We start from the raw sequence: 57671 nt of genomic DNA, 5'->3' as shown, positions 1-57671 counted from the left end.
GTTGTCGTGGTGATTGCCGTGGGCCAGTTCCAGGAGGCGGATCGACACGCTGGTGCCTTCCCGGTGGAAGATCCATCGGAATGCGGTGGGCTCGGCCTCGAACTGCACTCGGCACTGGGTTTCGCCGACGATCAGCCTGAACACGGCCGTCAGGAGATCCTCGGGGGCGGCGGTGATGTACGAAGCCGTGACTTCGGCTTCCGTCCCGTCGTCACTGACGACGCATTTGGCCCAACCACGTCCCGACAGGACCCAGACGAATCGCAACCGGGCCATCGTCGTACCTCTTCCAGTCCCGGGTTCCCTGCGCCGAGAACCGTGGGTCCTTCGCTCCTGTCCAAGTCTGGAGGATGGTGAGACTGCTGGCCAGGGGATGATCTGGCACCGGCCGGGATCCCCACCGGGTTCTCCGAAGCGTCCTCGTAGGCCGTCAGCGTCACACCGTCGCGCTCGAACCGGATCCGCGACGGTCGCGGGCGGGTGTCTCCCCGGACCGGGATGGGCCAGCACCAGCGTGGGCAGGCCGCGTTTCCCGGTCCGCGCGGACCGCCGTTCTTAGTACAGGCGCGGGTCTGTCCAGAAGGCCATTGCCGGCACGCAGGTCGCGCCGGGGCTGGTGCGATGGTGGAGGGCAAGAGGTACGTCGGCACGGGCATGCGGTGCATGGGCGGACACCCACCCGTCGGACGCGTCACGAACCTGTCAGAACAGCACACCTAGCCGTATGGGTTGAGTGCCCAGAAGCGGACCGTGTCGCTGCCACGGTCGAACCACAGGCTGGTGGAGTGGCCGTTGCCGTCGCGGTCGAGGTCGTGGGACCGGATCCACTGGGGGTTCTCCGGCCCCGCGTCCTTGAGCGGTTTCTCGAACCAGGAGGAGAAGTCATTGGTCGGCGCCTCGGTGACGAAGGAGTGGGCCGCCGTCAGCTCGGCAAGCTTCTCCGAGGTCAGACGGGCGAACCCCGAGATCACCAGCTCCGGCGACGGAATGCCTCGTTCGTCGTCCCGGTTGCTCACCCACTGGGCGTCAGTGAGCGGGCCCAGCAGCCGGAACGCCCGCTCCAGAGGTGCGGTGTCGGTGCGCCAGTCCCCCTTGGCCCCGTCCGCCGCCTCACTCAGGGCCCACCAGGCGGGCAGGACCGCCATCCCTGCCCCGATCCCGATCAGTTTCCGTCGCTTCAACGCCATCCCCCTCCGGCTCGACTTCGGGGGACGTTACCCCGCTCAGGCCCTTTCCCCGGCCTGTTCGACGTGCCGGGCGCCGGCGTTCACGGAGGGGGCCCGTGGGGCGCTCCCATGCTGTCCCGTCCGAATCAGCCGTGCGCTCCGCGCGGCAGGACCTGGACGGTGTCACCGACGGCCCGCTCACCAGTCGCATCCGACGGCACGTTGACCAGGGCTCCGTCGACGGCCATCGCGGTGGAGCCGCCGCCGTCGAGGTTGAGGGCTTGGACGGCGCCCAGGGACCGCATGAACCGTGCGGCCTCGGCGAGCGTGAAGCCCTCGCTGACGCCGGGCTGCCGACCGTCGACGGTCACCAGCAGCAGCCTGCCGTCGCGGTCGATGCCCGCCAGCGTGCGGGGCTGGCGGACGTTGGACCACGCGAACCCGAAGGAGAGGTCGAGCGGGTCGAGCGTGCCCTCGGTGGCGGCGTCGATGTGGACCCGGCCGTTCTCGACCAGGGTGGGCGCCGCGCTGACGACGCTGTCCTGGGGGCCGAGTGCGAGCTGCCGCCCCTCGGCGTCCCGCACGACTTCTCGGAGCTGCAGCCGCCGCCCCACCTCGGCGTGCTCGGTGAGCCAGTCGGCCGCCGTCCCGGTGCCCTGCAGGACGCTCCCGTCGGACGGCATGGAGCCGCCCCGGTCGCCACGGGAGACGACGACGCCGTGCTTGTCCAGTACGACCTGGGTACCGGCGCCGGTCGGCAGCGGGGCCCCGAACGAGGCGGTGAACTTGACCAGGTCGCTGGCGAGGGAGCAGGTCAGATCCTGCCGGGGCAGTTCGCTGGGGACGGCGCCCGGACGGCCGCAGTTGCGCACCTTGCCAGGCGTGCGGTTGATGCCCTCGACCGCGTGCGAGGCGGACCCGGCGCGCACGGTGACGCGGCTGGTCAGGTCAGCTATGCGGACGCGCCGTCCGCCGTCCTCGAGGATCAGCGCCGCGCGCGAGCCGACCGCCATGGACTGCAACTCGCCGTCCACCACGGACAGTCCGGCCGTCGTGCCCTGAACTCCGTCCGCGTCGGAGGTGATGAAGAACCCGCCGTTGACCCCCACCAGGGACTCCAGCCGGGTGGCCACTGCGGAGGTCTTCTCGCGGTCGGCTGTGTTGCCGCCGTCGCTGGCCTCGACGGTGCCCTGCAGCAGGCTCGGATCGATCACGGCCACGTGGATGCGCTCCGCGTCGGCGCGCTGCCGTCCGTCATAGCCCGTCCACTCCACGGATGTACGGAAACCCGCCTCCGACACCGAGGAGTTGAGCGTGCGTGCCTCGGCCTGGGTGGCGTACTGGCCGACCCTGACCTGCCAGCCCATCGTGCCGCGCGGTGTGTCCGCGTAGGAGTCCCAGGTCACCCGCTCCAGCCGGGGTGCGAACCCGGCCGCCCGCAACTTCTCGGCGGTGGCGTCGGCCCAGGACCGGTCACCGAGAGGGGCCCACGTGGCAGCGCCGGTGAGGCGGTTGACCGCGGGGGCCTGGACCGTGACCGTCCAGGAGCCTGCCGCCTCCGGGACGCTCAGCACGCCGGTGCGGACCTTGACTCCGGGAGCCAGGTACCGCGTGGTCCACGAGATCGTGTCCCCGCTCCCAGGTGCGATGTCCCGCTCGCTCGCGGCCGCCGGGGGAGCGAACGCGATCAGGGCGAGCACGGTCCCCAACGCGAACGTGCGTGCAGGCTTGCGCCGTCCACCGTGTCCGGTGCGTGCGGGTGTCTCGGCAATCACAGACATACCTCTCCTGATCTCTGACCCGTGAGCGGTCCGACGGCACATGAGCGCCGCGCCCAGTCATCTCACGGTGCGTACGGGGACGGTTGCGTGAAGAAGCGGGCAGGAGCGGGGAAAGCGTTGCTGATATTCGGAGGAGCAGGGTGACCGCCCAGGGCGGCGGGGGAGGGCGCCTGGACGGATGTGACATGGATCATGGCGCGCTTGGCGAGATCTTGGAATGTCTCACTCCGGACGACTGCTGCACTAGTTACGGGCTTCCCATGCCCAGGAGCGCCGCGCGATGAGGCACGGCACGGCCGTCCCCCGACCAGCCGCACCGTCGCGGCCGCACCCCGCTCCCTCCTGCACCACCCGCTCTGAAAGGTTCCCCTGCGCCATGCCACTGGCTCTCCTGGCCCTGGCTGCTGTCGCCTTCGGCATCGGCACCACCGAGTTCGCCACGATGGGGCTGCTGCCCCAGATCGCTGACGGGATCGGGGTGTCCGTCCCGCAGGCGGGCAACGTTGTCTCCGCCTACGCGCTGGGTGTCGTCGTCGGTGCCCCGGTGCTCACCGGCATCTGCGCGCGGATCCCTCACAAGCGGCTGCTGCTCCTGCTGTCCGGGCTGTTCGTCATCGGCAACGTCGCGTCCGCGCTCGCCCCCAACTTCGGGCTGCTCTTCGCCGCCCGCTTCCTGGCCGGCCTGCCTCACGGAGCGCTCTTCGGCGTCGGCGCGGTCGTCGCCTCCCGCTTGGTCGCCCCCGACCGGGCCGCACGCGCGGTGTCGAGGATGTTCCTCGGGCTGACCGTCGCCAACATCGTCGGCGTCCCGGCCGGCACGGCCCTCGGGCAGCAGCTGGGCTGGCGGTCCGCCTACGTGGCGGTCGCCGTCATCGGCCTCGTCGCTCTCGCCGCACTGGCCGCCTTCGTCCCCCACCAGCCCCGCGGGGAGCAGTCCGGCATCCGGCACGAACTGCGTGCCATGGGGAACCGGCAGGTGTTCATCGGCCTGGCCACCGCCGTCGTGGGCTTCGGCGGATTCTTCGCCGTCTACAGCTACCTCGTCCCCATGCTGACGAACCTGACGGGCCTGTCCGACTCCTCGACCACGCTCGTCCTCGCGCTCTACGGCGTCGGCATGACGCTCGGCACCCTGGCCGCCGGCCCGCTCACGGACCGCGCCCTGCGCCCGACGCTGTACGCGGGGCTGGCCCTGCTGTCCGCGGCGCTGGTGGTGTTCTACTTCGCCGTGCACAGCACGGTGCCCGCCCTGATCACGATCACGTTCATCGGTGCGATGGGCGCCCTGATCACAACCCCTGTTCAGATGCTGCTGATGGCCAAGGCGAAGGACGCCCCGACCATGGCGGCGGCCTCCAACCACTCCGCCTTCAACCTGGCCAACGCGGGTGGCGCCTGGCTCGGCGGCCTGGCCATCTCCGCGGGCTGGGGCTGGGCCTCACCGGTCCTGGTCGGCGCGGCCCTGGGCGTGGCGGGGCTGGGGCTGGCGTTCATGGGCGGCCGTATGGACCGCGGGGAGCGACACTCCGAGGTGATCACATCGTCGGGCGCGCAGACGGACCAGGTCGCCGCTGCTCAGTCCCACAGCGGATAGGAGACCGTCGGTGCGAAGCGTTCCGGCCTGCTGTCGGTGTAGATGAGTGTGATGCGGGAGTAGTGCGTGAGGTGCGGGCGCTTCTCCCAGGGCTCCGGGCGGTCGAGTCGTACGGTCACCGGGTAGGAGTCGAAGCGGCCCGCCGCGCAGTACGGCTTGCAGTCGTTGACCCAGTTCACGCCCTTGGCCTGCGCCGAGTCCGTGTCCCACTCGGACCAGCGCAGTGAGGTCAGGCGGCTGTTGCCGTCACCGCAGGCGAGCATGAAGTCGGTCGGGCGCACTTCCGGATGCCAGAAGCAGTCGACGAGCACGGGCAGCTCCGCCGGCTGCTGAGCGATCCGCGCGGCGGGCTCCGGGGCCGACCGGGCCGCGGTCGGCGTGCCTGTCGCGGTGGCGAGGGCGGCGAGCGCGAAGAGCGTGACCGTCGTGGTGAGTGCGCGCATGTGCATTGCCGTTCCCCGCTGCCGCTCGCCGCCGGATGTGCTGCTCCGACGCTACGGCCGGAGAACTGAGGGCACCACTCGAACGGCGTAGCGGGACGCAGTCACCCCAAAGGGCACCCAGTCACCCTGAGAGGTCACGCACCGTCGTCAGCGGCCCTTGCGCACCCGGGCCGCCGCGCGCGCCTCCGCGATCCTGCGGGCCTCGGAGGCCTTGCGGGACTCCTTCGCAGGGCGGCCCGCACGGGAGCCGAGGCCGCGGAACGGGATGTTGCCGCCGGTGCCCTTCGTCGCGGTCGGCGGGCGCTTCGCACCGGTGATGGCGGTCAGCTGCGCCTCGCCGGAGCGCACCTGGGTGACCGTCGGCCGGATCCCGGCCTCGGACATCATCCGGTTCACATCGCGCCGCTGGTTGGGGGTGACCAGGGTGACCACGGTGCCGGACTCCCCGGCGCGTGCCGTGCGCCCGCCCCGGTGCAGGTAGTCCTTGGCGTCGGCCGGCGGGTCGACGTTGACGACGAGGTCGAGCGTGTCGATGTGAATGCCGCGTGCGGCGACATTCGTGGCCACCAGCACGGTGATCTCGCCGTCCTTGAACTGGCCGAGCGTGTGCGTGCGCTGCGGCTGCGACTTCCCGCTGTGCAGCGCACCGGCCCGGACGCCGCTGGCCCGCAGATGACGGGTGAACTGGTCCACGCCCGCCTTGGTGTCCAGGAACATCAGCACCCGGCCGTCGCGCGCGGCGATCTCGGTCGCGGTCGCGTACTTGTCGGCGGCGTGGATGTTCAACACGTGGTGTTCCATCGTGCTGACCGAGCCGGCCGCCGGGTCGACCGAGACGGGGACCGGGTCGCGGAGGTAGTCGCGAACGAGCTGGTCGACGTTGCGGTCGAGCGTGGCGGAGAACAGCAGCCGCTGCCCGTCGGGCCGCACCTGGTCCAGGATCTCCGTGACCTGCGGCAAGAAGCCCAGGTCGCACATCTGGTCCGCCTCGTCCAGCACCGTGATCCGCACCTGGTCCAGGTGGCAGTCCCGGCGCGACACCAGGTCGGTCAGCCGGCCCGGCGTCGCGATCAGTACGTCGACCCCGGCCCGCAGCAGCGCCTGCTGCCGGTTGATCGACAGTCCGCCGACCACCGTTGCCAGTCGTACGTTCAGCGTCCGCGCGTACGGGTCGAGCGCGTCGCTCACCTGCTGTGCCAGCTCGCGGGTCGGCACCAGGACCAGGGCGAGCGGTCGCTTCGCGTCCGCCTTGAGGCCTGCCGTCCGTACGAGCAGCGCCAACCCGAACGCCAGCGTCTTGCCGGAGCCGGTCCGGGCACGACCCAGGACATCCCGGCCGTCCAGCGCGTTGGGCAGGGTGGCCGCCTGGATCGGGAAGGGCTCCGTCACGCCCTGGCCGGCCATGGCCTCGGTCAGCTTCGGCGGCAGGCCGAGTGCGTCGAAGGACGCGACCGGAGGCAGAGGGGACATGGGCCGAGGCGTCGACGGGTTCTCGCTCAAGGGGCACCTTTCTGATCGGGCGCCCCGGAACGGCGATGTCGAAGCGTGCCCCCATTTTATCAGCGGGCGCCCTCTCGACTTTTCGTGCAGCTCAGCGCACCGGTGCGTCCGTATGGGCCGTGATGTCCTCCACGGTGACGCCGGGAGCGGTCTCCACCAGGGCGAGGCCGTCGTCGGTGACGTCGAGGACGCCCATGTCGGTGATGATCCGGTGCACACAGCGCTCGCCAGTCAGGGGCAGGGTGCAGTCCTTGAGGATCTTCGACGACCCGTCCTTGGCGGTGTGCTCCATGAGCACGATGACGCGTCGGGCGCCGTGCACCAGGTCCATCGCGCCGCCCATGCCCTTGACCGTCTTCCCGGGAATCATCCAGTTCGCCAGGTCACCCCGCTCGGACACCTGCATGGCGCCCAGGACGGTGGTGTCGATGTGCCCGCCGCGGATCATGCCGAAGGACAGGGCTGAGTCGAAGAAGGCCGCCCCGGGCAGGACGGTGACCGTTTCCTTGCCCGCGTTGATCAGGTCGGGGTCGACCTCGTCCTCGGTGGGATACGGGCCGGTGCCGAGGATGCCGTTCTCGGAGTGCAGCACCACCTGGACACCCGGCGGCAGATGGCTCGGGATCAGGGTGGGCAGGCCGATGCCGAGATTGACGTAGGAGCCGCTGGTGAGTTCGGCGGCGGCGCGGGCGGCCATCTGGTCGCGTGTCCAGGCCATCAGGAACGTACCGTCCTCTTCTCGATCTGCTTGTCGGCGGCCTCGTCGGGGCTGAGGGCCACGATCCGCTGGACGTAGATGCCGGGCAGGTGGATGGCGTCAGGGCCCAGTTCGCCCGGCTCGACCAGTTCCTCGACCTCGGCGATGGTCACCTTGCCCGCCATGGCGGCCAGGGGATTGAAGTTGGCGGCGGCCCTGCGGAAGCAGAGGTTGCCGTGCCGGTCGCCGCGCCAGGCCCGTACGAGGGCGAAGTCGGTGGTGATGCCGTGCTCCAGGACGTGGGTGCGGCCGTGGAAATCGCGGATCTCCTTGGGCGGCGAGGCGAGTGCGACCGAGCCGTCCGTCGCGTACCGCCAGGGCAGGCCGCCGTTTGCCACCTGCGTGCCGACCCCGGCGGGCGTGTAGAAGGCGGGGATGCCTGCGCCGCCCGCACGCAGCCGTTCGGCGAGGGTGCCCTGCGGGACGAGTTCCACCTCGAGTTCCCCGGCCAGGTACTGGCGGGCGAACTCCTTGTTCTCGCCCACGTAGGAGCCGGTGACGCGGGCGATCCGGCCGGCGGCGAGCAGGACGCCCAGGCCGCGACCGTCCACGCCACAGTTGTTGGAGACGACCTCGAGCCTCTGCGCGCCCTGCTCGTACAGGGCACGGACGAGGACTTCCGGTACGCCGCTGAGACCGAAGCCACCCACGGCGAGTGACGCACCGTCAGGGACGTCGGCGACAGCCTCGGCGGCGCTGCTGCGGACCTTGTTCACGTGGGGATGCGTCCTTCCAGGTGGGGGTGGTGGAGGGGCCGTGGCGTCGACCAGCCGCTGTCAGCGACGACATGGGCGCCGGTGACGTCCGACGCCTCGTCGGAGGCGAGGAAGACGGCCGTGCTCATCAGGCCGTCGGATGTACCGGCTGGGGAGACGCTGTTGGCGCGGACGCCGTACGGCGCGCCCTCGGACGCCAGTTGTCGGGTCAGCGCGATCAGTTGACTGGTTGGTGGGCCGACAGTGAGCCAGCAACCCCGGCCGGCGACCAGATGCGGCCAGGCCGCCCGGACGGTCAGCCACACTGCGTCCAGTCCGTCGGGAATGGGGGAACCGGAGTCCTCGTGCGGCCGGCCATCGGTGTCTGCCCAGCAGACGATGTCGATGCCCCCGAAGGCGTCGACGGCCTCCGTCACCCAAGAGCGCACCGACGCCTCGTCGGTGACGTCCAGCGGACCGGGCGTGAGCGCCGTGCCGCCCTCTCGGGCGATCAGTCGCTGCGTCTCGACGGCCCCCTCGTGCGGCAGGTCCCCGCCGACCACGAGCGCGCCCTCCGCCGCGAACCGCCGTGCCATGGCCAGGCCGTGGCCGCGTGCCGTGCCGGCGATGAGCGCGACCTTGCCCTCCAGCCACTTCACGAGGAACCCTCGCGCAGCGCGTCGGAGACGGACTTCACGCCGCCGTGCGCGGTCATGCCGCCGTCGACCGGGATGTCGGCGCCGGTGATGAACGACGACTCGTCCGACAGCAGGAACACCACCAGCGGGGCGACCTCGGCGACGCTTCCGGTGCGTCCCAGGGGTGTTTCGCGGATGTTGGCCTCGCGGAACGCGGGGGCGGCGGAGGCCGTCATCTCGGTCTCGATGTAGCCGGGGTGGATCGTGTTGACGCGGATGCCGCGTGGTCCGAGTTCCAGAGCGGCCGTCCGGGAGAGTCCGCGCAGGCCCCATTTGCTGGCGGTGTACGCCACCGGGTAGTGAGCGGTCAGGGCCGCGGAGGAGCCGACGTTGACGATCGAGGAGCCGGGCGGCATGAGCGGGGCGAGGTGCTGGATGCCCAGGAGCGGTCCGGTGACGTTGACCGAGTGCACGCGGTCGAAGTCCCCCGCCCGCACCTCGCCGAGACGGGCGCGCCAGGTGATGCCCGCGTTGTTGACCAGGCCGTGTATCCGTCCGTACGACTCCTCCAGCTCGGCGGCGAGTTCGGTCCAGTCCTGTTCGCTGGTCACGTCGAGGCGGCGGCAGTCGCCGTGGGGCCGTGCGTCGGTGGCGATCACGCGTGCGCCCTCCCGGGTCAGCGCCTCCGCCTCGGCGGCGCCCTGGCCTCGGGCCGCGCCGGTGACCACGACGACCTTGCCCAGCAGCCTTTTGGGGTGGAGGGCGCTCACGGTCGCTCCCGGGACCGGCGCCGGCCGGCGGGCAGCGGCACCGGATCGGCGCCGGGCACAACGGTGTTGGACACGCTGCCGATGCCTTCCACGGTGAGGGTGACGGTGTCGCCGGGCTGCAGCGGCGGCGGTGTCCGCTCGCCGCGCAGACCCCACAGTTCGGCGAGGCAGCCGCCGTGGCCGCAGGTGCCGGAGCCCAGGACGTCGCCGGCCACCACCCGGGTACCGCGCGAGGCGTAGGCGACCATCTCCTCGAAGGTCCAGCTCATGTTGGACAGCAGGTCCCGGCCGACGACCTCGCCGTTGATTTCCGCGGTGAGCGCCAGGCGCAGGAGGCCGTCGGCGTCCCGGTAGGTCTCCAGTTCGTCGGCGGTGACCAGGTACGGGCCGAGGGTGGTGGCCGTGTCCTTGCCCTTGCAGGGGCCGAGGCCGACTCTCATCTCGGCGCTCTGGAGGTCCCTGGCCGACCAGTCGTTGAAGACGGTGTAGCCGACGATGTGGTCCCGGGCCTGCTCGGGGGTGAGATCACGTCCTTCCCGGCCGATGACGGCGCCGACTTCCAGTTCGAAGTCCAGGACCGCGGAGCCCGGTGGGACGGGGATGTCGTCGTGCGGGCCGTATACGGCGTGCGGGTTGGTGAAGTAGAAGGTCGGCGCCGCATACCACTGCTCGGGCACGCCGGTGGCGCCGTCCACCGAGCGTCGTACGCCCTCGACGTGCTCCTCGAAGGTGACGAAGTCCCGGACGGAGGTGGGCTGGAGCGGGGGCAGCAGCCGGACCTGTGACACATGCGGGCCGGGCGGCACGTCGAGTGCCGCCGCTCCCGCGGCGAGCAGGCCGGGCAGCCCCTCGGACTCCGACAAGAGCGTGGTGAGCGAGGTGACGCCGGGCAGGGGCAGGAGGGTGCCGTCGTCCTCCACGACGGCCACGCGGTGGCGGTGGCGGTGTTCGTAGGCGGCGAATCGCATGGTGCGGCTCCGGCAGGGTGGGGGCCGAGGACGCGGCGGGATTCAGTCAGGGCAGGTGACAGGGCCGGCCGCGCCCCCGGGGAGTGGAGGGCGGGTGATCAGACCGGAGGGGCGATGAAGACGCCGCGGTCGGGGTCGTTGAAGGACTCCTTGGCAACGAGTTCGTTCATGGGGTTGGCGGTGCCCCACTGGTCGGTGACCTCGGGCTGGGAGAAGTCGTAGACGTGCGGGTGCCAGGTGTCCTCGTCCAGGCACTCCAACTCCGTTGTGTACTCGACCGTGTTGCCGTGCGGGTCGAGGAAGTAGGTGAAGGTGTTGTCGCCCGCCATGTGGCGGCCCGGTCCCCAGATCTTCTGGTACCCGGCGCGGATGACCCGGCCGGAGCCGCGCATGTACTCGTCGATGCCGCGCATCTCGAAGGAGATGTGGTGCAGGGAGGTGTGCGGGCCCTTGGCCAGTGCCATGGAGTGGTGCTGGTTGGAGATGCGCATGAAGTGCATGACCTCGCCCATGTGCGGTGAGCTGAGGGTGTCGGAGAGGCGGAAGCCGAGGTGGCGCTCGTACCACTCGCGGGTGCGGTTGAGGTCGGGGGAGTTGAGGACCACGTGGCTGAGCTTGACCGGGATGGACTCCTTCTCCTCGATCTTGCGGTGCCGGCGTACCTCGACCTCGGCCAAGACCTCGATGGTGCGTCCGTCGACGTCGAAGAAGCGGAAGCCGTAGCCGCCGCCGGGGGTGTCGACCCGGCCCGGCTGGGTGATCAACTGCACCCCCGATGAGCTGAGTTGCTCGGCGAGCGTGTCCACGTCGGCGGCCGAGGCGGCGCCGTAGGAAACGAGGTCGAGGCGCTTCTCCTCGGCCTTGCGCAGGCGTACGACGTACTGCTCGGGCGAGCCCTCGGCGGCGAGGAAGGAGATGCCCGAGTCCTCGGAGACCTTGGTCAGGCCCCAGACCCCAGCGTAGAAGTCGAGCTGCTTGTCGTAGTCGGGCACGGCGAGGTCGACGTGGCGCAGGTGGGTGAGCAGGCGCATGGGATCACTCCTGGAGGAGGAGGGCGGAGGCGTTGCCGCCGCGTACGGCGTGGAGGACGGAGTCGGGCAGGGCGGCCGCGCGCAGGGCGGCGACGGGGTTCTCGGTGCCCATGTCGAAGGGGAAGTCGGAGCCGAGCAGCACCCGGTCCGGGCCCGCGACCCGGATCAGCTCGCGCAACACGTGCGGGTCGTGCACGAGGGAGTCGAAGTAGATCCGCTTGAGGTAACTGCTGGGCAGGTGGGCGCAGTCGGCTCCCGCGTCGGAGCGGGCGGTCCAGGCGTGGTCCGAGCGGCCGATGTGGGTGGGCAGATAGCCGCCGCCGTGCGCGGCGATCAGCTTCAGGCCCGGATGCCGGTCCAGCACGCCGGAGAAGATCAGATGCGAGAGGGCGACGGCGTTCTCCACCGGCTGGCCGACGGTATTGGACAGGTACCACTGGTCCAGTCGCTCGTCGAGGGTGCAGCCGAAGGGGTGCAGGAAGACGATCGCGCCGGTGTCCTCGGCCCTGGTCCAGAAGGGTTCGTAGTCCGGTTCGGACAGTTCCCGCCCGGGTGCGTGGCTGGAGATCTCGACGCCCAGCAGGCCCTGGTCCAGGGCGTGTTCCAGCGCCCGCACCGCCTGGCGGGGGTGCTGCAACGGCACCAGGCCGAGCCCGCGCAGCCGGTCGGGTGCGGCGGAACAGTGGGCCGCCGTGGCCTCGTTGGCGAGCCGGTACAGCTTCTCGGCCGTCTGTTCGTCGGCCCAGTAGTGGTAGTGCGACGGGGAGGGACTGACCAGTTGGACGTCGACGCCCTGGGCGTCCATCGCGGCCAGGCGGACGGCGGGGTCGGTCATCTTCGGGACGCGCTCGCGCACCATGGGCCCGCTCACGGCGAGGGCCGCGGGACCGTTGCGCCGGGCGTCCAGCTCCTTCGCCGCTGCCAGCCCTGGATGGCCGACCGCCAGGGCGTCGACCTCGGGCAGCAGCACGTGGGCGTGGACGTCGACGGTGGGGGAGGCGCTCACGGCAGCTCCCGCAGCATCGTCATCGTGCGGCCCATGAGGCCGGGGACGTCCGCGTCCCGCACGCCGTCGAGCTGCCACTGCCCGATCTGCACGGACGCCTCCACGACCGGACGGACGCGGGCCACGCGCCGCTCGTAGTAGGCCTGGAAGAGCGCGTCGTCCCAGCCCTGTCCGGAGGTGAGCAGCTCGGTGAGCACCCACGCGTCCTCCAGCGACAGTGCCGCGCCCTGGGCGAGCGTGGGCGGACAGCAGTGCGCGGCGTCGCCGATCAGCACGACCCGGCCGCGGTGCCAGGAGCCTTCCACCAGCATGCGGTCGAACCAGGTGTAGTTGACCTGTGCCGGGTCGGTGATGTGCTCGGTGATCTCCGGCCAGAAGCCCCCGTAGGCGGAGGCCAGACGGCGCATCTCGTCGGCGTACGAGGCGGGCGGGATCGAGGCCCGGTCGCGGTTGGCCTCGACGACGTAGGCGTACAAGGTGGCGTCGCCGGTGGGGCAGTAGCCGGCGATGTAGGCGGGGCCGCCGTAGGCGAGATCGGTGCGCACCACGCCGGCGGGGCGCGGGGCGGCGATGCGCCAGATGGCCATGCCCGTCGGTTCCGGCTTGTCGGTGATACCGATCGCGGCCCGGGTGGCGGATCCGAGGCCGTCGGCGGCGATGACCAGGTCGTAACGGGCCTCGCTGCCGTCGGAGAACCGTATCGACACACCGTCCGCGTCCTGGTCGACGACCTCGGCGGTGGTGCCGAGCCGCACGGAGGCGCCGCTGGCCCGTACGGCGTCTATGAGGATCTGCTGGAGGCGTGGACGCTGCATGCCGACGGTGGCGGGCAGATCGTCACCGCCGGTGCGCAGATCCCGGGCGACGTGCAGGACGGTGCCGTCGGGCGCGGTGATACCGACCGAGCCGAAACCGAAGCCGGACGCCTTCACCTGGTCCCAGACGCCGAGTTCGCGCAGGACACGCAGGGCGTTGCCCTGCAGGGTGATGCCGGAGCCGGCGGTGGCGTTCCAGTCCTCCTTGGCCTCGATCAGGTCCACCGCGAAACCGGCGCGGCGCAGAAACACCGTCGCGGCGTTGCCGGCGGCACCACCACCGATCACCAGGACCGTGCGGGCAGTGTTCATGAGGGAACTCCCTTGTTCCGTGTGCTACTTGACGGCGATCGGGTTGACGGGGGAGCCGACCGCGCCGGTGATCGGCAAAGGCGCGGCGGCGAGCCAGAACTCGTACACGCCGTCCGCCACGCAGTCCTCGGCCAGCGCCTCCAGGTCCCACATCTCGCCGATCAGCAGCCCGATGTTCGGGATGGCGACCTGGTGCAGCGGCTGGAAGGCGTGGTCGAACTCGTTGGGGCGGACTTCGAAGCCCCAGGTGTCCGTGGCGATCGCGGCGATCTCGGTCGAGTGCAGCCAGCCGGCCGTGGTGAACGACAGCCCCGGCGCGGGGCCCCCGGCGTAGTCGCCCCAGCCCTCGCGGCGTGCGCGGGCCAGCTGCCCGGTGCGGACCAGCACGATGTCGCCCCGGCCCACGGCGACCCCGTGCGCGCGGGCCGTCTCCGTCAGGTGCTCCTCGGTGATCGCGAAACCGTCCGGCAGCTCCCCGTCTGCGCGGAGCACCCGGCCGACGTCCAGCAGGACGCCCCGGCCCGCGACGTGGGGTGCCATGTGCTCGATGCCGGTGACGGCGTCGCCGTCGGAGGTGACGACCTTCTCGGCGGCCCGCCCGTTCCACGCCTTGCCGTGGTCGAAGATGTGGCCGAGCCCGTCCCACTGGGTGGAGCACTGCAGCGGCATGGCGATCACGTCGTCGGCGCCGCCGATCCCGTGCGGGAAACCCTGGATGCCCAGGGCGGCGTCGGTGCCGGTGTCCAGCATGGTGTGCACCGGGTTGGTGCGCCGCCGCCAACCCTTCTGCGGGCCGTTCATGTCGAACGCCTGCGACAGCGAGAAGCTGACGCCCCGTCGCACCAGGGCGGCGCCCGCACGGCGCTTGCCCTCGTCGAGGAAGTTGAGGGTGCCGAGCCGGTCGTCCTCGCCCCAGCGTCCCCAGTTGCGGTACGCCGTGGCGGCCTCGGCGATCGCGCCCTCGGGGTCGTGGCGGTTCACGCGGCGCCCTCCGCGACACACCGGGTGCGCTGGACTCCGAGTCCCGTGACCGTGCCCTCCATGATGTCGCCGTCCCGCAGCAGCCGTCCCCAGTGCATGCCGTTGCCGGCCGGGCTGCCGGTCAGCACCAGGTCACCGGGGAGCAGGCGCGCGGTCTGCGAGGCGTACGACACCATCCGCGCGACCTTGAAGATCATGTCCTGGGTGGACTCGTCCTGCATGGTCTCGCCGTTGAGCTGCAGCGTCACGCGCAGGTCGTCCGGGTCGGCGATCGACTCGGCCGGCACGATCCACGGGCCGAGCGGGGTGAAGCCGGGGGCGTTCTTGCTGCGCAGCCAGTCGGTGCCGATCTGCGGCATGTCCCGGCGGAACACGGTGGTCCGGTCGGTCAGGTCGTTGGCGATGGTGTATCCGGCGATGTACCGCGGCGCGTCCTGCACCGGCACCTGGTAGGCCGGCTTGCCGATCACGACCGCCAACTCCAGTTCCCAGTCCGGCTGCTGCGCCCAGGAGGGCAGGACGACGTCGTCGTACGGGCCGGTGATGGCGGTGGGCAGGCCGATGAAGACATACGGCAGGTCCTCGGCGGCCCGCCGGTCCATGATCGCGGCGGCCTCCGCGCGCCGTTCGCTCTCCGGCCGGTCGTCCTCGGGGGCGCGGTGGGCGACGTGCAGGTCGATGACGTGCTGGCGGTAGTTGGCGCCCGACTGGAACACCTGGCGCGGTGCCACCGGCGCGTGTACGCGCAGCTCCGCTACGGCGGTGCGGGCCGGGTCGGGGTCGGTCGCCAGGGCGCGCAGCCGTGGCAGGGCGCTCTCCCAGGCGTCCAGCACGTCCCGCATGGTCAGCCGGTCGTCGCCGAAGGCGTCCCGCAGGTCCAGAGCCTGGCCGTCCGGGGTGACGAGAGCGGGGAACTGCGGCCCGTCCGGGGTCGAGAGGGTGGCGAGGGCGAACGGTCCGGCGAAGAGCGCGGACGCGGGTTCGGGTTTCACGGACATGTCCTCCTGATTGCGGTGGGACTAATCTGGACCCGCCGCCCGCAATCAGGGAAATCGATTCTGTGGATGATCGGCATCCACCGTGTTGATAGTCGACCGAGTCGATACCCGCCCTCACTCCAAGGGACCGATCCGTGAACCTGGCCCGCCTCGATCTCAATCTCGTCGTCGCCCTGCGCGCCCTGCTGGAGGAACGGAACGTCACCCGGGCCGGACAGCGGGTCGGGCTGAGCCAGCCCGCGATGAGCGCGGCCCTCGCCCGGCTGCGCCGCCACTTCGACGACGACCTGCTCGCCCGCGTCGGCGGCCACTACGAGCTGACCGCACTCGGCCAGGTGCTCCTGGACCGCACCTCCACCGCCTACGACGTCCTGGAACGCCTCTTCTCCAGCCAGGCCGACTTCGACCCGGCCAAAGAGACCCGCGAGTTCAGGCTGGTGGCCTCCGACTACGCCGTCGCCGTGTTCGGCACCGAACTCGCCCGCGTGGTGCACGAGGAGGCCCCCGGCATCCGGCTCCGCTTCACCCAGACCCCGCCCACCGTCGTCGACGACACCGCGACCCTGCTGAGCGCCACCGACGGCCTGCTCATGCCGCACGGCGTGATCAGCGGCTTCCCCTCCACCGACCTCTACGACGACCGCTGGGTGTTCATCGTGTCGCGCGACCACCCCGGCATCGAGGACCAGCTCACCCGGCGCGACCTGGCCCAGCTGCCATGGGTGACCTACCAGCGCACCTACGACGCCCCCGCGGTGCGGCAACTGGGCATGCTCGGCATCGAACCGCGCGTGGAGGTCTCCGTCGACGGCTTCCAGCTCCTGCCCCTAATGATCGCCGGTACCCGGCGTATCGCCCTGATCCAGGCGCGGCTGGCACGGATGCTGACGCCCATCGCCGAGGTGCGGGTGCTGGAGCCGCCGTACGAGGCGGTGCCGCTGCGGGAAGCGCTGTGGTGGCACCCGGTGCACACGCATGACGCGGCCCACATCTGGCTGCGCGAGACCGCGGCGCGGGTCGGGGCCCGACTGCCCCGCGCGGGCGAGGAGTGACCCGATGAAGGCACCTCACCAGGAGTCGGTCCTCTCCCGTGCCGCCCGCATCCTGGAGGCGTTCAGCCAGGAGGAGCCGGCGCTGACCGTCTCCGAGATCGCGCGCCGCACGGGACTGCACGTGGCCACGGCCTCGCGGCTCGTGGCCGAGCTGGTCGCCCACGGCTTCCTGGCCCGGGACGTCGATCGCCGGGTGCGCATCGGCGTCCGGTTGTGGGAGCTCGCCGTACGGGCCTCGCCCGCGCTGTCCCTGCGCGACGCCGCGATGCCGTTCATGGAGGGCGTGCACGACGTGGTGGGCCACCATGTGCAGCTGGGCGTCCTCGACGGCGACGAGGTGCTGTTCCTCGAGCGCCTGTCAGCGCCGAACGCGGTGATCAATTACACCCGGATCGCCGGGCGGCTGCCCCTGTATGCCTCCTCCAGCGGTCTGGTGCTCCTCGCCCACTCCCCGGCGGACCTCAAAGAACGGCTGCTCACCGCCCCGCTCACGCCCTACACGCCGGCGACCCCGGCCACGCCCGCCCGGCTGCGCGCCTGCTTGGCCGACGTCCGGCAGCAGGGGTACGCCCTCTGCCCCGGCTACGTGCACGAGGAAGCGCTCGGCGTGGCCGCCCCGGTGCGGGGCGCGGGCGGCCAGGTGGTGGCTGCGCTGTCGGTCATCGTCCCCAACGACGCGGGCGCGCAGGCGGTCGTCCCCGTCGTACGCACGGCCGCGCGAGGCGTGTCCCGTGCGCTCGGCGCGCCCACCGGGCCGGGAGGGGCCGGTATGTGACGGGGGTATGGCAGCGGCGCGAAGTTCCTCTCTCACTGAGTGAGAATGCCGTCGCTCCGTGGCGGCGGCCGCGCGCATTCTGCCTGCATTCCACAGACGGGAGGCGACAACGTGGTCGCACACAACCTGCTGCCTGCGACTGTCCGTTCCACCCCGGCCCTCTCCTTGCGGGTCCGTGCCAAGGAGATCGTCGCGGACGGCGTCGTGTCCCTCACCCTCGACCACCCCGACGGCGCACGGCTGCCGGCCTGGACGCCGGGGGCACACCTCGATCTCGTCCTACCGAACGGGACCACCCGCCAGTACTCCTTGTGCGGCGACCGGTGGGACCCGTACACGTACCGCGTCGCCGTCCTGCGCGAGCCCGCCGGGCGCGGGGGATCGGTGTACGTGCACGACCGGCTGATGCCCGGTGATCGGGTGGGCGTCGGCGGGACGCACAACCACTTTCCGCTCGCACCGGCCGACCGCTACCTGTTCATCGCGGGCGGCATCGGAATCACCCCGTTGCTGCCGATGATCCAGCAGGCCGAACTGGTGGGCTCCGACTGGCAGTTGCTCTACGGAGGCCGTACCCGCGCCTCCATGGCATTCCGCTCGGACCTCACGCACACGTACGGCGACCGTGTGCACATCCATCCCCAGGACGAGTACGGCCTGCTGGACCTGGCAGCGTGGCTCGGCGAGCCGCTCCCCGGAACCAAGGTCTACTGCTGCGGACCCGCCCCGCTCCTGGCCGCCGTGCAGCAGGCCTGCGCGCCGTGGCCCGACCACAGCCTGCGTACCGAACGGTTCAGCGCCGCCGACCGGTCCCAGCCCGTCCGTCAGATCCCGTTCGAGGTGGAACTGCGGCGCACCGGCGCAATGGTGACCGTCCCCCCGGACGTCTCCGTGCTGCACGCCGTGCGCCGGGCCGGCGCCGAGGTGCTGTCCTCCTGCGAGCAGGGAACCTGCGGCACCTGCCTCGTCCCGGTGCTGGAGGGAACGCCCGACCACCGGGACACGGTTCTGGCCGAACATGAGCGCGCGGCAGGCGACTGCATGCTGCCGTGCGTGTCCCGCTCCCACTCCGACCGCCTGATTCTGGATCTCTGAACGTCCGCGACCGGCACACGTGTGCCGCGAGACCGCGGCAGCGTCGTGACTCGTCGGGGTTTCCTTCCGCTGAACCCCACGGTGCCCCAGCCTGTGTGCCCTGTGCCCTGTGCCCTGTGCCCTGTGCCCTGTGCCTCAAGCCTTCCTGTCCCGAGCCGCCTTTCATGGAGCCGCCATGACCGAGAAAGCAGCCGTACCCGCGTCAACACCGATCAGCGACGCGGACCCCTTCGCCCCCGAGCACCTGGCACACCCCGAGCCACTGCATCGTCAGTTGCGCGCGGCCGGCCCCGTCGTCCGCCTGTCCTGCTACGGCGACGTGCACGCCCTGGCCCGCTACCCCGAGGTGCACGCCGCCCTCGTCGACTGGCAGACCTTCCAGTCCGGCGCCGGCGTCGGACTGGCCAACTTCCGCCACGACAAGCCGTGGCGCCCACCCAGCCTGCTGCTGGAGGCCGACCCGCCCCACCACGACGCGCCGCGCCGGGTGCTGCGCGAGATCCTCGCCCCTCTCGCGCTGCGCCGACTGCGCGAACAGTGGCAGACCGTCGCGGAGGAACTCGTGGAGTCGGTACTGGCCGAGCAGGGAAGGGAGTTCGACGCCTTCGAGTCCCTGGCGAAGGCATTCCCCTTGCGGGTCTTTCCCGACGCCGTCGGTCTCGGCCCGCACGGGCGGGAGAACCTGCTGCCCTACGGCAACATGGCCTTCAACGCCTTCGGACCGCGCAACGCCCTGGTCCAGGCCGACGCGCACCGCGTCGGTGAGCTGTCGGCATGGGTGAACGCCCAATGCGCCCGCGAGGCACTGGGCAAGGACGGCTTTGGTGCCCGGATCTGGGCCGCCGCCGACCGCGGCGACCTCACCCACGCCCAGGCGCCCCTGGTGGTGCGCTCGCTGCTCACCGCGGGCGTCGACACCACCGTGCACGGACTGGCCGCCGCGCTGTACGCCTTCGCCACACACCCGCAGGAGTGGCAGCGGCTGCGCGCCCGCCCGGAGTTGGCGCGGGTGGCGTTCGACGAGGCGGTGCGCTGGCAGTCACCGGTGCAGACGTTCTTCCGCACCGCCACGACCGACGTCGACATCGCCGGTACCCGCATCCCCGAGGGCGGCAAGATCCTCATGTTCCTCGGTGCCGCCAACCGGGACCCGGGGCGCTGGCCGGACCCCGACCGCTTCGACCTCGCCCGCGACCCCTCGGGACATGTCGGTTTCGGCATGGGCATCCACCAGTGCGTCGGCCAGCACGTCGCCCGCCTGGAGGCCGAGGCCCTGCTCACCGCCCTCGCCCGCCGCGTCGGACACCTCGAACTCGTCGGCGAGCCGAGGCGACACCTCAACAACACCCTGCGCTCCTGGGCCTCGCTTCCGGTGCGCATCCGGACGGCGAGCTGACCACCGGAACCCGAACCTTCCCTGCACCGAAAGGACCTGACTCCATGCCCCAGTACGTACGCGGCGTTGTCGCCCGCGCCAAGGGCGAACCGGTACGCGTCGAGACGATCGTCGTGCCCGCCCCCGGCCCGGGTGAGGCGGTGGTGACCGTGCAGGCGTGCGGCGTCTGCCACACCGACCTGCACTACCGCGAGGGCGGCATCAACGACGACTTCCCCTTCCTCCTCGGACACGAGGCGGCGGGTGTGGTCGAGCAGGTCGGCGACGGCGTGACCGAGGTGGCGCCGGGTGACTTCGTCGTCCTGAACTGGCGTGCCGTGTGCGGCCGCTGCCGGGCCTGCCGCCGTGGGCGCCCGCAGTACTGCTTCGACACCCACAACGCGCGGCAGAAGATGACGCTCACCGACGGCACCGAGCTCTCCCCGGCCCTTGGGATCGGCGCCTTCGCCGAGAAGACGCTCGTCGCCGCCGGCCAGTGCACCAAGGTCGACCCGGCCGCGTCTCCCGCCGCCGCGGGGCTGCTGGGCTGCGGGGTGATGGCGGGTATCGGTGCGGCGATCAACACTGGGGGAGTCGGCCGAGGCGACACCGTGGCCGTCATCGGCTGCGGCGGGGTGGGCGGCGCGGCCGTGATCGGCGCGAGGCTGGCGGGCGCGGCGAAGGTCATCGCCGTCGACATCGACGACCGCAAACTGACCACCGCCAAGACCCTGGGCGCGACGCATACGGTCAACTCCCGCACCACGGATCCGGTCGAAGCCGTCCGTGAGCTCACCGGTGGTTTCGGCGCCGACATCGTGATCGAGGCCGTCGGCCGCCCCGAGACCTACCGGCAGGCGTTCTACGCCCGCGATCTGGCGGGCACCGTCGTCCTGGTCGGCGTTCCCACCCCGCAGATGCGGCTGGAGCTGCCGCTGCTGGACGTCTTCGGCCGCGGTGGGGCGCTGAAGTCCTCCTGGTACGGCGACTGCCTGCCTTCCAGGGACTTCCCCCTGCTCATCGACCTGTACCTCCAGGGTCGCCTGGACCTGGACGCCTTCGTCAGCGAGACCATCGCCCTGGACGAGGTGGAGGGCGCATTCGCCCGCGTGCACAAGGGCGATGTTCTGCGTTCGGTGGTGATCCTCTGATGGCCGGCCCGCGCGTCGAACGGCTCGTCACCTCGGGCGTGTTCACGCTGGACGGCGGTAGCTGGGAGGTGGACAACAACGTCTGGATCGTCGGCGACGACCACGAAGCGGTCGTCATCGACGCCGCACACGACGCCGACGCCATCGCCGGGGCGGTCGGGGACCGGCGGCTGGCCGCAATCGTGTGCACCCACGCCCACAACGACCACGTCAACGCCGCCCCGGCGCTCGCCGCGGCCACCGGCGCGCCCATCCTGCTCCACCTGGACGACCGGCTGCTGTGGAAGCACACCCATCCAGACCGCGCCCCCGACGGGTACCTCTCCGACCATCAGCGCATCGACGTCGCCGGCACGCATCTGCGCGTCCTCCACACGCCCGGTCACACCCCAGGAGCCATCTGCCTTCACCTCTCCGATTCCGACACCGATTCCGACACCGAATCCGACAGCGATTCGGATGCCAATGTCGGGACCCTCTTCACCGGCGACACCCTGTTCGCGGGCGGCCCAGGAGCGACCGGACGGTCCTACTCGCACTTCCCCACCATCATCCGCTCGATCCGCGACCGCCTGCTGGTGCTGCCGCCCACCACCGTGGTCCGCACCGGGCACGGCCCGGACACCACCATCGGCGCCGAGGCGCCGCACCTCGAGGCATGGATCGCACGGGGGCACTGAGCCGGGAAGCCCAGCACCTCGGCTCCCTGCCGGTGTCCGTCCCACCGGCAGGGACCTCAGGGGCGGGGCGCGGGCGCCGCCATGGTGGACCGGCGTACGACCAGTTCGGGCCGGAGCAGTACGTGTACGTGCTCGTGGGCGCTGCTGCGCGGTGCCGTGTCCTCGATGAGCAGGCGGCCGGCGTGCCGGCCCATCGCGACGGCCGGCCGCCGCACCGAGGTCAAGGGCACGACGGCGGACGCCGCGAAGTCGATGTCGTCGTAGCCGATGACCGCGATGTCGTCCGGCACGCGCAGGCCGGCCTCGTACAGCGCCTGCAATACGCCCAGGGCCAGCAGGTCGTTGGCGCAGAACACGGCGGTCGGGCGGTCGGGCAGGCCGAGGATGCGGTGCCCGGCGTCCCGGCCGGCGTGCACGGTGAGGGCGGGGCAGGGCAACTCCCGCAGCGCTGTCGCCGCGATGCCCGCCTCGGTCAGGGCGGCGAGGGCTCCCGCGCGGCGGTCCCGGATCTGTTGGAGACGGTCGGGGCCGCTGACGTAGACGAGGGAGCGGTGTCCGCGCTCGACGAGGTGGCGGACGGCCGCGTGGCCTCCCGCCATGTCGTCGATCCCGACGGAGCAGGTGCCGGGCTGCGGGGCGTTCTGGTCGGCCATGACGTAGGGGACGGCGTTGCGGCGGAAGGCTGCCGCGGTGCGTCCCGCGCCCTGGTCGGAGGTGAGGACGGCGCCGCGGACCTGGTGGGAGGTGATCAGGGACAAGTGCCGAGCCGCCTGGGCGGGTTCACGGGTGCCGGTGCAGACCATGACGCCCAAGTCGGCCTCCCCGGCGGCCTGCTCGACGCCGCAGGCCAGCGCGGCGAAGAAGGGGTTGGCGAGGTCGTGGACCAGGACGGCGAGGACGCGGGAGGTCCAGCCGCGCAAGGGGCGGGCGCCCTCGGCGCGCACATAACCCAAGGATTCGATCACCGCGAGCACTCGCGACCGGGTGGTCTCGGCCACGATCTCCGGGCGGTTGAGCACGTTGGAGACGGTGCCGAGAGACACCCCGGCCTCGCGCGCCACGTCCTTGACGCCGATCCGAGGGAGCCGGGGTCGGCCGTGGTCGGGACCGGACGGGGCGTCGAGGCCGTCGCGTGTGCGACGGGCGGCGGAAGCACCGGGCATCGGTCGCTCCATGGCCTAGCGGCCCCGCGGCGTGGCGGTGCTGCCCCGCACGACGAGACGCGGCGTCATCGTGGTCCGCATGGCCCTGTTCCGTCGGCCCTCCACCCGCTCGACGAGCATCCGGGCGGCGGAGGAGCCCATGGTGTGCCCGGCCTGGTCGACGCTGGTCAGCTGAACGGGGGCGAGCGCGGCGAGGGCGGTGTTGTTGTAGCCGACGAGGGACAGGTCGTCCGGGATGCGCAGGCCCAGTTCATGGGCGGCGCGATAGATGCCCAGGGCGGCGACGTCGGCGCCGGTCATGACGGCCGTCGGCCGGTGTTCGGCGGTCAGCAAGGTCATACCGGCTTTGAAGCCACCCTCGTCGGAGTAGGCGGCCTGGTGGACAAGGGCGTGGTCGGCGAGGCCGTGGCGCTGCATCGCGGCGAGGTAGCCCTCGGTCAGCACGGTCTCGGGCGGGCGTTTCCAGCGGTTGGCCTTGGTCCCTTGGGCGGAGACCAGAGCGATGTGGCGGTGGCCGAGTTCCACCAGGTGGTCCACGACCAGTCCGGCGCCGACGTCGTCGGCGTCCACGACCGAGTCGTGGGTGTCGTCGGCGTCGTGGTGGCCGATGACGACGGTGGGCGTCGACGCCGCAGTGGCCAGCACCTCGTCGCGCGCGGTGCCCGGTGCGATGAGGATGAGCCCGTCCATCTGACGGTCCACCAGGGCGCGTACGGTCTTGGCCTGTTCCTCCGGATCGAAGCCGGCCGCACCGATGAGCACGGTGTACTCGCTGTGACGGAGTTCGTCGCGGATGCCGTCAAGGATGTCCGCGAAGAACGCGTTGCGGACGTTGTCCAGCAGCACACCGATCGTGTACGTCCGGCCGCGCATGCCCCGTGCCGCGGCGTGCGGGCGGTAGCCCAGCTCGGCGATCGCTGCCTGGACCTTCTCCCGCATGGCCGGGCTGACGCCGTAGGCGTTGCGCAGCACCTTGGAGACGGCGGCGACGGACACCCCGGCGTGCCGGGCGACATCCGTGATGGTCAGGCGTTTGCTGCGTCGAGGCTCCTCGGCCCGCTCCATCATCCACGCTCCGGTTCTCATGGGTCTGGGTGTAACGGTCTACACGCTTACCCCGGGGTGTCGTCAAGTCGTCCACTCCATCACTGCTCCGTTACGCCGCTGTGTCTTGACGGCGACCGCAGGGGGATGCAGGGTGTTGCCCATTCGACGTAGAGAACGTTCTACAAACTCTCTCTCGGGCGCCGACCCTGCCGCTCGCCAGGGCGCCGTTTCCCCGCCGCATGTCATCCCGCCAGAATCCTGGGAGTCTTCCGTGTCCTTCCCCATGCCACCCGCCCGCCGTACGCGACTGGGCCTGCTCACCGCCGCCACCGCCTCCCTCGCCCTCCTTGCCACCGCCTGTGGGGGCAGCGGTGGCGCCGCTTCGGCCGCACCGGAGGAGTTCAGCTACCTCAGCGTCACCGAGAACACCACCGTCAAGACCGCGCTGACGACGCTGTCGAAGGGGGCGTGCAAGACGGCGAACAGCGCCCTGCCGCTGAAGGTGGAGACCGTCCCGCAGGCGAGCCTGGACCAGAAGCTGCAGCTGCTGGCCGGACAGAACGCGCTGCCGGTGCAGTTCGCGGCGGGCAACGCCCCCGCGCTCACCCAGCAGCTGGCCAAGTCGGGCAAGGTCGCCGACCTGGAGGCCAAGCTGAAGGACCTGGGCGTCCTGGACCAGCTGGAGCCGGCCGCCGTCTCCACCGTCAAGGCGCTGTACGGCGGCGAACTGCGTGTGCTGCCGTACGAGTACAACATCGAAGGGATCTTCTACAACAAGCAGCTCTTCGAAAAGCACGGCCTGAAGGTCCCGGGCACCTGGCAGGAACTGGAGTCCGCGGCCGCGAAGCTGGAGGCCAAGGGCGTCCAGCCGTTCTCCGCATCCGGCCAGCAGGGGTGGCCCATAACCCGCCTGATCAGCGGCTTCCTCTACCGCAGCCTCGGCCCGGACGCGCTGCAGAAGGTGGCCGACGGCACCGCCAAGCTGACCGACCCCGAGTACGTCAAGGCCGCCGCGGAAGTCGCCGAGCTCGGCAAGAAGGGCTACTTCGGCAAGGGCGTCGGCTCCATCGACTACGACACCGCGATGAACCAGTTCCTGACCGGCAAGGCCGCCATGTTCTACATGGGCAGCTGGGCGCTGGCGAACATCGCCGACGCGAAGCAGAACAAGGTGGGTGCCGAGAACGTCGGCTTCATGCCGTTGCCGGCCGTGACCGGCGGCAAGGGCTCGATCGACCAGTACCCCTCCAACGTCGGCCTGGGTATCACCCTGGGCGCCAAGACCTTCGACGCCAAGACGGGGGACTGGGTCTCCTGCATCGCGCGGAACTACGGCGCCACCGCACTGAAGGACCACGGTTCGATCTCCGGCTTCAAGGCCAACGCCGAGGTGAAGGACGCCAACGCGGTCACCACCCAGGTCCGCGACACCATCAGCGCCTCCGAGCGCAACGTGCTGTGGTTCGAGGCCCTGTTCAGCACCAAGGCCACCACCGTCAGCCAGACCAACGCCGCGAGCCTGGCCGGCGGCAGCATGAGCCCGCAGGAGTTCATGCAGACGGTCCAGGACGCGCTGGCCGCCCAGTGACCGTCCGGGGGCGGCCACCGGCCCGCCCCGCGCTCCGCGTGCGCCGCCCCCGGTCCCCCGGGCAGAGACAGCCGGAGGCATCTGACCCGGCAGGTCTGTTCAACGCAAACGAAGTGGACCCCATCCATGCACCGCGTACTCGGTGACCGCAGGGCCGTCGTGCTCCTGCTCGGTCCCGCCCTCCTCGTCTACTCACTGATCATGCTGGTCCCGATGGTGTGGTCGCTCGGGTACTCCTTCACCCAGGGCAACACCATCGACGGCTTCACCGGCAACGGCGTCGCCAACTTCTCCCGGCTGCTGGACGACCCGGCCGTCCGGGACGCCCTGTGGTTCACCCTGAAATACGCCGTGATCGTCACCGCCGGGCAGGTCGTCGCCGGCTACCTGCTGGCCCTGCTGTACGTGTTCTTCCTCAAGCGGGCCTCGGCGCTGATCCGCACGCTGGTGTTCTTCCCCGTGGTCCTGCCCACGGTCGCGGTCGGGCTGCTCTTTCAGAAGCTCTTCCAGGTCGCCCCGCAGACCGGACCCGTCAACTCGCTGCTGAACGCCGTGGGGCTGGACTCGGTCGACTTCTTCGGCAGCGCCGGCAGCGCCTTCTGGGTACTGATCGTCATGGACATCTGGCGCTCCATGGGCTTCTACGCGGTCCTGCTCTTCGCCGGTCTCGTCGACATCCCCGACGAGGTCCTGGAGTCCGCCCGCCTGGACGGTGCCACCGGCCTGAGGCTGATCCGCCACATCGTGCTGCCGCTGTCCCTGCCGGTGCTCATGTCATCGCTGATCTTCAGCATCAACGGCACCCTGAAGGTCTTCGACTCGATCGTGGCCCTCACCAACGGCGGACCCGGCAACGGCACCACCCCGCTGACCCTGTACATGTTCCAGACATCGTTCACCTACAGCGACTACGGCTACGGCAGCACCATCGCGCTGCTGCTGACCGTGGTGTGCCTGCTGGTGAGCCTGGTCGTCTACCGCGTGTCGCGGCGCGACCTCACGGAGGGCTGACAGCCATGGCCATCAACACCCTTGCCAAGACCTCCGCGAACCGCCCCGGCCGCGAGCCGGCCGCGCGCGACAGCCGCATTCGGCGTCCCCGCCGAGGCAGCCGGCTGTGGGTGAAAACCGTCGTCGGCCTGCTCCTGGTCGTCGAGATCTACCCACTGCTGTGGATGCTGCTGACCTCGCTGAAGTCCAACGACGACTACCTCAACAACTCCACCTGGAGCCTGCCCACCACCTGGGAATGGGGCAACTACACCGAGGCGTGGACCACCGGTCACATCGGCCTGTACGTGCAGAACAGCCTGCTGGCCGTGATCCCCGCCCTGGCCCTGATGCTGCTGCTGGGCACCGCTGCGGGCTTCGCCCTGCAGATCATGGTGTGGAAGGGCCGCAGCCTCACCCTGCTGGTCTTCCTCGCGGGCATGATGGTGCCGCCCCAGATGATCCTGCTGCCGCTGTTCACGGTGTACTTCCAGACCGGACTGTCCGGCACCCTGTGGCCACTGATCCTCACCTACACCGGCACCGGCCTGCCCCTGACCGTCTTCATGATGGCCACCTACTACCGCACCGTCCCCCGGGAACTGTTCGAGGCGGCCACCATCGACGGCGCCGGCATCCTGCGCGCCTTCTGGACCATCAGCGTCCCCCTCGTCCGCAACGCCCTGCTCACCGTCGGGCTGGTGCAGTTCTTCTTCATCTGGAACGACCTGCTGATCGCGCTGACCTTCACCAACGACCAGGACCTGCGCACCATCCAAGTCGGCCTGCTCAACTTCACCGGCGACTTCGGCGCCACCCAGTACGGCCCGCTGTTCGCCGCCATCTGCATCAACGTCTTCGGCACCCTGCTGATCTACCTGTTCCTCAACCAGAAGGTCATGAAGGGCCTCACCTCGGGAGCGGTCAAGGGCTGACTCAGGCCCGCCGCCTCATTCGACCCCTCCCGCGCTTGCAGCGAAAGGTTCCACTTGCACTCCCCCCAGCCCTCCCCGGTGTCCTTCGAACACCTCCCGGACGGCCTAGGCACCGGCGTCCCCGCACCTCGCCTGACGTGGCGGTTGCCGCCAGGCTGCGGCATGCAGGAGGCGTACGAGCTCGAACTCGACCGCGATGGCGGTCCCACCGTGCGCACGGGCCGCGTGCCAGGTCAGGACCAGGTACTCGTCGCGTGGCCGGGCGCCCCGCTGGCCTCACGTGAACGGGTCGCCGTCCGCGTCCGCGTCTGGTCACCGGGCGCCGCCGAGCCCTCGCCCTGGAGCGAGCCCAGCGTCGTCGAGGCCGGGCTCCTCGACCCGGCCGACTGGCGGGCGATGCCCGTCCGAGCGGGCTGGGACGAAGACCTCGAGGCCACCCGCCGCCCGGCCCGCATCCGCAGGGACTTCCGCTTGGAACGGCCGGTCGCACGCGCCCGCCTGTACGTGTCGGCCCACGGCCTGTACGAGGCGGAGATCAACGGCCGGAGGGTCGGCGACGAGGCGCTCGCCCCGGGCTGGACGGTCTACCCGCACCGTCTGCGCTACCGCACGCACGACGTCACGGGGCACCTCACCGTGGGCGCCAACACCATCGGCGCGTGGCTCGGAGACGGCTGGTACCGCGGCAAGTACGGCTTCGACGGCGGCACTCGCAACATCTACGGCACCGACCAGTCCTTGCTCGCGCAACTGGAGATCACCTACGACGACGGCGGCACCGTGGTCCTCGCCACCGACGGAACCTGGACCGCCGCGCAGAGCCCCATCCTGGCCAGCGGCCTGTACGAAGGGGAGACCTACGACGCACGGCTCGACGAACCCGGCTGGTCCGCTCCGGGCCATGCCGCGTCCGGCGACTGGCAGCCGGTACGGGTCACCGAACGGAACCCCGCCACCCTCGTCGCGCCCTCGGGCCCATCGGTGCGCTGCACCCAGGAGGTCCTTCCGGTCGCCGTCACCAGGCTCGACGACGGCCGCCACCTGCTGGACTTCGGGCAGAACCTGGTCGGCCGGCTCCGCCTGACCGTCGACGGCCCCAAGGGCACGCGGACCACGATCCGGCACGCCGAGGTCCTTCAGGACGGCGAGCTGGCCACCAGGCCGCTCCGAGAGGCGTACGCCACTGACCACGTGATCCTCTCCGGAGACGGCCCGCTCACCTGGGAGCCCCGCTTCACCCTCCACGGCTTCCGCTACGCCGAGATCACCGGCTGGCCCGGACAGCTCGCGCCGCACGATGTGACAGCCCGCGTCTACCACACCGACATGCGCCGCACCGGCTGGTTCGAATGCAGCGATCCGCTGATCAACCGCCTGCACGAAAACGTCGTATGGAGCATGCGCGGCAACTTCGTCGATATCCCGACCGACTGCCCCCAGCGCGACGAACGCCTCGGCTGGACCGGCGACATCCAGGTCTTCGCCCCCACCGCGGCCTTCCTCTACGACTGCGTGGGCATGCTGGACTCCTGGCTCACCGACGTCGGACTGGAGCAACTGCCCGACGGCACGATCCCCTGGTACGTCCCGGTGATCCCGGGAGAGCCGACGTGGACACCGATCCAGCCCGGCGCCGCCTGGGGTGACGTGGCCACTCTCACCCCTTGGACGCTCTACCAACGCTTCGGCGACATCGAGCTGCTGCGCCGCCACTACCCCATGGCCACGGCGTGGGTGGACCTGGTGGAGCGCCTCGCCGGCCCCAGCCGCCTCTGGGACACCGGCTTCCAGCTGGGGGACTGGTTGGACCCAGAGGCACCGCCGGACGACCCGGGGGCCGGCCGGACCGACCGCTACCTCGTCGCCACCGCCTACTTCGCCCACTCGGCCCGCCATCTCGCCCTGACGGCAGCCGAGTTGGGGGAGGATCGGGACGCCGAGCGGTACGCAGCGCTGGCCGACGAGGTCGCTGGTGCCTTCCGCCGCCGGTACGTCACCGACTCCGGCCGGATGACCAGCGACAGCCCTACCGCCTACGCCCTGGCCCTGGTCTTCGGACTGCTCAACCCGCAGCAACGGCAGCAGGCCGGAGACCGCCTGGCCCAGCTGGTCCTCGCCGACGACGCCCGAATCGCCACCGGCTTCGTCGGCACGCCACTGATCTGCGACGCGCTGACCGACACTGGCCATCTGGAGGTCGCCTACCGCCTGCTGACCCAGACCCAGTGCCCCTCCTGGCTGTATCCCGTGACAATGGGCGCCACGACCATCTGGGAACGCTGGGACAGCATGCGTCCCGACGGCACGCTCAACCCCGGCGGCATGACCTCCTTCAACCACTACGCCCTCGGCGCGGTCGCCGACTGGCTGCATCGCATCGTCGGCGGCATCACCGCCGCAGCCCCCGGATACCGCGAGATCGTGTTCCGGCCACGGCCGGGCGGAGGCATCACCTGGGCTCGCACCCGGCACGAAACGCCGTACGGGACTGCCTCGTTGGCCTGGGAGGCGACCGGCACGGGATTGGTCGCGCAGGTCGAAGTCCCCGACGGCTGCCGCGCGACGGCCGAGCTGCCCGGCTGCCCGCCCGTTGCGCTGGGATCGGGCAGGCATGTCCTCGACTCGGCGCAAGCGACTGCCGGAGCCGCCTGACAGGCACGGGTGCAGGCAGCGCGAAAGTCCGGCGCATTCCCGCCTGAGGGAATGCGCCGGACTTTCATTTTCCCTGGTTCTGGTTCAGGTTATCCATCGCGTGGATGCTCGTCATTAACGGTCCTTATGGCGGGCCGCTCGCCGCGGCCTTCAATTGAATTTTCAGTGCACGATTTCAAAATTAGGAAACCTGGTATTGGCTGCTCAAAGCCGGTGTGCGAAGAAGATGTTGCTGATGGGTTGACCCGGCCGAAAATAGTCCCTAGCCTCACTGAGCATTGAATTGCATGCTTCCGTTCCGGGCGTTTTGGTGCCCCCATTCGCTCGCCGTGGGACGCGGCGGCGGCTGTTCTCGGACGAAGCGGCAATTCCCCCTTGCTGGGGCCGGCCGTGAACCTGACCCCTCGGCCGGCCCCCTCCCCAACCCGCGACCGCCCCTCGGGCTGCCGCCCTGTCCGTCCGGAGAGCCGCTGTGAACAGACGCACCTTCCTCTCGGCCGCCACCTTCACCGCCCTGGCCATGAGCATGGCCCCGGCGGTCAGTGACGAGGCGAACGCCGCCTCGGACACCACCCCGCAGCAGCGAGCAGACGCCCTGCTCGCCCGGATGACCGCCGCCGAGAAGGAGGCCCTGATCCGCTGCGACTTCGCAGCCGTCGCCCATCTGGGCATTCCGGCGCTCGCCATGGTCGACGCCTCGGCCGGGCTGCGGGGAGAACAGGGTGTCACCGCCTTCCCCGTGCCGGTCGCTCAGGCAGCGTCCTTCGACGAGGACCTGGCAGCTCGCATCGGCCGCGCCATCGGCGCCGAAGGCCGCGGCAAGGGCTACAACAACCTCCTCGGCCCCACCGTCGACCTCACCCGCACCTGGCACTTCGGCCGCCAGGCCGAAGCCATGGGGGAGGACCCGCTGCTGGCCGGCCGCCTCGGAGCGGCCCTCACGGTCGGCATGCAGAGCCAGCACGTGGCGGCCACGGTCAAGCACTTCGCCGCCTACACCCAGGAGACCAACCGCTTCTTCACCGACACCAAGGTCTCCGACCGGGCCCTTCACGAGATCTACCAGGCGCCCTTCCGACGCGTCGTCGCCGCCGCACCGGCCACCTCCGTGATGATGGCCTACCCGAAGATCAACGGCACCTTCGCCACCGAACACCCCGCCCTGTTCGACGACTTGAAGAGCCGGATCGGCCTGAAGGGCTACACCGTGCCGGACTTCTGGGCGGGCGCCGACCAAGTCGCCGCCGCCCGCGCCGGCATGGACCTCGCCGGCCTCGGCCCCGGCGCCGTCAAAATCCCCGCGGGCGCCCTCACCGGCGGCGCGATACCCGGCACACGTCTCGACGACGCAGCCCGCCGCATCCTCCTCACGATGTTCGCCGCCGGTCTCTTCGACCACCCCGTGCCCAGCCCGGCCGACGACGTCAGCAGCAGTGACCATCAAAGCCTCGCCCACGAAGCCGCCGTCGCCTCCACCGTGCTGCTCCACAACCGCTCCGCGGCCCTGCCCCTGCCCGCGTCGCTGAGGTCGCTGGCCGTCATCGGCCCCGCCAGCACCGATATGCTTCCCGGCGTCTCCGGATCCACATACGTCGACCCCGGCACCTGGACCACCCCGCTGGAAGCGATCCGCGCCCGCGCAGGCGCTTCCGTCAAGGTCACGCACGCGCAAGGCACCAGGGGCGACGTCCCCCTCACCACCATCCCGTCGGCCGTCCTGCGCACCAGCACCGGCCCGGCCGGTCTGACCGGCACCTACTACGCGGGTGCCGACCCCACCGGCACCCCCCTCGCCACCCGCACCGACGCGACCGTCGACTTCACCGCCGCGCCGGTCGACGGCCTGCCCGACGTCTGGTCCGCGCGGTGGACCGGCACCCTCACCCCGAACGCCACGGGCCTGCACCGCTTCTCCCTGCTGCCCGCCGGAACCACCACACTCAAGATCGACGGCAGCACCGTCGTCTCCGGCACCCGCCAGATGCGCCGCTTCTTCCTCGGTCCCTACGACTATCCCCTCCACGGCACCGCCGAGCTGACCGCCGGCAGGCCCGTCACCGTGGAGTTGACCTACACCAACGCCACCGCGGAACCCGGCACCTGCGGCCTCACCCTCGGCTGGCAGCCCGACTCGCTCATCCCCGCCGCCGTGGCGGCGGCCCGCGCGGCCGACGCCGCGGTCGTCGTCGTCAACCGGGTCGCCGGGGAAGCGATGGACCACGAGCGCCTCGAACTCCCCGGCGACCAGAACCAGCTCATCTCCGCCGTGGCCGCCGCCAACCCCCGCACGATCGTCGTCCTCAACACCGACGGCCCCGTCGCCACCCCATGGCTGAACGACGTGGAAGCGGTGATCCAGGCCTGGTACGGAGGCCGCGGCATGGGCACCGCCCTCGCCGCCGTCCTCTTTGGAGACGCCGACCCCTGCGGCCGCCTGCCCGTCACCTTCCCCGCCGACGCCGGACAAGGACCGGGCACCACGACTGCCACCTACCCCGGCACGAACGGCACCGTCTCCTACGACGAGGGCATCGCCGTCGGATACCGCTACTACGACGCCAATGGACAGCAACCCCGCTTCCCCTTCGGCCACGGACTGTCCTACACCACCTTCGCCCACGGCTCCGTCGAAGCCGCCTACGACCCGACAGCCCAGCGCATCACCCTCGGCGTCACGGTCACGAACACCGGCCGACGCCAGGGCACCGACGTCGTCCAGGTGTACGCCACCCTTCCGGCAGCGGCCCAGGCCGAACCGCGCCGCCTTGTCGCCTTCCAGAAGGTCACCCTGCCCGCAGCAGGTTCCAAGCGGCTCACCCTCACCATCCCCGCGCAGGACCTCACCGTCTGGAAGTCGGGCACCTGGACGCTCGTACCCGGCCTCTACGTCCTCGCGACCGCGAGCTCGTCGCGCAGCCTGACCGCGCAGCGGACCCTGACCATCAGCTGACCCCGCTCCAGCCCGTCCGCTCACGCCTCACCTGCCCCGGGGCGTGAGCGCACCAACCCCTCACCCGCCGGCCCGCCCCCGCCGGTGAGCCGTACCCACTTCTCCGGAGTCCGCCCGTGCCTGTCACCCTGCGCCATGCGCGCTCAGCAGTTGCCCTAAGTTGCGCATCCGCACTGCTGGCCGGTTGTTCCCTCCTCGACGCATCCGAGGGGCGGATCACGGAGATCACCGTCCTGGCCAACGTCACCGACAAGTCCTCCGTCAACAGCGTCGTCACGGCCTTCCAGCGGCAGAACCCCGAGATCCGGGTCAGCGTGACCTTCGCCGACACCAACACCCTGCAAGGGGAACTGCCCGACATGCTCAAAGAAGGCGAAGGGCCGGATGTCTTCACCGTCTGGCCGGGCAGCGGCAACCCGGCATCCGTGACGGCACTCGAACGCGACAACCTGCTGGAGGAAGTCAGCCTGCGCTCCTTCAACCGGGCCATGCCGGAAGGCGTCAGGCCGGTGACCGAGGTGCTGGGCATCACCTACGCGGTGCCCATGAGCTTCAGCGCGATCGGCGCGATCTACTCCGAGCGCACGCTGGACGAGATCGGCGGCTCCGTCCCCACCACCTGGAGCGAGCTGATCGACCTGTGCGGCACCGCACGCGAGCACGGCAAGGCGCTGTTCGCCCTGGGCAACGCCACCCCCTGGGTCACCCAGCTCCTCTCCTACGCCCTGGTCGCGACCACCGTCTACGTGGACGAGCCCGACTTCGACGAGCGGATGGCCGTACGCGAGCGGACCTTCGCCGAGTCCGGGTGGCGGACCGCGCTGGAGAAGTACCTGACGATGAATGACCATGGCTGCTTCGAACCCGAACCGCTCAAAACCTCCTACGAGGACGCACTGGACGAGGTCGTGGACGGCCGGGCGGTGGGCGTGGTGCAGGTCGCCAGCACACTCTCCGCGCTCCGGGCCGCCGACCCCGATCTCGGTCTGCGGATGGCCGCGCTACCGGCTACCGACGACCCCGGGGAAACCCGGATGCCCGGCGCTGTGTCAGCCGCCTACGGCCTCAACGCCGACAGTGCGCACCGCGAGGCCGCCCTCTCCTTCGTCGACTTCCTGGGATCGGAAGAAGGCCAGAACCGCTACAACCGCTCCGGAGCCACCCTGCCCGCCATTCCCAACGCGTCCTTCACCGTCGATCCCGCCGTCGAGGAAGTCGCCGAACGCCAGAAGGCCGGCACCACCGTCCCGTTCATGGACCAGCGCTGGCCCAACTCCGACGTGCAACAGACCCACTTCAGGCAGATCAAGGCTCTCTTCGCGGGCACGACGAGTATCGATGAGGCACTGGCGGCGCTGGACCGCGCCTATCGGGAGCGCACCTGACAGTCCTGCGCCGGTGAGGGCCACTGACACCGCGCTCACGAAGCACCCTGGGTGGAGCGCCCCACGCCTGCGATCATGAAGTCGGGCCGCGCCGTTCCCGGTGCGGCCCGCTTCTTGGTTCAAGGGGGATGCCATGATCGCACGTGACGCGGTGCCGGGGCTGGCGGCCAACCCGTCCGCACCCGCCGACGTTCTTCTCCGGCTCGTGCCGTCCGAGTACGACTGGGACATCGTCTCCCGGCTCGTCTGGCGCCAGTCACTGCCGGCCGAGGTCGGGGAGGCCCTGGTCACACACCCCGACCGCCGGGTGCGTTCCGCACTGGCCGACAGCTGGGTCGCCGACCCCGCGCTGCGGGCCAGGCTCCTGGACGGCCCGGACTCGGACGCCATCCTCGTCGCCTGCGGCCCGTTCCCCTACCGTGCGACCGTCGAACCCCTTCCGGACCAGGCCTACGAGCGGCTGCTGAGCCACGAGCGGGACGTCGTCCGGCACGAGACCGTCATGTCCGCCCACGTCCCCACCCACGTCCTGGTGCCCCTGGCCACGCACGAGGACCCGTTGTTCCGGCTGGCCGCGTGCCGCCGGGTGTGGGCCGAACTCACCGACGGCGTACGCGCCGGGCTTCTCGACGACCCGGACCGCCGGGTGCGCCAGGCCGCCGCGCTGCACGTCATGCACGAGGACGCCGAGCGCACCGCCTGGCTCGTAGCGGCGCTCACGAACCAGTGGGAGCTCGGGGACGTACTCGAATCCGGCCTGCTCACCCGGGAGTTGTCCGAACGCCTGATGGCCGACGGCAACCATCTGGCCCGACTCGCCCTCAATCCGACGTTCCCCGCCGACCTCGCGGCCCGGCTGGCAGTTCACGAGGATCCACGCGTACGGCTCGCGGTCTCCGCGCGAGCCGAGCTGACGGAGGATCAGCGCCGCGCGATCGACTGGAGGGTGTCGCCCGAGGACCGACTGGACGTGTTGCAGTGGGTATGGCGCTCGCGCGAGGACGAAGACCTGCTGCGCCGCTGCGCCCACTCGGCGCACACCTGGCTGCGGCGCACCGCCGCGCTCTGCGAGCACCTGCCCGAGGACTGCGTGCAACTCCTCGCCGACGACGAGGACTTCGCCGTACGACTGCTGCTCGCCGAGTGGCATCCGAAGGCGCCGCCGGAGCTGCTGTACGACCTGTATCTGCACGGCACACACCGAGCGGTCTCCATGCTCGTCAGCCGGCCGCGATTCCCGTCGGCCGGGCTCGCGGCACGCTGCGCCGACGCGGAGGATCCCCGCGAACGAGCCCTCGCCCTGCGCGACCCGGACGCCCCGCCGTCCTTGGTCGAGCGGCTGAGCCGGGACGCGAACCCGAACGTGCGCCAGGCGGCGGCCTACGACCCCAGGCTGCCGGTGCCGAGGCTGCTCGAACTGCTCGACGACCCGGACCTGGGCGTGGTGGCGGCCGCCAACCCCGCGCTGCCCGTGCCGGAGATGCGGGCCCTGCTCGCCCGGGCGGGTGTGCCGGAAGCCGGTGTCCCGGCCGCGACGAAGGAGCGGCCCCATTGATCTCGTCCGATATGCAAGAACGTTGGGACGTCGTGCCGTGTTCGCGGGGCTGGATGCCGATGCGGCGCGGCTGTCGTCATCACCGATCACCCGGGGTTACGCGGTGGCGGGCTGGTGCGGAGAGCGGAGCACGAGCAGGGTGATCTCGCTGGGGGCGAAGACGCGGAACGGCGGACCCCAGAAGCCGGTGCCGCGGCTGGTGTAGAGGAGGGTGCGGGGGCCGTGGTGGCTGAGGCCGGCGACGGCGGGCTGGTCCAGGCGGACCAAGTAGTGGAACGGCCAGATCTGGCCGCCGTGGGTGTGGCCGGAGAGCTGGAGGTCGACGCCTGCGGCGGCCGCGCGGCCGACGAACGCGGGCTGATGGGCCAGGAGCATGACGGGCAGGTCCGGGTCGACGCCGTCCAGGGCGCCCGCGAGGTGGGCGCGGTGGCCGGCCAGGCCGGAGGCTTCGGCGGTGACGTCGTCCACGCCGGCGACCACGAGGGTGTCGCCGCCGCGCTCAAGCAGCAAGTGGCGGTTGCGCAAGGGCTCCCAGCCCAGCTCGTCCATCAGGTCGACCCAGCCCTGGGCCTCGCTGTAGTACTCGTGGTTCCCGGTGACGTAGACACGGCCGCTCGTCGCCTGCACGGTGCCCAGGGGTGCAGCCTGGGCGCGGCGGCGTTCGGCCGTGCCGTCCGCGATGTCGCCGGTGTGGCAGACCAGATCGGCTTCCAGGGTGTTCACCCTCTCGCAGACCCGTGCCGACCAGCGGGCGCGGTCGAGGGGCCCGTAGTGGGTGTCGGTGATGAGGACGACGCGCGTGCCGTCCAACCCGGCTCCCAGCCGGGGAAGTTGCACATCCAGCCGACGCACACGAGGTATGCGTCGGGCCTCGGCGTACCCCCAGGCGAGCAGTACGGCGGCTACGCCGAGGACGGCCCAGGTGACGACACGGGCCCGCTCCTGGCCGTCGCCGACGCCTGCCACGGCCAGGGCGAGCCGCAGCAGGACGCCGAGCAGCACCGACCAGGTGAACAGGACCCAGACGCTGCCCAGCAGGACGTCACCTGAGATCGCCGCCCAGTCCTGCTGACGCCGACCGTGACCGCGCACCATGGCGAGCGGCATACCGATCATTCCAGCGGCGAACAGGGCGGTCCCGGCCAGCGCGACCGGCAACGGCCAGTGCTGGCCGGTGTGCAGCAGGACCCAGCAGGGCACGGCCCACAGCAGCACGGGGGCGACCAGGGGCAGGAAGCGCATCAGGCGGTGCAGCCCGCTCTGCCCCGCCGCTTGCGCTTCGCTGTCGACGGGCCGGGCGTTGTCGGTGTCGGTCACGCTTCTCCTCCAGAAGTGCTGTCCAAGAATCATGCCTCCAGCGGTGGCGGAGGGTGGACGGCACCGTCGTATCCGCGCGATCCATTGATGTCCGGTGCGCCGGACATGTTGGGGCGTCCTCCGTGCGTGTCGGGTACGACGCTGCCCGGACCGAGCCCGCACCGCCGAGCAATACCGCGGGATCTGCCTGCTGACCACGGACATCCGCTGCCGACCGCGATGACAAGGTCCGCCGGGACTCCCCATAGGGTGTGCCGCATGCCTGCCACGATGAGTCCCACCAAATCCCGCGCCGCGCTGAGTACATCGGCACGTGTCTCCGCCGAGATGCTGCTGGTCCTTGTGATGGTCGGGGTCGCCCTATGGCTGCTCGACCGGATGTGGTCGGTGGTCTGGCCGCTCATCGTCGCTCTGCTCCTCACCACGCTGACCTGGCCTCCGACACGTTTCCTCCGCTCGCGGGGGTGGCGACCGGCCCTGGCCGCGACGCTGGTGACCCTTGCGTTCCTGCTCGTGGCCGCCGGGGTCGTGGCGCTGATCGCGGTTCCGGTCGCGTCCCAGTCCGGCGACCTGACCGACGGCGTCGTCGAGGGGGTGCAGAGGCTGCGGGAGTGGGCCGCCGGCCCGCCGCTGAACATCGGGGACGCTCAGATCGACAAGGCCTTCGACAGTGCGGTCGAGCGGGCCCAGGACGGTCTGGGCAGCGCCGTGAGCGCCCTGGTCACCGGGGTGAGCAGTGTCGTCAACGGCGTGATCACCGCTGTGCTGGCCCTGTTCCTGATGTTCTTCTTCCTCAAGGACGGGCCGCGGTTCCTGCCGTGGCTCGCCCGCCAACTGCCCGGCCGGCTCTCCGTCGACGTCCCCACCGTCGCCGCGCGCAGCTGGGACACCCTGGGTTCGTTCGTCCGGTCCCAGGCCGCCGTCGGACTCCTCGACGCCGTGTGCATCGGGGTCGGCCTGTGGATACTCGACGTGCCGCTGGTGCTGCCGCTGGCGGTGCTGACGTTCGTCACCGCGTTCGTGCCGATCGTGGGCGCACTGTTCGCCGGCTTCGTGGCGGTCCTCATCGCGCTGGTCTCCAACGGCCTGTCCGACGCGCTGATCGTGCTGGCCATCATCGTGGTCGTGCAGCAGCTTGAGGGGAACGTGTTCCAGCCCATGATCCAGAGCCGCGGGCTCGGCCTGCACGCGGCGGTGATCCTGCTGGCGGTGACGCTGGGCGGAAACCTGGCGGGCATCGTCGGTAGCCTCCTCGCCGTCCCGATCACCGCCCTGATCGCGGTGGTGTGGAACTACGTGCGCGAGCAGCTCAGCGAGCCACCCGCGGAGCCGGAGGGCGATGAACCGATCCCTGGCGCCGCGGTCCCGTCGTGACGTCCGCTGCGAGCTGCTGAGCAGGCGCCTTGGTCGTTGGGCCGGTACCAGAAGGCAAATGCCGTCCTTGCTGCGGCAGGCGGCGCTTGCTCGTCGTTCATCCGTCGGCCCTCAACCGACCTCCACCCGAAGGCCGATGATGGTGCCGGCCTCGGTGATCGTGCCGGAACCCGTCCCGAACGTCCGGGTCACCAGTCCAACGCGCCTTCGGTGCCTCAAGGCTGTCGCGTCGGTTGGCTACGAGGCGGTCTTCGTCCCGATGCCGTGGGCGAGGAGGCTCTCGGCGGTGTCCTCGATGGTGTCGGCGATGGGGCGCGCTCGCCATCCGAGGAGTTTCTGCGCCTTGGTGCTTGTGGCGTCGAGGTCCCGGCCGAGCTGGTGTCTAAGCAGGCGCAGTTCCGGGTTCACGAGGCCCAGTGCGCGGGCGACCCAGACGGGCAGTTCACGGGTGGGGACCTTCGCGGCGCGCTCACCGAGGCGGTCGTGCAGGATGCGTGCGATGTCGATGACGCGCAGGCTGTGCCCGGCGATGGCCAGGAAACGCTCGCCGGCGGCTGCCGGATCGGTCATCGCGCGCAGGTGCAGATCGGCGACGTCGCGGACGTCGACGAAGCCCATCCCGAAGGGAGGGCACGCGGGCACCCGTCCTTCGAGCATTCTGCGGACCAGACGCAGGGATGGCGGGTCGTCCAGGCCGAGTAGGGGCCCAAGGACTCCTACGGGGTGGACCGCTGCCAGTTCGAGGCCGCCGCCTTCGTCCTGGACGAACTGCCAGGCGGCGCGTTCGGCGAGTGTTTTGGACCGCTGGTAGGGCGGGATGTCGCTGTCGACGTCTGTCCAGTCGTCCTCGGTGAACGGGGTCGAGCGCGGGGGGTGTCCGATCCCGATGGCGCCGAAGGCACTGGTCAGGACGACCCGGCGGACACCGGTGTCGCGGGCGGCGCGCAGCACTCGCAGGACGCCCTCGCGTGCCGGGACCACCAGGTCGTCGTCGTGGGCCGGCGTGTGGCGCAGGGTCGGCGAGGCGACGTGCAGGACGAACTCGCAGCCGGCGACGGTGGCGTCCCAGCGCTCGGGGTGCTCGAGATCGGCGCGTACGACGGTGAGCCGGTCGTCGTCGAACCGTGTGGCCGCGTGCAGCCAGGACCGCAGTGTCGGCTCGCGTCGCGGGTCGCGGACCGTGGTGCGGACGGTGTGCCCGGCGTCCAGCAGGGCCTGGACGCACCAGCTTCCGATGAAGCCGGTTCCTCCGGTGACCAGTACTCGTGTCATCTCTCTCCTTCAGCTGTTGGCTCGTGCGGTAAGGGGGGTCATCGGGTGCGTCGCACGGTGGAGCTGGGTGGCGGCCACGCTGCTTCCCAGGAGGGCGTGGCCGATCATGATCGGGTAGATGACGGCGCGCTCGAACAGGCCGATGTTCCACATCCAGCCGGTGAGCACGTCGGTCATGAAGAGGGGGAACGCGATGAGGCCGGCGGTGCCGAGCGCGGTGCTCGCGATCGAGCGGCCCCTGGTGAGGCCGATGCGGCTTCCGCCGGTTCCGACGGCGATCGCCATGATGTTGCCGGCGAGCATGACACCCTGCGCGCCGAACGTGTGGACCGCGATCAGGCCGTTGTCGACGTTGGCGTTGGAGCCCTGGAAGATGCCGACGAGCGACACCCCGACGCCGGCGAGAACGGCGAGGGCCAGGATGATGATCGGGGGGGCGCCCTTGCGTGGGTCGAACACGAGAAACGTGCCGACGATCAAGAGAACGCCGTAGATCACCCAGCCGGTGTCCATGACGGCGCCGAGCGGGGAGTTGGCGACCTGTCCGAACGCGGTCTGCGGCGGGCCGGTCAGACCGAGGTGGCTCACCCAGTTGTACAGGGGCGAGTACGGCGGGTCCTGCCAAGCGGCGGCGGTGATGAACTCGGCGCCCCAGGACACGAGCGGACCGGGAAGGATGAGGAGGGCACCGGCGCGGGCGGCGGCGCCGGAGCGGACGATGGGGTTCATGCGAGCGCCATTCCGGGCACGCGTCGGCGGATGGCCTCCATCTCGACTTCGTCCGAGACGCCCTGCCAGTCGTGGCGGGGGGTGTACGGGGCCTCCAGAGCGCGCACGTCCTCGTCGGTCAGTGCGACGTCGAGAGAGGCCACAGCCTCGTCGATCTGCCGGATCGAGCCGGCGCCGACCAGGGGAGCGGTGACGACCGGCTGGCGGCGCAGCCAGGCGAGGGCGACCTGTGCGCGGCTGACGCCGTGCGCGTCCGCAACCTGTCCGACCGCGTCGACGATGGCGTGGTTGGACGCCTCCTGCGCGGGCGAGTAGAGCAGGTCCGCGTACGCGCCGTCCGTCTCGGAACGCGCCGTCGAGCGGGCGTCGTCCCACGCGCGGGCCAGACGGCCGCGGGCCAGCGGCGACCAGATGATCGTGCCGACCCCCTCGTCCAGGCACAGCGGGATCATCTCCCGCTCCTCCTCGCGGGCGAGCAGGTTGTAGTGGTCCTGCATCGACACGAACCGTGCCCAGCCGTGCTGCCTCTGCAGGTGCAGCGCCTTCGCGAACTCCCAGGCGTGCATGGACGAGGCTCCGAGGTAGCGGACCTTGCCGGCCTTCACGAGGTCGCTGAGCGCCTCCAGCGTCTCCTCCCACGGAGTGGCGTGGTCGTTGCGGTGGATCTGGTAGAGGTCGATGTAGTCCGTGCCGAGGCGGCGCAGCGAGTGGTCGACCTCGGTCATGATCGCTTTGCGTGACAGGCCGCGGCCGTTCGGTCCCAGCCGCATCGGGTGGCGCAGCTTCGTGGCGATCACCACGGCGTCGCGGTCGGCGAAGTCCTTGAGCGCGCGGCCGAGGATCTCCTCGCTGGAGCCGTTGGAGTACATGTTCGCGGTGTCGAAGAAGTTGATCCCCGCCTCCAGCGCGTGCCTGATGAGCGGGCGCGCGTCCTTCTCGCCCTTCGACCAGACGGGATGCCCGCGGTCAGGTTCGCCGTAGGTCATGGCACCGATCGCGATCGGGGACACGTCGAGGCCGGTCGTGCCGAGCTTGATGTAATGCATGACGCTCCTTAAAGTATGTGGAGAGCTCTCCACTTAGTGCCAACGTAGTGGAGAACTCTCCACTTAGCAATGTGAGGTCCCGTGGTCCGTTCAGACGCCCGTGAGAACAGGGCGCGCATCCTCGCCGCCGCACGCGAAGCGCTCACCGCGGACGGCAACACGTCGATGAACCAGATCGCCCAGCGCGCCGGAGTCGGCGCGGGCACCCTTTACCGCAACTTCCCGACACGCGAGGCGCTGGTCCTGGCCGTCAACCAGGACGAGGTGGCACGCATCACTGGCACCGTGCCCGACCTGCTGGCCCGGATGCCGCCACTGGAAGCCCTCCGACACTGGACGCTGGACCTCGTCGAGGCCATGCGGCGAAAGCACGGCCTCGGCGACGCGCTCACCCCGGGCATGCACCAGGCGATCAGCGAGCAGAGCTACGGACCGGTCATCGCCGCGATCACAGAGCTCCTCGACGCCGGCAAGAAGGACGGAAGCATCCGTGCGGACGCCGCACCTGGGGATTTCCTCCAGCTCACCGGCGCGTTGTGGCGCGCCGCGTCCAGCCCGGTGGACCGGGCCCCCCACATGCTCGCGCTCATCCTTGACGGACTCCGCACGCACCGGTAGTGGAGGGCCTCACGGCTCCAGGGGACCGCTGCCGTGCCGGTCGGCGATGTGGGGGAAGGAAGGGATGCCGAGGTCCACGGCGGTGCCGCGGCGGGCTCGTTCGGCATCCAACTGGGTGAGCTCGTCCTGGGCTCCCGCAAGGCTGACTCCAAGTCCAGGTACCGAACGCGCGGGCGCAGATGCCGATGGAGAGCTTGCGGCGCTCAAAGCGGCCGAGGAAGGCATCCCACTCCACGGCGGTGGGGGAGGGGTATCCCTCACTGGGGCGCAGGAAGCGATGGCCTGCGCGGTGTGAGGCGGCCGGCCGCTGGCATCGGTCCAGGCCGGGCCGCCGCCCGCACCTCACGTGAAACCACGGCCGCGCGGTCTGAAACGCATGGGACCCGACCCACCCCTGCGGTTCGACCTCTCCGCACACCTTCGACCTCTCCGCACACCACCGCTACACCCTGACGGTGAGCCACCGCGGGCGCTCCCGCCAACTGGACCGCAGTCGCGATGCGGTTGGCCGTCGGGGAGACCAGAGCCCTGGTGCATGGACGCATGCGGCCGCTGCGCGGCGGCACCCTCGGGGGGATGCCACCGGCAGCCGACTTCCCCTGCGTGAGCCGGAGCGCCTCCCGGCTCAACCGCCGCTCAGTCGCAGCAGTCGCAGCAGCACTTGCACGGGTTGCAGCAGCCCCCGCCCCCGCAGCAACCGTCCCCCGAATCACCACCGGAGCCACCGGAGCCCCGACCGCCCCCGCCCGAACCGCCGGACGAGCCACCTGAGTTGCCCCCGCCCGACCCGCCGAACCAGCCGTCGCCCCCGCCGTCCCGGCCGGAACCGTCCTGACGCGAGCCGCGATTGCCCTCGCCGGACTGCCAGGGCTCCATGTCATCCGGGCCCTCGTCCTGGTCGCAGGTGCAGCAGCTGGTGCACAACCTGCAGTCGCGGCACAACTGCCGCCACTGGCCGCACCGTCGGCACTCACCCTCCGAGGGCCGGCCCGACGCCATGGATGCGCCCTCCGGCCCCGTACTCGTCAGCGCTCCGACGCCGCAGGTCGTTCCCGTCCCCGCGGGCGGTTCCGTCGCGGTACGGCGTCCCAGCCAGGGGAGCACGCGCGGCCCCCGTGCCTGCTGGCGGTGCTGGTGATGACGGTGCCGGGGGTCGAAGACACGCTCCACGGCGCGCTCCAGCTCACCGCCCAGCAGCGCCCGTACCAGCCGCCCGTCGACGAACTCGGCGTCGGACAGGGCGAGTCGGATCCCATGGACCGCGTCGTCGCAGAGCCGACGCACCTCGGTGCGGTCGGCGCCGGTCACGGTGATCGGGTTCCACGCGCCCTTCGCCTCGTCCGCGTCCAAGTCCTCCACCGCGTCGAGCAGATGCGCCAGTCGGCCGAACAGCCGGCCTGCCTCAGCCAGCGGCTCCGCGTTCGCCGGGCGGCCGGCGAGGACGGCGGTGTGCGCGAAGGCGGCGGCCGTCGCCGTCTCCGTCGGTTCCGTAACCGCCAGCAGCGAGTCGCCGCGACCGGTCAACCGCTCGATCTCCGACTGCCGTTCGACCGCGCCGAGCAGCACCGCGGTGTCGAAGCCGAGCCGTTCGCCACCCTTGGCACCCGCACGGTCCCAGCCCCGGGCGATCCGTCGCGCCGCCATCGTCACCGGACGGCGGCCCAACAGACCGTCACCGTCGGCCACATGGTCACGGACCTTCGCAGCCGCCAGCACCAGCGACACCGTCGCCGCCAGCCGGGCGCCCTCACCCTGCGCCACGTCCGCCGACCGCATCCCGCGCAGCGGACACGGGCCGGCGCCCCGTCGCCAGTCGCCGGTGCGCTCCGACTGTGCCTCGGTCAGCACCGAGACGATCAGGCCGTCGTAGTTGGTGGCCACCCGCGCGAACTGCCCGTACTCGCCGCGCAGCGCCAGACACAGCCCGCACAGATGCGCCATCCACTCGGTGCGCATGCCCTCGCCCAGGCGATGACGGCATGGCCTGATGATTCCGAACAACGAAGCTCTCCCCCGTTTACCAACTGCCAGGACACAGCCGGACGGCGGCGCCGCGCCTGAGGCACGACCACGCGGAAGAGGACCCGCCCGTCACCCGACGGGCGACATGCTAGAGCCTGTCCGCACAACTGTTTGTCCTGCGGTCCGCAAGGAGTGGGAGACCCGGCGCACTGCGCTCAGGCGAGCTTCTTCCTGAAGAACTCGTCGAGCGTGTCGAAGGGACGAGTTCTTACGGTCGTACAGATCGACGCTGTCGGGGGCCATCACCAGGACTTCCTCGGAGTATCAGCGGCAGTCAGCGTCGGCGCCGTGCCTCTGGGAGAGCACTGTGGGGCGCCGACATGTCGATGTTCGTCACCCCAGGCACCGCCCCGGCCACGGGCGTCCGGATCCCCCCTGCTCGGATTCGGGCTCCACCGGCCCGGCCGCGGGGAACATCGCCGCTCTACCCTGATCCCCACCACCGTCCTCGCTCCGCACAGCCACCGCGGCTCCCGGCTCGGCGGACCGTACGGGGGCGCCCGGCGGGCACGGCACGCACGTGGCCCTGGAAGCCGTCGGCCACATGCCCGCCTACGAGCAGGCCCTCGGAGTGGTCCGCCCCGGCGGCGTGGTCAGCCGCGTCGGCGTGCCCCAGTACGAGGAGGCCCCCCGTCGGCTTCGGCAGCCTGTTCCGCCACACCATCCGCCTGGCAGGCAGCCCCGCACCCGTCCGCGCCTACATCGAGGAAATGATGCCCGGCATCCTCGACGGCGCCATCGAGCCGGGGAGGGTCTTCGACGCCACCACCGACCTCGAAGGGGTCCCGGGCGGCAACCTGGACATGGCCGACCGCAGGAGCCCGAAGGTCCTCGGGCCGGGTCGGCGGGCAGAGCCGACTACGGGCGGACTTCGATGCTCAAGGGCGACTCGGGGGGAGGCCGATGGGCTCGTCGAACGTTCACGACGACCGTGAGCAGTTGCTTGCCGGCATCGACCTCGCCATCGCTGGCGTCACGCTTCACCCGTCTGCGGCGTAGCCAGGGTTCTCCCGGCGTGATCGGGCTTGGCTTCGGAGCCGATTCGGGTGGCCGAGCGGCGGTCACCCGGGGCGCCACCAGCGGCCCCCGCTCTGGGCGCCTGGCTCCTGCATCCGTCCGCCGCGCCCCCGCCCGACGACGGACGCCTGGAGCCGCGCTTCGGAGTTCTGCCCCGCAGCTCCGGCAGTCGTATCGTTCTGGGTGATTTATGGTGACTCAAGGAGTATGCCCCTACCGGAGGTGCAAGGATGCGCGCCGCGGCAGCGATCGTCTCCCAGGCTGTCAGCGTGACGCTCATCGTCGCGACAGCGGCTTGTGACCAGGGCGGGGCGGAGCCGTCGGAACCCCGCTACGGAGACTGTTCGGTCACGGGTGAGTACGGGGAGTTCAACGTGTCGCCCGAGACGGCGGGCGCCCTGACGGTCAAGACGACCCTGCCCGCGCCTGGCTGGTGGAACGGGACCACGCCGGAGACCGTGAAGAGCGGCTACGAGTACTGCATGGCCGCGAACATCGCCTACCGGTCCGGGCTGGACCGGGTGCAGGTGGAGAACGCGCCCTTCCCCGAGGTCGTGTCGGGCCGGACCAAAGACTTCGACCTGGCCCTGGCGCAGATCACGATCACCCCGGAACGGAGCAAGGTCGCCCAGTTCTCCCCGCCCTACCTCTCCTCGACCCTGGGCGTGCTGATCAGGGAGGGCGAGAACATCAACGAGGACAACATCCGGGACGTCCGTATCGGGGTGGCCGAGGGCACCACGGGTGAGGAGTTCGTCGAGAACCGCCTCAAGCCGACCAAGCCCGTCACCGCCTTCCCCAACGACCCGGAGATGGTCACGGCGCTGGAGGAGGGCCGGATCGACGCGGTCGTCCACGACACGACCATCCTGCTGGCGTATCCCCAGAAGCAGGAGATCAAGGTGAGCCTGGTGGGTCAGTACCGCACCGATCAGGGGTACGGCGCCCTGTACCCGATGGGGTCACCCAACAAGAACGAACTGGACCGGATCATCAGGCAGCTGATCGACGACGGTACTCTCACCAAACTGTCGGCCGTCTATCTCGGTGCCGCTTTCGGCCAGGACCCGGCGAAGATCCCTTACCTCAAGGTCGAGGACGGCTCCTGACACTCCGGGCGTGCGCACGCCCAGGGGCGGCCCCGCTCTCACAGGTCGGCCATCAGGAGATCGCCGAGATCTCCGGCGGCTTCGGCGTCGAGTGCCAGCTCAGCCCAGATGATCTTGCCTCGGTCGGTGTACCTGGTGCCCCAGCGGCGGGACAGCTGCGCGACCAGGAACAGACCGCGGCCCCCCTCGTCGGTGAGGGTCGCGCGGCGCAGGTGCGGAGAGGTGCTGGTGCCGTCGGCGACCTCGCAGATGAGGCTGTCCCGGTCGTGCAGTAGTCGCAGACTGATGGGGGTCTTTCCGTACCGGATGGCGTTCGTCACCAGTTCGCTGAGGATCAGCTCGGTGGTGAAGTCGGCCCCGACGAGCCCCCAGGACTGCAGCCTCCGGGCGGCCTCGGCGCGGATCCGGGGGACGGCCGCGGGGTCGGCGGGCACGTCCCACTCGGCGACCTGTTCCGGGTCGAGCAGCCGGGTGCGTGCCACGAGCAGGGCGACGTCGTCATGCGACCTGGTGCGCAGCATCGCGTCGAGTACGGCCGTACAGGTGGCGTCCGGGCCGGCGCCGTCCGTGGCGGCGAGCGCCTGCCTCAGCAGGCCGAGCCCGGTGTCGAGGTCGCGGCCCCGGGCCTCGATCAGGCCGTCGGTGTAGAGGACGAGGCGGCTGTCGGCGGCCAGCTGCAGTTCGGCCGTCTCGACCGGCAGGCCTCCTCCCACGCCGAGGGGCGGGGAGACGGGGATGTCGGGGAAGGTCACGGAGCCGTCGGGTGAGACCAGCGCCGGACCGGGATGACCGGCCCGGGCGAGAACACACTGCCCGGAGACCGGATCGTAGACCGCGTACAGACAGGTGGCGCCGGTGACGGCATCGGTCTTGCCCTGGGCCGCCGAGTCCTCGTCGATCCGGGTGATCAGGTCGTCCAGGCGCACGAGCAGCTCGTCCGGGGACATGTCCAGGGCGGCGAAGTTGTGCACCGCGGTCCGCAGGCGCCCCATCGTCGCGGCGGCGTGCAGACCGTGTCCCACGACGTCGCCGACCACCAGGGCCACCCGGGCACCCGGCAGCGGAATGACGTCGTACCAGTCGCCGCCCACCCCCGCTTGGGCCGGCAGGTAGCGGTGACCGACCTCCAGGGCGGACAGCTCGGGCAGCGCGCCGGGCAGCAGGCTGCGCTGGAGGGTGACGGCCGTGGTGTGCTCACGGGTGTAGCGGCGCGCGTTGTCGATGCACACGGCCGCCCGTGCGGCGAGTTCTTCGGCGGGAGACAGGTCGTCCGTTTCGAAGGGGTCCTGTTCCAGACGCCAGAACTGCACGACGCCGAGCGATTGGCCTCGGGCCTTGAGCGGCACCGAGATCATGGAGTGGACGCCGTAGTCGATGATTTTCTGGGACAGCTCGGGGTCCTGGGCACGCCAGCCGTCGGCCATGGAGAGGTGCGCCACCAGGACCGGCCGACCGGTGGTCATGCCGACGGCCACGGGGTTGCCGGGCACGTAGTGCCTCGGTGTGCCAACAGGTTGAAAGGGCGTCTCCTCCCGGATGCCCGCGGCGGCGATGCGGCGCATGTCCAGCCGCACACCCGTCGGTTCATCGCCGAGGAGCACGGGCTCCACCAGCTCGACGGTGGCGAAGTCGGCGAAGCGCGGCACCGCCACTTCGGTCAGCTCCTCGGCGGTGCGCGTGATGTCGAGGGTGGTCCCGATCCGGGTGCTGGCCTCGTAGAGCAGTTGCAGGCGCCCGCCGGCCAGGTCCGCACGGCCCGCGAGGGCGCGCAGCTCCGTGGTGTCCCGCAGGGTGGCCACGCTGCCGCCCTTGGGGCCCACCGGCCGCACGTTGACCGCGAGCAGGATGTCCCCGGCGAGGAAGACCTTGTCCGTGGCCGCCCGGCCCGAGCCGAGCAGTTCGGCCAGGTCGTCGCTCAGCCCGAGTCCGGTGACCGGCCTGCCCTCGGCCTTGGGCGGCAGCGCGAGCAGTCGGCGGGCCTCGTCGTTGGCCAGCAGCAGCGTTCCGTCACCGTCCAGAATGATCACGCCTTCACGGACCGCGTGGAGCACCGCGGCGTGGTGCTCGTACATGCGGGTCATCTCCTCCGGCCCCAGACCCCGCGTCTGGCGCCGCAAGCGCCCGCTGACCAGTGCCGACCCGCCCGCGGCCAGCAGCAGGGCGACCCCGCCGGCGGCGAAGATCACCGGTAGTTGGTGCTCCACCACACTGGTCACCTTGTCCACGGTGACCCCGACGGTGACGAGGCCGACCGCGGTCCCCTTCTCGTCGAAGACCGCCACCGTGGAGTCGACCGCCTTGCCCAGGCTGCTGTCGAACGTGGTCTGGTGGGGCTCGCCTTCGAGGGCCTGGTCGTAGGTGGTGGAGACGTGCTTGCCGATCTGCTCCGGGTCCGGGTGGGTCCACCGGAAGCCGTAGGGACTCAGCGCCACGACGTAGTCGACGTCCGTCTTCTCGCGTACCGCCTCGGCATGAGGCTGGAGCGCCGCCGTCGGGTCATCGCTCTGCATCGCCTCCGCGGTGCCCGGGGCGTTCGCGAACGACTCGGCGGCCACCAGTGACCGGTCGGCGGCTTCCTGGATCGCGCGGTTGCGGTCCTGGATCACCAGCGCCACCACGGCCGTGGCGATGAGCAGCAGGACTACCGCGAGCTGCAGCAGGAAGACCTGACCGGCGACGGTGCGCGGCTTCAGCCACGACAGCCGACGTCGGCCGGCCGTACCGTGACGGGCCCCCTCATGGCCGGATTCCGGCGGCCCCGCCTCCGGCGGCAACCGGTCACCCCGCTGGCTCGCCGGGATATTTCGCCCAACATTGCCCATTTCCTCAGTATCAGTGACCGCCCCGGCGGGCGCGGCTCAGAACGGGCTGGCCGGGCCGGTGCCACGGCCCGCAGGGCAGTCGATCCCGACGCTCAGCGCTGCGCGGCAGGCGTGCCGCGTGCGCGCCCGCAGGCGCACCAGGCTCAGCCGCTCCTGCCCGAACGGCGGGCCGGCAGTTTGCCCAGTTCCCACAGCAGCAGCAGCGCGACCGCGGCCAGCAGGGCCCAGCCGAACTGCCGCGCGTTGATCTCGGTGGTGCCCAGCACGCGGCGGAAGCCGTCCATCTGCGTCGTCAGCACGGCCAGGGCCAGTTGTGCGAGCGCCACCCAGTTCATCTGCTTGCTGTCGAACGCGGACGGCGTCAGCACGGTGCCCGTCTCACTGCGGCACTCGAACGCGGCCACGACCAGACACAGCGCGAAGGCCGTGAACGCGATCGACTGACCGATCTCCACACTGTCGTAGAGCGCCTCGCCGATCCTGATGAGCCCGAGCAGTCCGCAGGTGATGGCGAGCCCCCCGAGCCCGACCGTGACCAGCACGGGCCGGGTGAGCACCGACTCCCCACGCGGCCGCGGCCTGCGCCGCATCAGCCCCGGGCTCTCCCGGTCGAAACCGAGCGCGAAGCCGAACGAGGCGTTGACCACGAAGTGGATCCACAGCACCTGCGGCGGCGTGAACGGCTCACCGCCCGCGAGGTTCAGCACGGTCGCACCGAGGAACGTCAGCACGAAGGTGACCAGCAAAAGCAGCACGAACCGGATGTACTTGGTGAGGTTGTCGAAGATCGTCCGACCCTGCTCCACGGCGTAGACGATGGTCGCGAAGTTGTCGTCGGAAAGGATCATGCGGGCCGCGTTCTTCGCCACGTCCGTGCCGCTGCCCATCGCGATGCCGATGTCGGCCGCCTTGATGGCGGGCGCGTCGTTGACGCCGTCCCCGGTCATCGCCACGACCTCGCCCTTCTTCTTGAGCGTGTCGGCGAGCAGCACCTTGTGCTCCGGCGCGACCCGTCCCACCACCCCGATGCCGTCGATGCGGGCCAGCCGCTCCTGCTCGCTCATCGCCGCGAAGTCGGCGCCCAGCAGGGCCTCGCCGGGAATGCCGATCTGCCGGGCGATGGCCGCCCCGGTGGTGACGTCGTCGCCGGTGATCAGACGGACCCTGACGTGGGCCGCCCGGGCGTCGGCCACCGCCGCCTTCGACTCCTTGCGCGGCGGGTCGACCATGCCGACAAGGCTGGTCATACGCAATCCGGTGACGTACGAGAGCAGGTCGCCGTCCGCGTCGAAGACGGCCGGGTCCAGATCCCGGGTGGCCGCGGCCATCACCCGGCGCCCCTCACCGCCCATGCGCTCGGTCTGCGCCTCGGCCCGCTGCCGCAGCTCCGCGTCCCACGGGATGCTCTCACCGGCCGCCAGCGCGGTCGACGCCCGGGCCATCACCGCCGGGGCCGCGCCCTTGACGAAGCAGCGTACGACCGGTCGCCCGGAGCCGTCGGCCGTAGCGTGGAACGTGGCCATGAGCTTGTACTCGGGGTCGAACGGCAGCGTCGCGAGCCGGGGCAGAGCCTCCCGGGTGGCGTCCGCGTCGAGCCCCGCCTTGTGGGCGAGCACCAGCAGCGCGCCCTCGGTGGGATCGCCCACGACCTCGCCGTCCACCAGCTTGGCGTCACTGGCCACGACATACGGCAGGATCGCGTCCTCGATGCCCGCCGAGGACCCCGCGGCGTGGTGGACGCGCCCCTGGAGTTCGTAGCCGGTGCCCGAGACGGTGTAGCGGTCGGTGGGGCTGATGACCTCGACCGCGGTCATCTGGTTCATGGTCAGGGTGCCGGTCTTGTCCGAGTTGATCGCCGAGGTGAAGGCGAGGGTCTCGACCGAGGGCAGTTCCTTGACGATGGCGTTGCGCCTGGCCAGATTGAGGCTTCCGACGGACAGGATCGCCTGGGTCACGGTCGGCAAGGCCTCGGGTATCGCGGCGATGGCAAGGGACACCGCGCTCACGAACAGCACGTCCCAGGCCTCGCCCCGGCTGCGGCCCAGCGCGAACATCACGATCATGGTGAGGGCGGCCGCTCCGGTGATCCACAGCGTCAGCCGGTCGAGTTCCCGGGTGAGCGGTGGCACTTCCTTCTCGGTGGCCGCGAGCATGCCGGAGATCTTGCCGAGTTCGCTGTCCGCGCCGACGGCGGTCACCACGAGCAGCCCACTGCCATGCGTGACCGGGGTGTTCATGAACGCCATGCAGGTCTGCTCGCCCGGCGCCAGTGCCCGCCCGCCCGGCAGGGTGACGGCGTCCTTCGCCGCGGGGACGCTCTCCCCGGTCAGCGCCGACTCGTCGATCTGCAGGGCACTGGCCATGATGATCCGGCCGTCGGCCGGCACCTGGTCCCCGGCCGACAGGAGCACGATGTCACCGACGACGAGGTCCTCCGCGGGGATCTCGGCCTCGGTGCCGTCCCTGCGCACTCGCGCGCCGGCCTTCAGCATCGACCGAAGGGCGTTCATCGCGCTCTCGGCCTTGCCCTCCTGACGCAGGCCCACGACCGCGTTGAGCAGAGTCAGTACGGCGAGCAGGATGCCGGTGGTCCATTCCTGGATCAGGAACGACACCACGGCCGCGGCCACCAGGACGAGCTGCATATAGCTGCGGTACTGGGCGAGAAACCGGCGCCAGGTGGGGATCCGGGTTTCCTCGGGCAGCGCGTTGGGGCCGTGCGCGCCGAGAAGCTCGGCGGCGCGCGCGGCGGTGAGACCGACCGCAGGGTCGACGCCCAGTGCGGTCACGACGGCCGCGGGGGACCGGGCGTACCACTGTTCGCCCGGCTGCTCCCGCCCCGGTCCGGCCGCGGAGTCCTGGTGCACCGTCATCTCTGCCTCCGATCCGGGCCGGTCGTGAGACAGGCCCTATCGGCGCTTCATGACCAGGTTGCTCATTACGAAGGCTTCGTCGGGTGCTTCGCGCCGTGTGCTCGGCGTCGGGTTGGGGGAGGGGGATACGGGGGAGTCAGGACAGTTCCAGTCGGTGGACAGTCACGTACTTCATATGCCGCGGCCTCCTGCCTGCCCTGCCCAGTCTCGCCCGGCGCCGTCGCAGGCGAGCCATGCCCACCCTCATTCTGAGATCGGCCGGACAAGATCGCCCGCCCAGGAGCACACCGGAGATGAGGAACAATCGCGCTCGGGCCTCGCCGTCCGGCCCGTCATGCGCCTTCACTCGACGACGCCTACGCTTGACTCGTCGCCGCCGGGCACAGGTGGGGGACCTCCGCATGAAGCGGGTGGCGGTTCGACTTGCCGTAGCACCGTAACCGGAAGGCAGCCCCGTCATGGCCACAGCTCCTGAGTTCGACACCCCCGTCCTCGACACGATCGCCGCGATGACGATCGATTCCCTCGAGCACTGCCGCATGGACGAGCACACGCTGATCCTCAGTCGCATCGCCGCGCTCGTGGCCATGGACGCACCCGCGATCTCCTACCTGGCTCACATCAACCCCGCGATCAAGGCCCAGTTCACCGTCGAGCAGCTGCAGGATCTCCTCGTCGCGATCGCACCGGTCGTGGGAACAGCACGCGTCATGTCGGCGTCGGGCCACATCGCCCAAGCCTTCGGCGTCGCCCTCGCCATGGCCGAGAGCGAGGCCGAAGCCATCGCCCAGGCCGAAGCCGACAGCCGCACCACCTCCTGAATCGCCAACGTCCCAGGCTGCCTCGCCAGGCAACCTGGGACGCCCCTGTGACACCGGCGCCATCGAGAAGGTCGTGAAACTCAGCCTTTGCAGGCCATGAGGCCCGTGTGCTGCGCGCATCTGTGCACAGGCCATCTCTCCGTATCAGTGACCGGCCCGAAGGGCGCGGCTCCGACGGGCAAAAATGCCCCGCCCGTTCCCGCCCCCGCTCCTACACTCTGGGTACGCGTCCGGCTCCAAGTGGCCGGTGCGTCATACGTGTTCCGAGTTCGGATTCGAGGGGAGGCCGGCAGTGCGTACCGCCATCGCTGTCGTCGCCCCCGGGGCACGGTTCGACGTGATCCTCGTGTCTTCGTGAGCCCGGTGCCCGCCGCGCGGCCGGCACTGGAGATCCCGGTCGAAGCCCGTCGCTGAGCCCTGACCTGCCCCCGTCCGGCCCTCGTGGTCGTCGCGGACTGCCGTTGGGCGCATTCCGCGGTCTTCGTCCGCCCCATCGCGCTGCCGCTGCATCACTCACGACACACGTAGAAGGGCCACAAGGCCGTGCGTACCGACCTCACACTCCGCGCGCTCCACGCCGTCCGCAACCTCGGCATCCTCGCTCACGTGGACGCCGGCAAGACCACCGTGACGGAGCGGATCCTGTTCCTGACCGGCGCCGTCCACAAGCGGGGCGAGGTGCACGAGGGCACCACCGTCACCGACTTCGACTCCCAGGAACGCGACCGGGGCATCACCATCTTCGCGGCGGCGGTCAGCTGCGACTGGGACGGACACCGGATCAACCTCATCGACACCCCGGGCCACGTGGACTTCGCCGACGAAGTGACGCGCTCGCTGCGCGTCCTCGACGGCGCGGTGGCGGTGTTCGACGCCGTCGCAGGCGTCGAACCGCAGAGCGAGGCGGTGTGGCGGGAGGCCGACCGGCACGGGGTCCCCCGCCTGGCGTTCGTGAACAAGATGGACCGGGCGGGCGCCGACCTGGACACGGCCGTCGCGTCGATCCGGGAACGGCTGGGCGCCACGCCCCTGGTGGTGCAGGTGCCCATCGGCCGCGAGGACGGCTTCACGGGCGTCGTCGACCTGGTCCGGATGCGGGCCGTGGTGTGGCCCGGCGACACCGGCGCGTTGGAGGAAGGCCCGGTGCCGGAGAACATGCTCGCCGAGGCGATGCGGCACCGCTTGGCACTGGACGAGGCCGTCGCCGAACTGCATCCCCGAGCGCTGGAGGAGTACTGCGCCGACGGTGCCGTCTCGGAGACGACACTGCGCGCGGCGCTGCGCGAACTGACCGGCACGGGTGAGGCCGTGGTGGTGCTGTGCGGTTCGGCGTACCGCAACCGCGGCATCGAGCCGCTGCTGGAGGCAGTGGTGGCGTATCTGCCTTCGCCGGCGGACGTGCCCGCCGTGCGCGGCACGATCGACGGAACCGAGCAGGAACGGGCCGCCGATCCCGCGGCGCCGCTGGCCGCGCTGGCCTTCAAGGTGCAGGCGGCGCCCACCGGCCGGATGACGTACCTGCGGATCTATTCGGGCGTACTGCGAAAGGGGGACACCGTGCTGGACATGGGCGTGCGACGCACCGAACGGGTCGGCCGGATCCTGCGGGTGCAGGCCGACCGGCACACCGAGACGGACGTGGCCATGGCCGGGGACATCGTCGCCGTGATCGGTCCGAAGTCCGCGCGGGCCGGCACGACGCTGTGCCACCCGTCGGCACCGCTCGTGCTGGAACCGCCCGGTACGGCTGACCCCGTGGTGTCGGTGGCCGTCGAGGCCCGACGCGGCCAGGACACCGACCGGCTGGCCTCGGGGCTGGCCCGGCTGGCGGAGGAGGATCCGTCGCTGGTGGTGCGTACCGATCCGGAGACCGGCCAGACGCTGCTGTCGGGCCTGGGCGAGCTGCACCTGGAGGTGGCGGTGGAGAAACTGCGTCGCGACCGCGGGCTGGAGGTCTCGGTGGGCCGCCCGCAGGTGTCGTACCGGGAGACCGTGGTCCGCGGTGTGACGGGGCTGGTGTACCGGCACGTCAAGCAGGACGGCGGCGCCGGGCAGTTCGCCCATGTGGTGCTGGACGTCGAGCCGTTGGGCGCTGCGGACGGCGAGGCCGGCTTCGCGTTCTCCTCGACGGTGGTCGGCGGCCGGGTCCCGCGGGAGTTCGCCCGCGCGGTCGAGGCCGGTTGCCGGGACGCGCTGACGGAGGGGCCGCTGGGCGGCCATCCGGTGACGGGCGTACGGGTCACGCTCACCGACGGAGCCACGCACAGCAAGGACTCCTCGGAGCTGGCGTTCCGCGCCGCCGGCCGGCTCGGACTGCGTCAGGCCCTGCGGGCCTGCGTGGTGCGGCTGCTGGAGCCGGTCGCGGAGGTGACGGTGACCGTGCCGGATGACTCCGTGGGCGCGGTCCTGGGCGACCTGGCGGCGCGCCGCGGGCGGGTGTCGGCGTCGGCGACGCGCGGCGGTACGACGGTGGTGACCGCCACGGTGCCGTTGGCCGAGCTGTTCGGCTACGCCACCCGCCTGCGCGGACGTACCCAGGGCCGGGGCACGTTCACCACTCGCCCGGCGGGCTACGCGGAGGTTCCGCAGAACCTGACGGCGGGGGTGGCGGCACGATAGCCCGTCGTTGAGTCGGCCCCACACTCCGCGGAGTGTGGGGCCGACTGGCCCCAAGGCCCGACCATGAACGCTGGCGCAAGCATGTCGGGGGGAATGCACCCCTGCCTCGGCCACCGCCGCGCAGCCCTTTCCCGCAGCCGTGACGGGAGAGGGGCCCACGAGTGCGTGCGCTCGCGGTCCCGCCCGCGTGAGCAGAGCACTGACCGACGGGCGGCGGGCACGCGGGCGCCGGGTTGCGACCGCGGCTCAGGCGGCGACGATGGTACTGAGAAGTAGTCTCAGGCGCCCCGGGGCGTTGTGACTGCCTCTCCACGCCTACGGGCCCGTCCAGGGTGACAGTTGGGTGCCGGGTCGCGCTGTCAGCACCACCCAAGGGCGTCGGCCGACTCACTCCACCTCACCGTAGAGGGGCTCCGCAAGCCGCCCTCGTCGCGCACCACGTGCCTGTGAACCTGGGGAAACCTCATGGCTGAATCGAACGATCCGCTCGACTCGTGGACCTCTCGTCTGCTCCTGCTGGGGGAGGGCATCGCACCGGAGGCCGCCCGCACGTTCGTGCACGACCTCTACACCCATGCCCAGGCCGACCGTGACGAGGAACGGGAAGAGGCCGACCTCGAGCGAGAGGAATGAAGCGGATGGGCAGCTTGTCACCAGGGTTCCACGGTAAGAGCCACGCCTTCGCGGGCCGGCTGCCACCTGGGCAGTATCCGACGGAGTCGTTCCCCGTCCTGTCCGCCGGACCCACCCCTCACATCCCTGCCGACGAGTGGTCGTTCACCGTGGAGGACGAGAGAGGCGAGCGGCGCTCGTGGACGTGGGAACAGATGATGGACCTCCCGCAGGAGGAACCCACCGTCGACATCCACTGCGTGACCCGGTGGTCGAAGTTCGACACCGCATGGCGCGGGGTGTCCCTGGACGTGTTCCTGGCCGACGTGGAGACCGCTGCGGACTTCGTCGTCGCGGAGTCCTTCGACGGATACACCACCAACCTGCCCCTGGAGGACGTCACCGACGGCAAGGCATGGCTCGCGCACACCTTCGACGGATACGCGCTCTCGCCCGACCATGGCGGACCGGCCCGGCTCGTGATCCCGCACCTGTACTTCTGGAAGTCGGCCAAGTGGGTCAAGAGTCTTCGCCTCACCCCTGACAACGAGCCCGGTTTCTGGGAGTCGGCCGGCTACCACGACTACGGCGACCCCTGGCGTGAGCAGCGCCACTGGAGCGACTGATGCACGGCTGGCGACGGGCCCGGCTCACGGAGCGCACACACCAGACCGCGACCGGCCGCACGCTGAGGTTCGAGGTCCTCAAATGGCCGGGCCACCTGCCTGGGCAGCACGTCGACGTGCGGCTGACGGCCGACGACGGCTATCAGGCCGTACGGAGCTACTCGCTCGCGGCGCCCCCCGACACCGACACCATCGAACTGGGTGTCCAGGCCACGGAAGGCGGTGAGGTCTCCCCGTATCTCGCCGACACCCTGCCCGTGGGCGCCGAGGTCGAGGTCAACGGTCCGCTCGGAGGCTGGTTCGTGTGGACGCCGCGGCACCAGGGTCCGCTCCTGCTGGTCGCCGGAGGCGCCGGCATCGTGCCCCTCATGGCGATGGTGCGGGCACGGCGGTCCTCACTGTCCGCCCAGCCCTGCACGCTGCTGTACTCGGTCCGCGATCCTGACGAGGTCTGGTACGCGACCGAACTCGACGCCCTCGGTGACGGCATCGGCGTCCGGCGCCTCTACACCCGCACAGCACCGGCCGACGCAGAACGCGCCGCCGGGCGCATGACGGGGCGAGATCTTCGCGACCTGCCGCCCGCTGTGGGAGCCCGCTGCTATGTCTGCGGTCCCACCGGATTCGTTGAGCACGTCAGCGCCCTCTTCCTGGCCGCCGGATACGCGTCCGACCAGATCCGTACCGAACGCTTCGGCTGACCCACCCGCGTCGGCACGGTGAGGAACCCTGCCTTGACTGGCTCGCGCTGTAGGGGTTTCTGCTTCGTCGCCGACTGCCCGCCCGGAGTGCTCCGTTGAGGCCTTACACCGGCTCCACAGACAGACGCCGTCAGCCCGACGGCCAGAATCTTCTTCGCCGCGTTCACGTCCCGGTCGTGGGTCGTCCCGCAGCCGTCGCACGTCCACACGCGGACGTTCAACGGCATCCTTCCCTGCAAGGCGCC

46 protein-coding genes and 1 pseudogene (1 of these 47 running past the window's edge) are annotated in these 57671 nt (G+C 70.8%); 22 read left to right on the top strand and 25 right to left on the bottom strand.

The genetic code is table 11. The features are described from left to right. The 3 genes from ACWDRW_RS29735 to ACWDRW_RS29725 form a co-directional block, all read right to left on the bottom strand. On the bottom strand, positions 1-276 hold the 5' portion of the coding sequence (locus tag ACWDRW_RS29735; RefSeq protein WP_451728098.1) for a hypothetical protein. It extends 216 nt beyond the left edge of the window; 276 of the gene's 492 nt are visible here — the first part of the coding sequence; the start codon lies at positions 274-276; its stop codon lies off the left edge, out of view. 440 nt (positions 277-716) lie between these two features. Further along, positions 717-1187, bottom strand: a complete 471-nt coding sequence (locus ACWDRW_RS29730; protein WP_451728096.1) for a hypothetical protein — start codon at positions 1185-1187, stop codon at positions 717-719. 125 nt (positions 1188-1312) lie between these two features. Beyond that, positions 1313-2947 carry a phosphodiester glycosidase family protein gene (locus tag ACWDRW_RS29725; RefSeq protein WP_451728093.1) on the bottom strand — a complete coding sequence of 545 codons (1635 nt, stop codon included), beginning with the start codon at positions 2945-2947 and terminating at the stop codon, positions 1313-1315. A 376-nt stretch (positions 2948-3323) separates the two neighbouring features. Between ACWDRW_RS29725 and ACWDRW_RS29720 the strand changes: the two genes are divergently transcribed. Then, the gene (locus tag ACWDRW_RS29720; RefSeq protein ID WP_451728090.1) at positions 3324-4541 is read left to right on the top strand and encodes an MFS transporter; all 1218 of its coding nucleotides are present in this window, start codon (positions 3324-3326) and stop codon (positions 4539-4541) included. On the opposite strand, the gene ACWDRW_RS29715 is transcribed toward ACWDRW_RS29720, so the two are convergent. The 12 genes from ACWDRW_RS29715 to ACWDRW_RS29660 all read right to left on the bottom strand — a co-directional run bounded on the left by ACWDRW_RS29715 (position 4523) and on the right by ACWDRW_RS29660 (position 15455). Continuing rightward, positions 4523-4990 (bottom strand): hypothetical protein, encoded by a 468-nt coding sequence (locus ACWDRW_RS29715; protein WP_451728087.1) that lies wholly within the window; start codon positions 4988-4990, stop codon positions 4523-4525. The genes ACWDRW_RS29720 and ACWDRW_RS29715 overlap by 19 nt on opposite strands. Positions 4991-5131: 141 nt before the next feature. Then, positions 5132-6454, bottom strand: a complete 1323-nt coding sequence (locus ACWDRW_RS29710; RefSeq protein WP_451728084.1) for a DEAD/DEAH box helicase — start codon at positions 6452-6454, stop codon at positions 5132-5134. Positions 6455-6575: 121 nt separating this feature from the next. Beyond that, positions 6576-7202, bottom strand: a complete 627-nt coding sequence (locus tag ACWDRW_RS29705) for a CoA transferase subunit B (RefSeq protein WP_451728081.1) — start codon at positions 7200-7202, stop codon at positions 6576-6578. Further along, a complete protein-coding gene (locus ACWDRW_RS29700) occupies positions 7202-7957 on the bottom strand; it encodes a CoA transferase subunit A (protein ID WP_451728078.1) in 756 nt (251 codons plus the stop codon). Before ACWDRW_RS29700 ends, ACWDRW_RS29705 begins: the two co-directional genes overlap by 1 nt. After that, on the bottom strand, positions 7954-8595 hold the full coding sequence (locus ACWDRW_RS29695; protein ID WP_451728075.1) for an SDR family NAD(P)-dependent oxidoreductase: 642 nt from the start codon (positions 8593-8595) through the stop codon (positions 7954-7956). The genes ACWDRW_RS29700 and ACWDRW_RS29695 overlap by 4 nt, the downstream gene beginning before the upstream one ends. Continuing rightward, positions 8592-9344: an SDR family NAD(P)-dependent oxidoreductase gene (locus tag ACWDRW_RS29690; RefSeq protein WP_451728073.1), complete on the bottom strand. Its 753-nt coding sequence runs from the start codon at positions 9342-9344 to the stop codon at positions 8592-8594. Before ACWDRW_RS29690 ends, ACWDRW_RS29695 begins: the two co-directional genes overlap by 4 nt. Then, a complete protein-coding gene (locus tag ACWDRW_RS29685; RefSeq protein ID WP_451728070.1) occupies positions 9341-10312 on the bottom strand; it encodes a fumarylacetoacetate hydrolase family protein in 972 nt (323 codons plus the stop codon). Before ACWDRW_RS29685 ends, ACWDRW_RS29690 begins: the two co-directional genes overlap by 4 nt. 98 nt (positions 10313-10410) lie before the next feature. After that, complete coding sequence (locus ACWDRW_RS29680; RefSeq protein ID WP_451728067.1) at positions 10411-11343, bottom strand: VOC family protein; 933 nt, start codon at positions 11341-11343, stop codon at positions 10411-10413. A gap of 4 nt (positions 11344-11347) precedes the next feature. Next, entirely contained in the window at positions 11348-12349 is a 1002-nt protein-coding gene (locus tag ACWDRW_RS29675) for an amidohydrolase family protein (protein ID WP_451728064.1), read from the bottom strand. After that, positions 12346-13476, bottom strand: a complete 1131-nt coding sequence (locus ACWDRW_RS29670) for an FAD-dependent oxidoreductase (RefSeq protein WP_451728061.1) — start codon at positions 13474-13476, stop codon at positions 12346-12348. The genes ACWDRW_RS29675 and ACWDRW_RS29670 overlap by 4 nt, the downstream gene beginning before the upstream one ends. 24 nt (positions 13477-13500) lie before the next feature. Then, positions 13501-14457: a cyclase family protein gene (locus ACWDRW_RS29665; RefSeq protein WP_451728058.1), complete on the bottom strand. Its 957-nt coding sequence runs from the start codon at positions 14455-14457 to the stop codon at positions 13501-13503. Then, entirely contained in the window at positions 14454-15455 is a 1002-nt protein-coding gene (locus ACWDRW_RS29660; protein ID WP_451728055.1) for a fumarylacetoacetate hydrolase family protein, read from the bottom strand. The genes ACWDRW_RS29665 and ACWDRW_RS29660 overlap by 4 nt, the downstream gene beginning before the upstream one ends. Positions 15456-15589: 134 nt before the next feature. Between ACWDRW_RS29660 and ACWDRW_RS29655 the strand changes: the two genes are divergently transcribed. The 6 genes from ACWDRW_RS29655 to ACWDRW_RS29630 all read left to right on the top strand — a co-directional run bounded on the left by ACWDRW_RS29655 (position 15590) and on the right by ACWDRW_RS29630 (position 21583). Next, positions 15590-16507, top strand: coding sequence for a LysR family transcriptional regulator (locus ACWDRW_RS29655; protein WP_451728052.1), 918 nt, complete (start codon positions 15590-15592; stop codon positions 16505-16507). A 4-nt stretch (positions 16508-16511) separates the two neighbouring features. Then, on the top strand, positions 16512-17282 hold the full coding sequence (locus ACWDRW_RS29650) for an IclR family transcriptional regulator (RefSeq protein ID WP_451728049.1): 771 nt from the start codon (positions 16512-16514) through the stop codon (positions 17280-17282). A gap of 111 nt (positions 17283-17393) precedes the next feature. Then, a complete protein-coding gene (locus ACWDRW_RS29645) occupies positions 17394-18377 on the top strand; it encodes a PDR/VanB family oxidoreductase (RefSeq protein WP_451728047.1) in 984 nt (327 codons plus the stop codon). Between the two features lie 175 nt (positions 18378-18552). Next, positions 18553-19773 (top strand): cytochrome P450, encoded by a 1221-nt coding sequence (locus ACWDRW_RS29640; protein WP_451728045.1) that lies wholly within the window; start codon positions 18553-18555, stop codon positions 19771-19773. 44 nt (positions 19774-19817) lie between these two features. Continuing rightward, positions 19818-20903, top strand: coding sequence for an S-(hydroxymethyl)mycothiol dehydrogenase (locus ACWDRW_RS29635; protein WP_451728043.1), 1086 nt, complete (start codon positions 19818-19820; stop codon positions 20901-20903). Then, positions 20903-21583, top strand: a complete 681-nt coding sequence (locus tag ACWDRW_RS29630; RefSeq protein WP_451728041.1) for an MBL fold metallo-hydrolase — start codon at positions 20903-20905, stop codon at positions 21581-21583. Before ACWDRW_RS29635 ends, ACWDRW_RS29630 begins: the two co-directional genes overlap by 1 nt. A 56-nt stretch (positions 21584-21639) precedes the next feature. On the opposite strand, the gene ACWDRW_RS29625 is transcribed toward ACWDRW_RS29630, so the two are convergent. Further along, a complete protein-coding gene (locus ACWDRW_RS29625) occupies positions 21640-22746 on the bottom strand; it encodes a LacI family DNA-binding transcriptional regulator (protein ID WP_451728039.1) in 1107 nt (368 codons plus the stop codon). A 15-nt stretch (positions 22747-22761) separates the two neighbouring features. Next, the gene (locus ACWDRW_RS29620) at positions 22762-23832 is read right to left on the bottom strand and encodes a LacI family DNA-binding transcriptional regulator (protein WP_451728036.1); all 1071 of its coding nucleotides are present in this window, start codon (positions 23830-23832) and stop codon (positions 22762-22764) included. A gap of 232 nt (positions 23833-24064) precedes the next feature. Between ACWDRW_RS29620 and ACWDRW_RS29615 the strand changes: the two genes are divergently transcribed. The 7 genes from ACWDRW_RS29615 (at position 24065) to ACWDRW_RS29585 (ending at position 35848) form a co-directional block, all read left to right on the top strand. Next, on the top strand, positions 24065-25381 hold the full coding sequence (locus ACWDRW_RS29615) for an ABC transporter substrate-binding protein (protein ID WP_451728034.1): 1317 nt from the start codon (positions 24065-24067) through the stop codon (positions 25379-25381). Positions 25382-25507: 126 nt separating this feature from the next. Beyond that, positions 25508-26392 (top strand): carbohydrate ABC transporter permease, encoded by an 885-nt coding sequence (locus tag ACWDRW_RS29610; protein ID WP_451728031.1) that lies wholly within the window; start codon positions 25508-25510, stop codon positions 26390-26392. A gap of 5 nt (positions 26393-26397) precedes the next feature. After that, positions 26398-27306 (top strand): carbohydrate ABC transporter permease, encoded by a 909-nt coding sequence (locus ACWDRW_RS29605; RefSeq protein WP_451728028.1) that lies wholly within the window; start codon positions 26398-26400, stop codon positions 27304-27306. A gap of 78 nt (positions 27307-27384) precedes the next feature. After that, positions 27385-29958, top strand: coding sequence for a family 78 glycoside hydrolase catalytic domain (locus tag ACWDRW_RS29600; protein ID WP_451728025.1), 2574 nt, complete (start codon positions 27385-27387; stop codon positions 29956-29958). 472 nt (positions 29959-30430) lie between these two features. Next, positions 30431-32908, top strand: a complete 2478-nt coding sequence (locus ACWDRW_RS29595) for a glycoside hydrolase family 3 protein (protein WP_451728022.1) — start codon at positions 30431-30433, stop codon at positions 32906-32908. Positions 32909-33024: 116 nt separating this feature from the next. Beyond that, on the top strand, positions 33025-34293 hold the full coding sequence (locus ACWDRW_RS29590) for an ABC transporter substrate-binding protein (protein WP_451728019.1): 1269 nt from the start codon (positions 33025-33027) through the stop codon (positions 34291-34293). Between the two features lie 133 nt (positions 34294-34426). Next, positions 34427-35848, top strand: coding sequence for a hypothetical protein (locus tag ACWDRW_RS29585; protein ID WP_451728017.1), 1422 nt, complete (start codon positions 34427-34429; stop codon positions 35846-35848). Positions 35849-35944: 96 nt separating this feature from the next. Here the strand turns inward: ACWDRW_RS29585 and ACWDRW_RS29580 are convergent, their stop codons facing one another. After that, positions 35945-37165: a metallophosphoesterase gene (locus tag ACWDRW_RS29580; protein ID WP_451728014.1), complete on the bottom strand. Its 1221-nt coding sequence runs from the start codon at positions 37163-37165 to the stop codon at positions 35945-35947. Between the two features lie 258 nt (positions 37166-37423). Between ACWDRW_RS29580 and ACWDRW_RS29575 the strand changes: the two genes are divergently transcribed. Then, positions 37424-38539: an AI-2E family transporter gene (locus ACWDRW_RS29575; protein WP_451728011.1), complete on the top strand. Its 1116-nt coding sequence runs from the start codon at positions 37424-37426 to the stop codon at positions 38537-38539. A gap of 237 nt (positions 38540-38776) precedes the next feature. Here the strand turns inward: ACWDRW_RS29575 and ACWDRW_RS29570 are convergent, their stop codons facing one another. The 3 genes from ACWDRW_RS29570 to ACWDRW_RS29560 are packed head-to-tail and all read right to left on the bottom strand — an operon-like array spanning position 38777 to position 41586. Continuing rightward, the gene (locus ACWDRW_RS29570) at positions 38777-39811 is read right to left on the bottom strand and encodes an SDR family oxidoreductase (protein WP_451728004.1); all 1035 of its coding nucleotides are present in this window, start codon (positions 39809-39811) and stop codon (positions 38777-38779) included. Positions 39812-39820: 9 nt separating this feature from the next. Continuing rightward, positions 39821-40540, bottom strand: coding sequence for a DUF998 domain-containing protein (locus ACWDRW_RS29565; protein WP_451728001.1), 720 nt, complete (start codon positions 40538-40540; stop codon positions 39821-39823). Further along, complete coding sequence (locus ACWDRW_RS29560) at positions 40537-41586, bottom strand: aldo/keto reductase (protein WP_451727998.1); 1050 nt, start codon at positions 41584-41586, stop codon at positions 40537-40539. The genes ACWDRW_RS29565 and ACWDRW_RS29560 overlap by 4 nt, the downstream gene beginning before the upstream one ends. Before the next feature lie 81 nt (positions 41587-41667). Here ACWDRW_RS29560 and ACWDRW_RS29555 point away from each other — a divergent pair, with 81 nt between their 5' ends. Further along, the gene (locus ACWDRW_RS29555; protein WP_451727996.1) at positions 41668-42204 is read left to right on the top strand and encodes a TetR/AcrR family transcriptional regulator; all 537 of its coding nucleotides are present in this window, start codon (positions 41668-41670) and stop codon (positions 42202-42204) included. A gap of 636 nt (positions 42205-42840) precedes the next feature. Here ACWDRW_RS29555 and ACWDRW_RS29550 read toward each other — a convergent pair. Beyond that, positions 42841-44205 (bottom strand): DUF5685 family protein, encoded by a 1365-nt coding sequence (locus ACWDRW_RS29550; protein WP_451727993.1) that lies wholly within the window; start codon positions 44203-44205, stop codon positions 42841-42843. A gap of 1268 nt (positions 44206-45473) precedes the next feature. On the opposite strand from ACWDRW_RS29550, the gene ACWDRW_RS29545 reads away from it, so the two are divergent. Then, on the top strand, positions 45474-46352 hold the full coding sequence (locus ACWDRW_RS29545; RefSeq protein ID WP_451727991.1) for an ABC transporter substrate-binding protein: 879 nt from the start codon (positions 45474-45476) through the stop codon (positions 46350-46352). A gap of 38 nt (positions 46353-46390) precedes the next feature. On the opposite strand, the gene ACWDRW_RS29540 is transcribed toward ACWDRW_RS29545, so the two are convergent. Then, positions 46391-49174 carry a SpoIIE family protein phosphatase gene (locus ACWDRW_RS29540; RefSeq protein WP_451727988.1) on the bottom strand — a complete coding sequence of 928 codons (2784 nt, stop codon included), beginning with the start codon at positions 49172-49174 and terminating at the stop codon, positions 46391-46393. A 143-nt stretch (positions 49175-49317) separates the two neighbouring features. After that, on the bottom strand, positions 49318-52047 hold the full coding sequence (locus ACWDRW_RS29535; protein WP_451727986.1) for a cation-translocating P-type ATPase: 2730 nt from the start codon (positions 52045-52047) through the stop codon (positions 49318-49320). Positions 52048-52505: 458 nt separating this feature from the next. Here ACWDRW_RS29535 and ACWDRW_RS29530 point away from each other — a divergent pair, with 458 nt between their 5' ends. The 5 genes from ACWDRW_RS29530 (at position 52506) to ACWDRW_RS29510 (ending at position 57426) form a co-directional block, all read left to right on the top strand. Continuing rightward, the gene (locus ACWDRW_RS29530) at positions 52506-52868 is read left to right on the top strand and encodes a carboxymuconolactone decarboxylase (protein ID WP_451727984.1); all 363 of its coding nucleotides are present in this window, start codon (positions 52506-52508) and stop codon (positions 52866-52868) included. Between the two features lie 543 nt (positions 52869-53411). Then, positions 53412-55487 (top strand): elongation factor G, encoded by a 2076-nt coding sequence (gene fusA, locus ACWDRW_RS29525; protein ID WP_451727981.1) that lies wholly within the window; start codon positions 53412-53414, stop codon positions 55485-55487. A 465-nt stretch (positions 55488-55952) separates the two neighbouring features. Beyond that, on the top strand, positions 55953-56120 hold the full coding sequence (locus ACWDRW_RS29520) for a hypothetical protein (protein WP_451727979.1): 168 nt from the start codon (positions 55953-55955) through the stop codon (positions 56118-56120). 5 nt (positions 56121-56125) lie between these two features. Beyond that, positions 56126-56725: a molybdopterin-dependent oxidoreductase gene (locus ACWDRW_RS29515; protein ID WP_451727976.1), complete on the top strand. Its 600-nt coding sequence runs from the start codon at positions 56126-56128 to the stop codon at positions 56723-56725. Beyond that, entirely contained in the window at positions 56725-57426 is a 702-nt protein-coding gene (locus tag ACWDRW_RS29510) for a ferredoxin reductase (RefSeq protein ID WP_451727973.1), read from the top strand. The genes ACWDRW_RS29515 and ACWDRW_RS29510 overlap by 1 nt, the downstream gene beginning before the upstream one ends. Before the next feature lie 38 nt (positions 57427-57464). On the opposite strand, the pseudogene ACWDRW_RS29505 reads toward ACWDRW_RS29510, so the two are convergent. Then, a pseudogene (locus ACWDRW_RS29505) lies at positions 57465-57671 on the bottom strand (zinc ribbon domain-containing protein); the annotation flags it as partial.

The sequence above is a fragment of the Streptomyces sp. NPDC003635 genome (assembly GCF_053587635.1).
This window is presented reverse-complemented; position numbering and strand designations above follow the sequence as displayed.

Bases quoted from the DNA above. Each gene is read 5' to 3' on its own strand.
- ACWDRW_RS29630 (WP_451728041.1), top strand. From the start codon at position 20,903: ATGGCCGGCCCGCGCGTCGAACGGCTCGTCACCTCGGGCGTGTTCACG.
- ACWDRW_RS29660 (WP_451728055.1), bottom strand. From the start codon at position 15,455: ATGTCCGTGAAACCCGAACCCGCGTCCGCGCTCTTCGCCGGACCGTTC.
- ACWDRW_RS29725 (WP_451728093.1), bottom strand. From the start codon at position 2,947: ATGTCTGTGATTGCCGAGACACCCGCACGCACCGGACACGGTGGACGG.
- ACWDRW_RS29715 (WP_451728087.1), bottom strand. From the start codon at position 4,990: ATGCACATGCGCGCACTCACCACGACGGTCACGCTCTTCGCGCTCGCC.
- ACWDRW_RS29635 (WP_451728043.1), top strand. From the start codon at position 19,818: ATGCCCCAGTACGTACGCGGCGTTGTCGCCCGCGCCAAGGGCGAACCG.
- ACWDRW_RS29710 (WP_451728084.1), bottom strand. From the start codon at position 6,454: ATGTCCCCTCTGCCTCCGGTCGCGTCCTTCGACGCACTCGGCCTGCCG.
- ACWDRW_RS29575 (WP_451728011.1), top strand. From the start codon at position 37,424: ATGCCTGCCACGATGAGTCCCACCAAATCCCGCGCCGCGCTGAGTACA.
- ACWDRW_RS29565 (WP_451728001.1), bottom strand. From the start codon at position 40,540: ATGAACCCCATCGTCCGCTCCGGCGCCGCCGCCCGCGCCGGTGCCCTC.
- ACWDRW_RS29520 (WP_451727979.1), top strand. From the start codon at position 55,953: ATGGCTGAATCGAACGATCCGCTCGACTCGTGGACCTCTCGTCTGCTC.
- ACWDRW_RS29545 (WP_451727991.1), top strand. From the start codon at position 45,474: ATGCGCGCCGCGGCAGCGATCGTCTCCCAGGCTGTCAGCGTGACGCTC.
- ACWDRW_RS29680 (WP_451728067.1), bottom strand. From the start codon at position 11,343: ATGCGCCTGCTCACCCACCTGCGCCACGTCGACCTCGCCGTGCCCGAC.
- ACWDRW_RS29585 (WP_451728017.1), top strand. From the start codon at position 34,427: ATGATCGCACGTGACGCGGTGCCGGGGCTGGCGGCCAACCCGTCCGCA.
- ACWDRW_RS29530 (WP_451727984.1), top strand. From the start codon at position 52,506: ATGGCCACAGCTCCTGAGTTCGACACCCCCGTCCTCGACACGATCGCC.
- ACWDRW_RS29685 (WP_451728070.1), bottom strand. From the start codon at position 10,312: ATGCGATTCGCCGCCTACGAACACCGCCACCGCCACCGCGTGGCCGTC.
- ACWDRW_RS29620 (WP_451728036.1), bottom strand. From the start codon at position 23,832: ATGAGAACCGGAGCGTGGATGATGGAGCGGGCCGAGGAGCCTCGACGC.
- ACWDRW_RS29640 (WP_451728045.1), top strand. From the start codon at position 18,553: ATGACCGAGAAAGCAGCCGTACCCGCGTCAACACCGATCAGCGACGCG.
- ACWDRW_RS29650 (WP_451728049.1), top strand. From the start codon at position 16,512: ATGAAGGCACCTCACCAGGAGTCGGTCCTCTCCCGTGCCGCCCGCATC.
- ACWDRW_RS29605 (WP_451728028.1), top strand. From the start codon at position 26,398: ATGGCCATCAACACCCTTGCCAAGACCTCCGCGAACCGCCCCGGCCGC.
- ACWDRW_RS29570 (WP_451728004.1), bottom strand. From the start codon at position 39,811: ATGACACGAGTACTGGTCACCGGAGGAACCGGCTTCATCGGAAGCTGG.
- ACWDRW_RS29540 (WP_451727988.1), bottom strand. From the start codon at position 49,174: ATGGGCAATGTTGGGCGAAATATCCCGGCGAGCCAGCGGGGTGACCGG.
- ACWDRW_RS29515 (WP_451727976.1), top strand. From the start codon at position 56,126: ATGGGCAGCTTGTCACCAGGGTTCCACGGTAAGAGCCACGCCTTCGCG.
- ACWDRW_RS29560 (WP_451727998.1), bottom strand. From the start codon at position 41,586: ATGCATTACATCAAGCTCGGCACGACCGGCCTCGACGTGTCCCCGATC.
- ACWDRW_RS29610 (WP_451728031.1), top strand. From the start codon at position 25,508: ATGCACCGCGTACTCGGTGACCGCAGGGCCGTCGTGCTCCTGCTCGGT.
- ACWDRW_RS29510 (WP_451727973.1), top strand. From the start codon at position 56,725: ATGCACGGCTGGCGACGGGCCCGGCTCACGGAGCGCACACACCAGACC.
- ACWDRW_RS29625 (WP_451728039.1), bottom strand. From the start codon at position 22,746: ATGCCCGGTGCTTCCGCCGCCCGTCGCACACGCGACGGCCTCGACGCC.
- ACWDRW_RS29705 (WP_451728081.1), bottom strand. From the start codon at position 7,202: ATGGCCTGGACACGCGACCAGATGGCCGCCCGCGCCGCCGCCGAACTC.
- ACWDRW_RS29720 (WP_451728090.1), top strand. From the start codon at position 3,324: ATGCCACTGGCTCTCCTGGCCCTGGCTGCTGTCGCCTTCGGCATCGGC.
- ACWDRW_RS29730 (WP_451728096.1), bottom strand. From the start codon at position 1,187: ATGGCGTTGAAGCGACGGAAACTGATCGGGATCGGGGCAGGGATGGCG.
- ACWDRW_RS29670 (WP_451728061.1), bottom strand. From the start codon at position 13,476: ATGAACACTGCCCGCACGGTCCTGGTGATCGGTGGTGGTGCCGCCGGC.
- ACWDRW_RS29535 (WP_451727986.1), bottom strand. From the start codon at position 52,047: ATGACGGTGCACCAGGACTCCGCGGCCGGACCGGGGCGGGAGCAGCCG.